This is a genomic window from Synergistaceae bacterium (assembly GCA_017540085.1).
In the GTDB taxonomy this organism is placed as follows: Bacteria; Synergistota; Synergistia; order Synergistales; family Aminobacteriaceae; genus JAFUXM01.
Genome location: JAFYBQ010000042.1, coordinates 1 through 57,671 on the forward strand (window position 1 = coordinate 1; position 57,671 = coordinate 57,671).

At 50.4% G+C, this 57,671-nt stretch carries 56 protein-coding genes and 2 tRNA genes (1 of these 58 running past the window's edge); 26 read left to right on the forward strand and 32 right to left on the reverse strand.

The genetic code is table 11. From position 1 onward, the window contains the following. Positions 1-816, forward strand: an 816-nt coding sequence (locus IKQ95_10285) for an SDR family NAD(P)-dependent oxidoreductase (GenBank protein MBR4197076.1), incomplete at its 5' end; no start/stop codon positions are given. A gap of 50 nt (positions 817-866) precedes the next feature. On the opposite strand, the gene IKQ95_10290 is transcribed toward IKQ95_10285, so the two are convergent. From IKQ95_10290 to IKQ95_10325, 8 genes are all read right to left on the reverse strand, one after another. After that, positions 867-2,768, reverse strand: coding sequence for a TerB N-terminal domain-containing protein (locus IKQ95_10290; GenBank protein ID MBR4197077.1), 1,902 nt, complete (start codon positions 2,766-2,768; stop codon positions 867-869). 18 nt (positions 2,769-2,786) lie between these two features. Beyond that, positions 2,787-3,200: a putative toxin-antitoxin system toxin component, PIN family gene (locus IKQ95_10295; protein MBR4197078.1), complete on the reverse strand. Its 414-nt coding sequence runs from the start codon at positions 3,198-3,200 to the stop codon at positions 2,787-2,789. After that, entirely contained in the window at positions 3,197-3,364 is a 168-nt protein-coding gene (locus IKQ95_10300; protein MBR4197079.1) for a hypothetical protein, read from the reverse strand. Before IKQ95_10300 ends, IKQ95_10295 begins: the two co-directional genes overlap by 4 nt. 14 nt (positions 3,365-3,378) lie before the next feature. Then, a complete protein-coding gene (locus tag IKQ95_10305; protein MBR4197080.1) occupies positions 3,379-4,263 on the reverse strand; it encodes a DUF2156 domain-containing protein in 885 nt (294 codons plus the stop codon). Between the two features lie 84 nt (positions 4,264-4,347). Next, positions 4,348-4,641 carry an HU family DNA-binding protein gene (locus tag IKQ95_10310; GenBank protein MBR4197081.1) on the reverse strand — a complete coding sequence of 98 codons (294 nt, stop codon included), beginning with the start codon at positions 4,639-4,641 and terminating at the stop codon, positions 4,348-4,350. Positions 4,642-4,748: 107 nt separating this feature from the next. After that, complete coding sequence (locus IKQ95_10315; GenBank protein ID MBR4197082.1) at positions 4,749-5,714, reverse strand: glycosyltransferase; 966 nt, start codon at positions 5,712-5,714, stop codon at positions 4,749-4,751. Next, on the reverse strand, positions 5,714-6,370 hold the full coding sequence (locus tag IKQ95_10320) for a hypothetical protein (GenBank protein ID MBR4197083.1): 657 nt from the start codon (positions 6,368-6,370) through the stop codon (positions 5,714-5,716). The genes IKQ95_10315 and IKQ95_10320 overlap by 1 nt, the downstream gene beginning before the upstream one ends. After that, a complete protein-coding gene (locus tag IKQ95_10325) occupies positions 6,334-6,954 on the reverse strand; it encodes a hypothetical protein (protein MBR4197084.1) in 621 nt (206 codons plus the stop codon). The genes IKQ95_10320 and IKQ95_10325 overlap by 37 nt, the downstream gene beginning before the upstream one ends. 242 nt (positions 6,955-7,196) lie before the next feature. On the opposite strand from IKQ95_10325, the gene IKQ95_10330 reads away from it, so the two are divergent. Continuing rightward, on the forward strand, positions 7,197-7,757 hold the full coding sequence (locus IKQ95_10330) for a hypothetical protein (GenBank protein MBR4197085.1): 561 nt from the start codon (positions 7,197-7,199) through the stop codon (positions 7,755-7,757). Between the two features lie 13 nt (positions 7,758-7,770). After that, the gene (locus IKQ95_10335) at positions 7,771-8,640 is read left to right on the forward strand and encodes a MurR/RpiR family transcriptional regulator (GenBank protein MBR4197086.1); all 870 of its coding nucleotides are present in this window, start codon (positions 7,771-7,773) and stop codon (positions 8,638-8,640) included. Positions 8,641-8,698: 58 nt separating this feature from the next. Here IKQ95_10335 and rpoC read toward each other — a convergent pair whose 3' ends face one another. From rpoC to IKQ95_10350, 3 genes are all read right to left on the reverse strand, one after another. Continuing rightward, complete coding sequence (gene rpoC / locus IKQ95_10340) at positions 8,699-13,873, reverse strand: DNA-directed RNA polymerase subunit beta' (protein ID MBR4197087.1); 5,175 nt, start codon at positions 13,871-13,873, stop codon at positions 8,699-8,701. A 2-nt stretch (positions 13,874-13,875) separates the two neighbouring features. Beyond that, positions 13,876-17,553, reverse strand: coding sequence for a DNA-directed RNA polymerase subunit beta (gene rpoB, locus IKQ95_10345; protein MBR4197088.1), 3,678 nt, complete (start codon positions 17,551-17,553; stop codon positions 13,876-13,878). Between the two features lie 111 nt (positions 17,554-17,664). Next, a tRNA-Leu gene (locus tag IKQ95_10350) sits at positions 17,665-17,748 on the reverse strand. Between the two features lie 120 nt (positions 17,749-17,868). Here IKQ95_10350 and IKQ95_10355 point away from each other — a divergent pair. The 4 genes from IKQ95_10355 (at position 17,869) to IKQ95_10370 (ending at position 23,673) form a co-directional block, all read left to right on the forward strand. Further along, complete coding sequence (locus tag IKQ95_10355; protein ID MBR4197089.1) at positions 17,869-19,194, forward strand: UDP-glucose/GDP-mannose dehydrogenase family protein; 1,326 nt, start codon at positions 17,869-17,871, stop codon at positions 19,192-19,194. Further along, on the forward strand, positions 19,187-19,636 hold the full coding sequence (locus IKQ95_10360) for a hypothetical protein (GenBank protein ID MBR4197090.1): 450 nt from the start codon (positions 19,187-19,189) through the stop codon (positions 19,634-19,636). Before IKQ95_10355 ends, IKQ95_10360 begins: the two co-directional genes overlap by 8 nt. Positions 19,637-19,802: 166 nt before the next feature. Then, on the forward strand, positions 19,803-22,088 hold the full coding sequence (locus IKQ95_10365; GenBank protein ID MBR4197091.1) for a hypothetical protein: 2,286 nt from the start codon (positions 19,803-19,805) through the stop codon (positions 22,086-22,088). 115 nt (positions 22,089-22,203) lie between these two features. Further along, positions 22,204-23,673, forward strand: coding sequence for a carbohydrate kinase (locus IKQ95_10370; protein ID MBR4197092.1), 1,470 nt, complete (start codon positions 22,204-22,206; stop codon positions 23,671-23,673). Positions 23,674-23,787: 114 nt separating this feature from the next. Here the strand turns inward: IKQ95_10370 and IKQ95_10375 are convergent, their stop codons facing one another. Then, the gene (locus tag IKQ95_10375; protein MBR4197093.1) at positions 23,788-25,083 is read right to left on the reverse strand and encodes a cation:proton antiporter; all 1,296 of its coding nucleotides are present in this window, start codon (positions 25,081-25,083) and stop codon (positions 23,788-23,790) included. 25 nt (positions 25,084-25,108) lie between these two features. Continuing rightward, complete coding sequence (locus IKQ95_10380; GenBank protein MBR4197094.1) at positions 25,109-26,044, reverse strand: ribokinase; 936 nt, start codon at positions 26,042-26,044, stop codon at positions 25,109-25,111. A 96-nt stretch (positions 26,045-26,140) separates the two neighbouring features. Between IKQ95_10380 and IKQ95_10385 the strand changes: the two genes are divergently transcribed. The 3 genes from IKQ95_10385 to IKQ95_10395 are packed head-to-tail and all read left to right on the forward strand — an operon-like array spanning position 26,141 to position 28,433. Beyond that, a complete protein-coding gene (locus tag IKQ95_10385) occupies positions 26,141-27,559 on the forward strand; it encodes an alanine:cation symporter family protein (protein ID MBR4197095.1) in 1,419 nt (472 codons plus the stop codon). Positions 27,560-27,567: 8 nt separating this feature from the next. Then, positions 27,568-27,867, forward strand: a complete 300-nt coding sequence (locus tag IKQ95_10390; protein ID MBR4197096.1) for a hypothetical protein — start codon at positions 27,568-27,570, stop codon at positions 27,865-27,867. After that, positions 27,852-28,433 carry a hypothetical protein gene (locus tag IKQ95_10395; protein ID MBR4197097.1) on the forward strand — a complete coding sequence of 194 codons (582 nt, stop codon included), beginning with the start codon at positions 27,852-27,854 and terminating at the stop codon, positions 28,431-28,433. Before IKQ95_10390 ends, IKQ95_10395 begins: the two co-directional genes overlap by 16 nt. Positions 28,434-28,458: 25 nt before the next feature. On the opposite strand, the gene IKQ95_10400 is transcribed toward IKQ95_10395, so the two are convergent. The 6 genes from IKQ95_10400 to IKQ95_10425 form a co-directional block, all read right to left on the reverse strand. Next, positions 28,459-29,922 carry a Do family serine endopeptidase gene (locus IKQ95_10400; protein ID MBR4197098.1) on the reverse strand — a complete coding sequence of 488 codons (1,464 nt, stop codon included), beginning with the start codon at positions 29,920-29,922 and terminating at the stop codon, positions 28,459-28,461. 69 nt (positions 29,923-29,991) lie between these two features. Beyond that, positions 29,992-30,786, reverse strand: a complete 795-nt coding sequence (locus IKQ95_10405; GenBank protein ID MBR4197099.1) for a prolipoprotein diacylglyceryl transferase — start codon at positions 30,784-30,786, stop codon at positions 29,992-29,994. Position 30,787: 1 nt separating this feature from the next. Continuing rightward, positions 30,788-31,081, reverse strand: coding sequence for a DUF2442 domain-containing protein (locus IKQ95_10410; protein ID MBR4197100.1), 294 nt, complete (start codon positions 31,079-31,081; stop codon positions 30,788-30,790). Positions 31,082-31,090: 9 nt separating this feature from the next. Next, the gene (locus tag IKQ95_10415) at positions 31,091-31,357 is read right to left on the reverse strand and encodes a DUF4160 domain-containing protein (GenBank protein ID MBR4197101.1); all 267 of its coding nucleotides are present in this window, start codon (positions 31,355-31,357) and stop codon (positions 31,091-31,093) included. Then, a complete protein-coding gene (locus tag IKQ95_10420) occupies positions 31,357-32,994 on the reverse strand; it encodes an acyl--CoA ligase (protein MBR4197102.1) in 1,638 nt (545 codons plus the stop codon). Before IKQ95_10420 ends, IKQ95_10415 begins: the two co-directional genes overlap by 1 nt. A 107-nt stretch (positions 32,995-33,101) precedes the next feature. Further along, positions 33,102-35,411: an ankyrin repeat domain-containing protein gene (locus tag IKQ95_10425; GenBank protein MBR4197103.1), complete on the reverse strand. Its 2,310-nt coding sequence runs from the start codon at positions 35,409-35,411 to the stop codon at positions 33,102-33,104. Between the two features lie 164 nt (positions 35,412-35,575). On the opposite strand from IKQ95_10425, the gene iorA reads away from it, so the two are divergent. From iorA to IKQ95_10465, 8 genes are all read left to right on the forward strand, one after another. Then, complete coding sequence (gene iorA / locus IKQ95_10430; protein ID MBR4197104.1) at positions 35,576-37,306, forward strand: indolepyruvate ferredoxin oxidoreductase subunit alpha; 1,731 nt, start codon at positions 35,576-35,578, stop codon at positions 37,304-37,306. Between the two features lies 1 nt (position 37,307). After that, positions 37,308-37,637, forward strand: a complete 330-nt coding sequence (locus IKQ95_10435) for a hypothetical protein (GenBank protein MBR4197105.1) — start codon at positions 37,308-37,310, stop codon at positions 37,635-37,637. Between the two features lie 2 nt (positions 37,638-37,639). Beyond that, positions 37,640-38,215, forward strand: a complete 576-nt coding sequence (locus IKQ95_10440) for an indolepyruvate oxidoreductase subunit beta (GenBank protein ID MBR4197106.1) — start codon at positions 37,640-37,642, stop codon at positions 38,213-38,215. A gap of 107 nt (positions 38,216-38,322) precedes the next feature. After that, on the forward strand, positions 38,323-39,624 hold the full coding sequence (locus IKQ95_10445) for a phenylacetate--CoA ligase (GenBank protein ID MBR4197107.1): 1,302 nt from the start codon (positions 38,323-38,325) through the stop codon (positions 39,622-39,624). A 15-nt stretch (positions 39,625-39,639) separates the two neighbouring features. Further along, positions 39,640-40,074, forward strand: a complete 435-nt coding sequence (locus tag IKQ95_10450; protein MBR4197108.1) for an acetolactate synthase — start codon at positions 39,640-39,642, stop codon at positions 40,072-40,074. A 6-nt stretch (positions 40,075-40,080) separates the two neighbouring features. Then, the gene (locus IKQ95_10455; GenBank protein ID MBR4197109.1) at positions 40,081-40,509 is read left to right on the forward strand and encodes a hypothetical protein; all 429 of its coding nucleotides are present in this window, start codon (positions 40,081-40,083) and stop codon (positions 40,507-40,509) included. 79 nt (positions 40,510-40,588) lie between these two features. After that, positions 40,589-41,041: a hypothetical protein gene (locus tag IKQ95_10460; protein MBR4197110.1), complete on the forward strand. Its 453-nt coding sequence runs from the start codon at positions 40,589-40,591 to the stop codon at positions 41,039-41,041. 26 nt (positions 41,042-41,067) lie between these two features. Beyond that, the gene (locus tag IKQ95_10465; protein ID MBR4197111.1) at positions 41,068-41,427 is read left to right on the forward strand and encodes a hypothetical protein; all 360 of its coding nucleotides are present in this window, start codon (positions 41,068-41,070) and stop codon (positions 41,425-41,427) included. An 11-nt stretch (positions 41,428-41,438) separates the two neighbouring features. On the opposite strand, the gene IKQ95_10470 is transcribed toward IKQ95_10465, so the two are convergent. The 3 genes from IKQ95_10470 to IKQ95_10480 all read right to left on the reverse strand — a co-directional run bounded on the left by IKQ95_10470 (position 41,439) and on the right by IKQ95_10480 (position 44,106). After that, the gene (locus IKQ95_10470; GenBank protein ID MBR4197112.1) at positions 41,439-42,308 is read right to left on the reverse strand and encodes an amidohydrolase family protein; all 870 of its coding nucleotides are present in this window, start codon (positions 42,306-42,308) and stop codon (positions 41,439-41,441) included. Beyond that, complete coding sequence (locus tag IKQ95_10475) at positions 42,298-43,869, reverse strand: sodium:solute symporter family protein (GenBank protein ID MBR4197113.1); 1,572 nt, start codon at positions 43,867-43,869, stop codon at positions 42,298-42,300. The genes IKQ95_10470 and IKQ95_10475 overlap by 11 nt, the downstream gene beginning before the upstream one ends. 161 nt (positions 43,870-44,030) lie before the next feature. After that, a tRNA-Asn gene (locus IKQ95_10480) sits at positions 44,031-44,106 on the reverse strand. Between the two features lie 93 nt (positions 44,107-44,199). Between IKQ95_10480 and IKQ95_10485 the strand changes: the two genes are divergently transcribed. The 5 genes from IKQ95_10485 (at position 44,200) to IKQ95_10505 (ending at position 48,508) form a co-directional block, all read left to right on the forward strand. Continuing rightward, the gene (locus tag IKQ95_10485) at positions 44,200-44,700 is read left to right on the forward strand and encodes a hypothetical protein (GenBank protein ID MBR4197114.1); all 501 of its coding nucleotides are present in this window, start codon (positions 44,200-44,202) and stop codon (positions 44,698-44,700) included. A 273-nt stretch (positions 44,701-44,973) separates the two neighbouring features. Then, complete coding sequence (locus IKQ95_10490) at positions 44,974-45,987, forward strand: TIM44-like domain-containing protein (protein MBR4197115.1); 1,014 nt, start codon at positions 44,974-44,976, stop codon at positions 45,985-45,987. A 132-nt stretch (positions 45,988-46,119) separates the two neighbouring features. After that, entirely contained in the window at positions 46,120-47,199 is a 1,080-nt protein-coding gene (locus IKQ95_10495; protein ID MBR4197116.1) for a site-specific DNA-methyltransferase, read from the forward strand. 13 nt (positions 47,200-47,212) lie between these two features. Then, positions 47,213-47,842 (forward strand): SH3 domain-containing protein, encoded by a 630-nt coding sequence (locus tag IKQ95_10500; protein MBR4197117.1) that lies wholly within the window; start codon positions 47,213-47,215, stop codon positions 47,840-47,842. A 12-nt stretch (positions 47,843-47,854) separates the two neighbouring features. Further along, on the forward strand, positions 47,855-48,508 hold the full coding sequence (locus tag IKQ95_10505) for an SH3 domain-containing protein (GenBank protein ID MBR4197118.1): 654 nt from the start codon (positions 47,855-47,857) through the stop codon (positions 48,506-48,508). 91 nt (positions 48,509-48,599) lie between these two features. Here IKQ95_10505 and groL read toward each other — a convergent pair whose 3' ends face one another. From groL to IKQ95_10525, 4 genes are all read right to left on the reverse strand, one after another. Continuing rightward, on the reverse strand, positions 48,600-50,234 hold the full coding sequence (gene groL / locus IKQ95_10510) for a chaperonin GroEL (GenBank protein ID MBR4197119.1): 1,635 nt from the start codon (positions 50,232-50,234) through the stop codon (positions 48,600-48,602). Positions 50,235-50,250: 16 nt separating this feature from the next. Beyond that, positions 50,251-50,541 carry a co-chaperone GroES gene (gene groES / locus IKQ95_10515; GenBank protein ID MBR4197120.1) on the reverse strand — a complete coding sequence of 97 codons (291 nt, stop codon included), beginning with the start codon at positions 50,539-50,541 and terminating at the stop codon, positions 50,251-50,253. A gap of 112 nt (positions 50,542-50,653) precedes the next feature. Then, complete coding sequence (locus IKQ95_10520; protein MBR4197121.1) at positions 50,654-51,283, reverse strand: CatB-related O-acetyltransferase; 630 nt, start codon at positions 51,281-51,283, stop codon at positions 50,654-50,656. Between the two features lie 50 nt (positions 51,284-51,333). Further along, a complete protein-coding gene (locus IKQ95_10525) occupies positions 51,334-51,684 on the reverse strand; it encodes a helix-turn-helix transcriptional regulator (protein MBR4197122.1) in 351 nt (116 codons plus the stop codon). A 120-nt stretch (positions 51,685-51,804) separates the two neighbouring features. Here IKQ95_10525 and IKQ95_10530 point away from each other — a divergent pair, with 120 nt between their 5' ends. Both IKQ95_10530 and IKQ95_10535 read left to right on the forward strand, forming a co-directional pair. Beyond that, on the forward strand, positions 51,805-52,524 hold the full coding sequence (locus IKQ95_10530; protein ID MBR4197123.1) for an MBL fold metallo-hydrolase: 720 nt from the start codon (positions 51,805-51,807) through the stop codon (positions 52,522-52,524). A gap of 6 nt (positions 52,525-52,530) precedes the next feature. Further along, positions 52,531-53,058 (forward strand): nitroreductase family protein, encoded by a 528-nt coding sequence (locus IKQ95_10535; GenBank protein ID MBR4197124.1) that lies wholly within the window; start codon positions 52,531-52,533, stop codon positions 53,056-53,058. Between the two features lie 131 nt (positions 53,059-53,189). Here the strand turns inward: IKQ95_10535 and IKQ95_10540 are convergent, their stop codons facing one another. Together IKQ95_10540 and IKQ95_10545 are read right to left on the reverse strand one after the other, a co-directional pair. Further along, complete coding sequence (locus tag IKQ95_10540; GenBank protein ID MBR4197125.1) at positions 53,190-53,489, reverse strand: hypothetical protein; 300 nt, start codon at positions 53,487-53,489, stop codon at positions 53,190-53,192. Continuing rightward, positions 53,477-53,962, reverse strand: coding sequence for a GNAT family N-acetyltransferase (locus IKQ95_10545; GenBank protein MBR4197126.1), 486 nt, complete (start codon positions 53,960-53,962; stop codon positions 53,477-53,479). Before IKQ95_10545 ends, IKQ95_10540 begins: the two co-directional genes overlap by 13 nt. A gap of 183 nt (positions 53,963-54,145) precedes the next feature. On the opposite strand from IKQ95_10545, the gene IKQ95_10550 reads away from it, so the two are divergent. After that, positions 54,146-54,460, forward strand: a complete 315-nt coding sequence (locus tag IKQ95_10550; GenBank protein MBR4197127.1) for a 4Fe-4S binding protein — start codon at positions 54,146-54,148, stop codon at positions 54,458-54,460. Between the two features lie 63 nt (positions 54,461-54,523). On the opposite strand, the gene IKQ95_10555 is transcribed toward IKQ95_10550, so the two are convergent. From IKQ95_10555 to IKQ95_10570, 4 genes are all read right to left on the reverse strand, one after another. Further along, positions 54,524-55,576: an alcohol dehydrogenase catalytic domain-containing protein gene (locus tag IKQ95_10555; GenBank protein MBR4197128.1), complete on the reverse strand. Its 1,053-nt coding sequence runs from the start codon at positions 55,574-55,576 to the stop codon at positions 54,524-54,526. A 6-nt stretch (positions 55,577-55,582) separates the two neighbouring features. After that, positions 55,583-56,161: a hypothetical protein gene (locus IKQ95_10560; GenBank protein MBR4197129.1), complete on the reverse strand. Its 579-nt coding sequence runs from the start codon at positions 56,159-56,161 to the stop codon at positions 55,583-55,585. A gap of 83 nt (positions 56,162-56,244) precedes the next feature. Further along, positions 56,245-57,261 (reverse strand): ABC transporter permease, encoded by a 1,017-nt coding sequence (locus IKQ95_10565; protein ID MBR4197130.1) that lies wholly within the window; start codon positions 57,259-57,261, stop codon positions 56,245-56,247. Further along, positions 57,261-57,671 carry the 3' end of a sugar ABC transporter ATP-binding protein gene (locus IKQ95_10570; GenBank protein MBR4197131.1) on the reverse strand. The gene runs 1,146 nt beyond the window's last position, so the window shows 411 of its 1,557 coding nt (coding positions 1,147-1,557); the start codon falls outside the window, past its right edge — the gene reads right to left on this strand; its stop codon occupies positions 57,261-57,263. Before IKQ95_10570 ends, IKQ95_10565 begins: the two co-directional genes overlap by 1 nt.

Below are 57,671 nucleotides of genomic sequence, written 5' to 3' on the forward strand. Positions count from 1 at the left end.
GGGTGGGGTAAGAAGTTCTATTGCGGAATAATGGTATCTATTGCGGGACTCGTAAGCTCCCCGTTGATGGCGGTATACTCAGCGTCAAAAGCAGGTGTATTCAAACTCGTTGAAGCACTGAATATCGAGCTTGAAGAAGCCGGAAGCCCTAACAGAATCCTCAACATATCCCCCGGATCAATAAGCGGGACAAAGTTCAATGACCCATCAAAGCCCAACGACATATCACAGACATTATCACTGGCAAACGAAATCATAGACCGCATGACAGACGGCGGGACTCTCTTCATTCCACAGTACGATGAAATATACAGGGGAGTTATTGAGCGTTACAGGGAAGACCCGCGCAAATTCGGCATGTCAAGCTATGAATACAAGAAAGCCTCAGGAAGGACAGACAGCAGAAGCAGAGTCGTTACGGGATATTTGTCCGGGACATTTGACCTTTTCCACATAGGACACCTGAATCTCCTCAGGCGGGCAAAAGAACAGTGCGATTATCTTGTTGTCGGAGTCCATCCCAGCGGGCTGCGGAAGGGAAAGCCTACATTCATTCCTCTTGACGAAAGAAAAGCTATTGTAGCCTCATGCAGATATGTCGACAAAGTGATTGACGCTCCTGCGGAAGACAGCGACGCTTGGGACGAATGGCACTACAGCAAATTATTCGTGGGAAGCGATTACAAGGGGACAGAAAGATTCAGGCGTTACGAGGAAATATTTTCCGGGCGCGGAGTTGAGATAGTGTATTTCCCGTACACAACGACAACAAGCAGCTCACAGATAAGGGCGGCAATAATGGCATCAATACAGTAACAAAAAACGCCCGGCACCCTTCACAGCACCGGGCAGAAATTTTCCCCGCGTCAGTTGTTCTTGAACAGGAGAGTCATAAGATTCAGCACTTCATTTCCCCAGTCGCTTGCGGTCTTGGCTAAGTCTTCCTGAGTCGGCTCTTCTGACTCTCGGAGCTTCATTACCTCGCACAAGATAGAATTTACTTCAGGATTCCCCCCGTAGCCCGGCATGAAGCTCACCGCGTGAAGGATTAATCCCTTTATGGATTTCCGCTCAGTCTCAGACAGCCACGAACACAGGAAATCCCCGTAATATTCCGGCCCGTACTGTGTCGGCAAATTCAGAGGCTTCTGCGCCTCAAGCCTGAGATTGTCGTCATCAGTCAGCTTGAAATACTCGTTCATTCTCCGGCGCAACGGCTCGAACACTCTCTCCTCGTCCGCCGCAATTGACGCGCATATGAACTCAAGCAGGAATGACGCTACCCGGTATGACTGCGACAGCTGAGTCCCCGGCGCAAGCTCCGTGAATAGTATTTTGTCGTCCCAGTTGTATTCACGCCCTGACACCCCTAAATCCGGGAGAATCTGCCAGCCTTCAACCTGCGCTGTGTCCACGATGGATTTACGTTCCTTGCCTGTAAGTTTCACGTTCGGGGACATGCTGAACTTGAACAGCTTGCCTAAATTCCCTAATGTCGCGATTAACGGCAGGTCGCTTCCTTCAGGCCGCAAAGTTTTTATGAAGCCCTCAAAGTCGGGGCGTTCCTCAATATTTGCGAGGTCAGGAATTTTTTCGGCACTCTTCTGCAACTCAAGGAACACTTCCCACGAGTCGACAAGGGATTTGAAGATTGACAGGTCGGAAAAGAAGTCGGGAATCTCAACGGACTCATTGTCCTTTTTGCTGAGGGTTATAGACGGATTGCCGGGCTTGTAGGAAAGTTTCAGAGTCGTCTGCGGCTTGAGGAGGACTAATCCCCCCTTGCATAATTCTTTGTATATCGGCGTGAATTTCTGCAAAGCCTCGTCAGTGTGCCTGATTTGCGGCTGCCCTTCCCTGTGAAGTTTTTCGCATGTCCTTATTACCGTAAAGGCGACAGGAGTCGGAAGCGGGAGCATTGAATTTGCGTAGGAGTTAAGCAGAATGTCAAGCAGCCCTTCAGGAACGGAGTCCATTTTCCTGCACATCGCTAACAAATCCTCATTAGGCAGCCAGACTTTTATCGAAAGCCACGTAATAAAGCGTATGAGATTGTCCCGGAGAGCGTCCCATCTCAGCAACGGTAACAGCCTGAAAGCCTCGTTTATGCACGCGCTGAGGTCTAATTTGTCGGTGATAGTGCGCCGCTCGATTCCGTAGAGCCAGATTGCCGGGTAGCACATATGCAGCGGGGGCTGAATCCGTGCGCCTGCAAGCCACGTGAGATATATACCGCGCTGTAACGGAGTCATTGCCGCGTAAGACTCTGCACCTTCAGCCGGGAGAGCATCGCCCTTCTGCGGGAATGAAACGGGCAGTGTAACATCAATACATGACGGCTCCGGGGTAGCTGACTCACCGTTAGCCCAGTAAGCGAAAGGGCCGGGGACTGCGATATTCTCAAGCTGGATATTTCCCGTCCTCCCGCACCATCTCAGCAGGTTAGCTTTTGCCTGAGCCTGTTTCTTTGGCTCGGACGAGAGTCCATAGGGTGAGTCCTCGCCTGCCGGGGCATGTGATGAGTATGTAGCTCCCGCGGCGAGTCCTGGGTCTGTTACTGGTTTTGCCGACAGAACGAACGCTGTATCATCGTCGCTTTCGTCAGCAATTTCGACATCCGGCAGATCTAGCGATTCGGGATTAGCGGGTGAAGGGACATCTGCGGATTCGTCAGTGTTCGGGGACTCTTGGGTCTGAGTCCCGGACTGCTGACGGAGGAACGCTCCCACAGCTACAACTATGAACAAGCCTATAACAAGGTATATCATTAATTTGTGCCTGCTTTCTTATGATGTGAATATATCGCTGTACATATTGCAGAAATTTGCAGCAGCAACAATTCGGATGCCGTTATATTCCTGAATGTCGAGAAGGTCTTTGTCCCCGCTGACGATGTATAACGCTCCTGAATCTGCGGCGCATTCAATAAATTTGTTGTCGTCTGGATCTCTGCATATGCTGAATGATGATAACGGGATAATTATTTCTATTGCTGAAATCAGAGGGAGAAGGACATCGCGGCTGAAATGCCCCTGTCCCCTGCTGATCATTTCATCTGTAACCTCGTAATATTCACTGAGTATTTCAGCAGAAGCGCATACTGATAATTTGCCGTCAGCGGCAGCTTCAAGAATCATTCTGGGTTTTCCGCCGAAAAATACGCCTGATATTACAACATTGGTATCAATGACTATCTTCATGCCTTCCTGCGCGTCCGAACAGACTTTACCGCGTCAGCAATATCATCCTCAGTCAAGCCGGAACGCTCTGCCCAGTCTTTTGCCTCGTCAAGCATAATTCTGAAACTCTCAGGAGACGAGTCATCATACCGAATCATCACAGCTTCAGCCGAATCTGTACGCATGAATTTTCCCCTCCCTACAATATTTCCATCTGGAATTTCTCAAGCATATACGCGGGATTGTATGACATTTTCGACTCCCTTAGTCCCGGCTCGCCCATGTCTTCCTCACGGTTCACCCATGTGTAATTTTGGCACTGCTCCTTCAGGAACATATTATTGATGGCCTGATAGCTTCCGGCGTATTCCGGCATGGCCTTTTCGTAGCGTATATCTATATTTTCCGGGTCAAGCTCTTCCGCGATGGTGTAGGCGACTATTTCCCCGTCAACTTTCAGCATACCCCCCGAAAACTTGAAGTCCTCCCAGTGATTCAAGGCGTTCTGAATCGCTATGTCCTCATCAGCGAGCGACTCGGCCTCGTCCGGTGTCATCGTGAGTGCCCTGTGAGCGCGCCATTTTTCCTGAAACGTCATAATCTCCGCGAAATCATTGGGCGTTACGGGGTAATAGTCCCATTCGTAGCCCGTGAGGAATGCCCGAACCCTGTTGCGCTTGTGGGCGTACAGTTTTCCCTTCAGGGCTGTCATGTCCTTCACCGCGTAAACATATTCATGCTGGTCTCTGTCATCATTGAACCTGAGTCCCGGACGGCCTGAGAGAATATCTTTCACTTTTGCCGGGACATCATATACCACGTCCCCCGGCGAGAAGTGCGACAATTCCGCGTCCCAGTCCGCAACAGCGTCCCAATTTCCGCAAGGCCCGAAATACCCCGGAAGCGGCCCGCCTGACCTGAGCCAGCATAAAGCCCCGCCCGTTTCGGCAAATTCTATCGGGTAGGCGTGATCCCATGACCACAGGCCGAAAAATGAATACTCCGCGTAATGTACCGGGGATAACTGGTAGTATTTCGTGTAAATGTCTTTGTCCTGCCATGTAAATTTTCTGAAATTCAGCATACGATTGTTTTCCCTTTCTGCACAAAAAAAGCGGCTCTCACATTTTCGGGGAACCGCTTCCGTTTCTTGCTGCGTGAAACTGCTTTATTTGCTGATTGGCGCGTTAACAACGCTGTCTTTGAGGTCTTTCCCCGGGCGGAAGACGGGTACTTTTTTCGCAGGAATGAGGACGACCTTTGAGGGATCCTGCGGGTTGCGCCCTTCTCTTGCGGCTCTCTCTCTGACTTCAAACACTCCGAAGCCCACGAACGTGCATTTGTCGCCCTTTGCAAGCGCGGCCTGAATCTGTGCGAAAACCTCATCAACAACAGGCGCGACATCTTTTTTCCGCATTTCGAGCTTGGCGGTGATAGCGTCAATAAGTTCTGCTTTGGTCATGATTTACACCTCCTGATGAAAACTTTTCTGCATTGTATCAGCTTTTACGAATTATGCAACATGTGAGCGCGGTGTTTTACGGGGTTTTTGCGAATTGCCGGGAGATTCTATTTCATTACCTGCTGTTTCTTGTAGAGCCATGAGAAAAGAATGTGGAATATGTCAGCTCCGAGATAACTCAGAAGTGCCGCTATTCGTTCGCGTTTTCTGGCCATAGGGTCAAAAATTATCGCCCGCCTGTATTTTTTCATTTCCTCCCATATCATCATGCGCTCTTTTTTCCGGGAGAACGGGTAATTTAGGTACACACTTCTGTTGAGGCTGAACGCTCTTGACGAGGCCGCCGCCCTAAGATCCGGGAATCTTTCGACAACAGCCCCGTAATATTCTCTTGTGGCCGGAATAACGTGTAGCATTTTCGGGGAAACATCAGCCTTCATTATGCTGCCCGGCCTCATGCGGTAGCCGTATAGCTTTTTGTACGTCAGCGCAATCCTTGAGCTTCTGAAAAAAATCTTGTACGTTGTGAAAGCATCCTCGTAGTACATTCCTTTGGAAAATTCCGTATCCGCCCATATTTCGCGCCTGTATAGCTTTGCCCATGTGCCGTGGTCAAAATCCCGCTGGTAGAAAGCCTCCCGGAACGCATCATGAGGAGAGACGCAACGCTCCCCTGATTCTGAATCGCTGCTCCAGTCCGGCGAGGTGCTGAAAATATTTGTCCCTGCCATAACGATGTCAGCGTCATATTTGTGAATCAGCCTGAGCTTTTCTTCGACTAGATTCGGTGCTATCACGTCATCGCTGTCAACAAACATCAGAAAGTCCCCGCCTGCCCTTGCGATTCCGTAATTCCTCGCGTCAGACAGTCCGCCGTTCTCTTTATGGTATACGGTGATCCGGGTGTCATTGCGAGCGTACTCATCGCATATCTGGCCGCAAGTGTCCGGGGAGCCGTCATCAACAAGAATAATATCGAGGTTCGTATACGTCTGCTGAATTATGCTGTCGAGGCAGTCGCGCAAATATTTCTCTACGTTGTATACCGGGACAATCACGCTCACTAAGTCCACTATGATTTTGCCCTCCTCTGTATATGTTTCTGCTGTGCTTCCGATATCTGGTTCATTGCGATCAGGAACAGTGTCCAGTTCACTATCTCTATAGGGGTGCCAGTGAATAATATAGTCTCAAGCAGTCCGTAATATAAACATACTGCAAGCAGACTACCCGCAAGCCTCTGGAATCTGGTCATGTCTACCAAATGCTGAAAGTATTTTTTCGCGAACCATAGTATAGACCCTATGTGTATGATGAAGCCTATAAGCCCCGACTGAATGAACCTGGCAAGATAATAGCCGTCTAAATAATGAATACCAGCCAAATCAATTACGTTAAACTGATCTATAAATCCCAGTCCTGTAAGCCATGTATTTTTCTGAAGCATTATGTCTATAAGTACATAATTTCTCATTCTGTTGCTTTCTAGGAAAACATAATCCCAATCCACAGTAACAATAACGATGTAAGCCAGCACCACAGTGGCAAAGATAACCAGAAACCAGATACGCCCTCCTATTTTTGTGCGGAAGGTCAGGAAGAAATATGCCATGAAGAAAAGTATAATCCCCGTCATAGCGGCTCTTGAAGCGGTGCTGAGGAGTATAATAACAGCTATCCCTGAAACGGGAATCAGGAACAGGATATTGAACATGTCATCAGAGGCCAAGTAACGCCCCTTTTCCGCGGCCAAAGTCCTGTATAATGAGCAGTATAAATCAGGAACTCCATTGCTCTATGACCTGCGTAGTTGGGATGGCCAAGACCGAACGCATACCTGTATCTTTTCGCGTTATTGAACAAGTCGCCCAGATGATTCAGTACAGCAAGATTGTCAAAGTTGAGTATATACGCGGTTGTGAGTCCTATTCCCAGAGCAAGGCAGACAGCCTTTACGAACTTCAGCTTTAGGTCATACTCAATCACGATTCTTGCGGAAAGGAACAGCGTAATCGAGCCTACCATGAAACCCAGCATGATTTTGTAGTTCTTAAAGCCCCTGAACATAAAAAAACCGCAAAACGACATAATCACCACATAAAGCACGTACAGGAAAGTACAAGCGATAAATATAGTGATAACAGAGCTGTGATATATACTGCGCGTCTTCATCGAAAGAGTTATCAGCATAGCCGTCCCGCATATCGCTATAGCCATTGTATTCCCCAATACGTTTATCCCTGTGGAAGCGTCAACTCTGTCAGCAATGAAAAGCGGCACAAATGTCTTATTGAACATGAACAAAAAAAACATAGCTAAGAACATCCGCTTTTTATTATTTATGATATTCGCGTAAGACGCTGTGTCTCTCACTGAGACAGGCATATAACCGAACAATGGAATGAAACCCCTCTTAGTCTTCTTAATATGATTAATATAGCATATTATGTACTTGCCGCAAAATTGTCCGCGTGAAGTTTTTACGAGGCAATCAATGCTTCAATGTTGTAGAATTATAACCATTAATCTTAAACTCAGTACAGAGGGTGATACCGATGAATTACATCAACACCGTAACAATCTCCGGCCTCATGCACCATCTTAGCCGGAAGAAGGACAGCGGCTATTTCCCGTTCTCAGTCCGCCACGAAAATTTATGGACTGACGGAACGACACGCAAAGACTTCCTCAGCGCGAGGGCATTTCCCGAAAGCCTCCGGGAAAAACTTTCAGGCATGGCCGAGAATACTCCCGTCAAAATCACAGGAGTATTGCGCTCCTCAAAGGGCAGCGGCGAAATGTTCATTGACGTTGCGGAAGCTGAGACTCTCCCGGAGCTTGGCACTCCCGCCAACACCGTAACGCTTTCGGGAGCCGTCCACGTCATCAAAGCACAGAATGAGGGCGAGACAGGCACCGGGAAATACACGCGCTTTGCTGTCAGGCAGGAAGACCCCGAAAAGGGCCGGGATTTTATCGTTGTCCGCGTATATGATGAGGACATGCGGAAGATTCTTGCAGGGAAAAATGACAATGACCCCGTAACAGTTGAAGGCACATTGAGATCCTCACGGGGGAGCGGAGTGAATTACGTTCGCTGCGGAAAAATTGAGTAAGTGAGATGACATTATGGACATTCAGCGGCTTGAAGACTGCATACGCGGAAGACTCAGCAACTTTCCCGCAAAAACGAGAAGGGTTGCAGAATATATTTTAGGGAACTCGCCTGAAATAGCGTTTCACTCAATAAGCGAGACAGCAGAGAAATTATCCGTATCACGCGCCCAGCTTGTGAGGGTTGCCCGGATGCTCGGCTTTGACGGCTATGCTGACCTGAAGAACACTCTCAAGAAAAAGCTGCTCAATCAGGTGATTCCGTCGTCAGGCGATACAGTCCCGGAAGACAGCGCAGACACCGCCCTAAGATTATGCCGCCTCGAACATGCCAATATCGATGAGACATACAGGAATATATCCCTTAACCGCGAGGACGTTCGGAGATTCTGCACCGCCGCCCGCGATTCTGACGCTATATACTGCATGGGCTGGGGCATATCTTCAATGCCTGCTGAATGGCTTTACACGCGCTTTGCCGAGCTTGGCATGAAGTCCGTATTAATGCGCCGTGGCTCTCTCTCGCTCCTCGAACAGGCACGCGGCATAACAGAAAATGACATGCTCATAGTGTGCGAGCTTCCCAGCTATGTTATTGAGGTAACAGAAGCGGCAGAGCAGACAGCCTCACGGGGAGTCCGAATCGCGTCAATCACCGACAGCCCGGCGGCTCCTGTGTGCGAACATGCCGACATGCATTTTTACGTCAGCGACAATTCGCCCCTGTTCGGAAGCAGCCTTATAGGGTCAATGTTCGCCGTTCATGTCCTGACATCGATACTCGCCAAAGAGCTGGGCACCGCAGGAAAACGCGCCCTAGAGGAACAGAGAGAGGGCCTCAATGATGAGCGTGTATATTACCCGTCATACGGTCTGCGATATTAGGACATAAAGAAATCCCCCCGGCCATGTGCGACCAGGGGGAAATTTTTTTGTCTGCTGACTAGTTGAAGATGTCTGCGCTTTCGAGTACTGTCTCTTTTTTCTGAGGCTCACTCTGCGTGAATCTCGGTCTCGGTCTTCCTTCTGACCTGTAAGCGATGCTCCTGAAAGCCTCTGCCCCTGTCCCTGCCGGGATAAGATGACCGATGATTACGTTCTCCTTCAGCCCGCTTAACGGATCCATTTCACCCTTCACCGCCGCACCCGCAAGAACCTGCGCTGTCTGCTGGAATGAAGCCGCACTCAGGAAACTATCAGTAGCAAGTGCCGCCTTAGTGATTCCGTGTATGAACGGCCTGCACTCCGGGAACTCGCGCATTCTCTGCACAAACGTATATTCCCGTATGAGGTGTACGATTTCGGGCTTTGAGTTTGACGGCCTCACCCAAATTTCTGCCGGGTTCATGGCCGCAAGCTCCGAGATTGTTTCGGCTCTAAGCTCAGTGCCTCCTGTGATTCGGATTTCACCGCTGTCGTTTTCGGACTCTGTCCCGCCGTCTGACTCCTGCTCTGACTCTTGGGACTGTGATTCCGGCTCTGTGATTTCTGCCTTCACTGCCTGGAATTTTGCGCTGACGTAGATTTTTCCCCTCAGCTTTGAGGCAAGGAGCTTCCGCAGAATATCAATCCTCCGAATCGTGATTACTGCTTCACCGTCGTCAAACTCTATCTGCTGAATGTCGCCTTTTGCGAGGGCTTCAATCATTTCTTCCGTTACAGTCTTCCCGGAAAATTCGCCGTCCTCGTAGATGTCTTTCCCGATAATGTTCATGGCCTTTAGTGCCGTGCGGATTCCGTCAACGACATCGAGATATTCGACAGAGTTCCACACCTTTATGTCCCTGACTCCGCTCTGTGCAATCTGCTGTGAGGCCTCCGGCGTAATGAATGTGTCAGGTTCAGCAACGACTCTTTTTCCGTCTTTCTTGGGGATTGAGATTTCCTCAGCGAGCCATTTTTTGTTGACGAGGGCTTCAAGGTGTTCCCTGTGCCTTATACGGAGTACTACAGGCCCGCCGGACGTTACGCGCTTGAGGTCATCGCGGCCGATATTGATATTCTTGCGGATTTTGTAGTTTCCGATTTTTATCTCGTTGAGGAGTCTGGCGTTGTACATTCTCTTCCTGAACGCTGATTTTCCGATGATTACATCAATCTCTGACTCACCGTGAAGAACCGTGAATGATTTTACCGTTACGCCCGGAGTTAGAATCTTGCGGAGTATATCCTCTGTCAGCGGCTGGCCGATATACTCATCTATTTCAGCGTCCGGCCTGTCAGTGGCAACAAGTATATCCCCGGCGAAATTCTCGGCGGCATCCTTCACGCGCTTTTCGTTGTCATCGGTGATTTCGCGCTCTCTCCTGGCTACGTCATCCTCCCAGATCATATCGCCTGCGACATATGATGTGTCGCCTTCCTCGATTACCCGTACTTTGTTCAGCGGTGCAACTTTTCGGAGTATAACTTCTATGTGCTTGTTGTTTATGCTGACACCCTGAGAATGATAGACGTACTGAATTTCGTCAACAAGCATTTTCTGAACCGCGTCAATCCCTTCAACCTCTAAAAGCTGCTGAGGGTCAATGCTTCCTTCAGTGAGGGGTGTTAATTTGTGGACTTCCATCCCCTCCTCGACTCCCTCTCTGATGTCCTGCCCTGTAGGAATCGCGTGGGATACTGTATTTCCGTCCTCGTCCTCAATGATTACCTTGCGTTTTCCCTCTGTTATTATCTCTTTGATGTGTCCTTCAACGCCCGCGAGTATGCAGACTTTTCGCGGCCTCCTGACCTCAAAGAGCTGCTCAATTCTCGGAAGACCCTGCGTAATATCCTCCGCCGAACGCACTCCGCCCGTGTGGAATGTACGCATAGTGAGCTGAGTGCCGGGTTCGCCGATTGACTGAGCCGCGACGACTCCGACAGCCTCGCCGATGGGAACAAGTTTGCGTGATGAGAGGTCATGCCCGTAGCATTTCTGACAGACTCCCTTCTTCAGCGCACACGCAAGAGGACTCCGCACCCACACTTCATTGATTCCGGCTGACTCGATTTTACGGGCTAATGCTTCTGTGATTATGTCGCCCGATTTCACGATTAACTCACCATTTGCTTCAATGTCGTGAAGTGATGTGCGCCCCGCGATTCTTTCGGCGATTCCTATCATCGTTTTACCCTCGCTGATTAGGGGGCGAATGCAGATGCCTTTGTCCGTTCCGCAGTCATGCTCAGTTATGATTAAGTCCTGCGAAACGTCAACAAGCCTCCGCGTTAAGTATCCTGATTTCGCCGTGCGTAATGCCGTGTCAGCGAGTCCCTTTCTTGCGCCGTGTGTCGAAATGAAGTACTCAAGCATATTCATACCCTCGCGGAAATTCGCCGTAATCGGGTAATCTATCGTTTTTCCGGTAGGGTCGGCCATGAGTCCGCGAATGCCTGCCATCTGACCGAGCTGACCTTTTGAGCCTCGCGCACCTGAGTCAACCATCATGCGGACGGGGTTATCCTCGCTCATGTGAGCCTCTATGCTGTCGGCGATATTTTTCGTGGCCTCCGCCCAAAGTTTGCTCTTCTGATCGAGATACTCATCGTACGTTAAGAGTCCCATCTCGTAATTCTCTTTGGCTACGTTGTCTTCAGCTTCAGTTGCGCGGGTGATTTCTGCTTTCTCGTCCGGGATTCTCACGGCTTGGACTCCGAAACTGATTCCGCTCCTTGCCGCCCAGTGATAGCCGAGGGATTTTATCTCGTCAAGCATTTCAACGACTCCGGGACGGTCTACTTTGTCGTAAGCGTCATCAAGAAGCGCGCCTATTTTCTTTTTTCCGAGCTGCTCATTCACGAATCGCAGCTGCTTTGCGATTCTTGTGTTGAACAGGACACGGCCGGGACTCGTCTCGAAAAACACGGCGTGAGGATTCCCGGTTACGTCCTCGAAACTGTCGACTATTACCGCGTCTTTGCCGTCAGAAAATTTCCTCCTGCCTTTGGGATGGCCGTAGAGTTCGGGATTCTCTTTGAGCCAGATTTTTGCGTTCACGTGGACAGTGCCGTGCGAGATTGCCGACAAAACATCGTCCATGCTCATGAAGTGCCGCCCGTCTCCCTGAAGCCCCCCGCGCATGTCGGTCAAATAGTACACGCCTAACACAATATCCTGTGTGGGAGTAACAACCGGCCTTCCGCTTGCGGGTGATAAAAGGTTGTTTGCTGACAGCATGAGGAGTCTTGCCTCTGCTTGTGCCTCAATGCTTAGGGGAACGTGTACGGCCATCTGGTCGCCGTCAAAATCCGCGTTGAACGCCGTGCAGACCATCGGGTGAAGCCTGATAGCTTTTCCCTCCATGAGTACCGGCTCAAACGCCTGAATGCCGAGTCGGTGCAGAGTGGGAGCGCGGTTGAGCATGACGGGATGATCTTTGATGATGTTTTCGAGAATCTCCCATATCTCGCCGCCGCCTTTCTCGATTCTCCGCTTTGCGTTCTTGACGTTGGGAGCGAGTCCGCCTTCAACGAGCCTGCGAATCACAAACGGCTTGAACAGCTCCAAGGCCATCTGTTTCGGGAGTCCGCACTGATATATTTTGAGCTGAGGCCCGATAACGATAACCGACCGCCCGGAATAGTCGACTCTTTTCCCTAAAAGATTCTGGCGGAAGCGTCCCTTTTTCCCGCGCAATAAGTCCGTGAGGCTCTTCAATGGACGGTTGCCCGCGCCTAATACGGCCTTTCCGACTCTGCCGTTGTCTATGAGAGCGTCAACGCATTCCTGTAACATTCGCTTTTCGTTGCGGATGATGATCTCCGGGGCGTTGAGAGCCTGTAACTTTTTGAGTCTGTTGTTTCGGTTGATGACTCGTCTGTATAGATCGTTGAGGTCGCTTGTTGCGAATCTTCCCCCGTCAAGCTGTACGAGGGGGCGCAAATCCGGCGGGATTACGGGAAGGACGGTTAATATCATGGATTGCGGCTGAGAGTCGCTCTTCCTGAAATCCTCCGTAACCTGAAGACGCTTGATGAGCTTTCGTTTCTTCTGCCCGGTAGTGTCGGCTATCTGCTCCCTGAGTGAGTCTGCGAGGAAGTCAAGATCGAGTCGGTTAATCAGTGCTAGTACTCCGTCCGCGCCTATTCCCGCATCGAACCTGTCATCATATGCCTTGCACAATTTCTGCTGATGCTCAAAGATGACATCTCCCTGCTCAAACGGGGAGCTTCCCGGCAAAATTACGAGGTGGCACGGATCATCAACAACAACGCTGCACTGCTCATCCTCCGGCCTGTTCTCGTCTTTCGGGAAAAGCTCCGGGTAAAGCTCATGCGCCTTCTTGAGTTCTGACTCGGACAGAATTTTTCCCTTTGAGAGTTCCTGCCCGTCAACCTGAATTTTCACGACTCCCGTAACGACAAACGCATCATTATTCCCGGTCTTGGCGCGTTCTGCTGACTCCGGGGCTTTGGAGGCCGGGACAATTGCGCCCGCAGTGAGTCCTAACTCTTCGCTGTCTTCAGTTAGGACAAACGCAGGTTCAGCCCTGAGAGCCTCATCGCCGTAATCGGTCTTGTATTTCGCGAGCTGAGACGCTGAAATAATATCGCCGACATTAACGGGAATGCTCATAGCCTCGTCAATCATGTACGCTTTCTCGCACCTGAAATCGGGGTCGTAATGCTCGTGAATCTTCACGGCTGTCGCTGAGATAACCGCGCCGATGCTCACAATGTCGGGGTGTGATGTCGCTGTAACCTTGTAGGCTTTCTCGGTCTTCTTGAGGGGTGCGAAATATATAACCCGTTCGAGGTCTTTCGCGCTTGTCCCAAGAAGGAGGCTTAATCGGCTGGGTATTCCGCGCAGGTACCAAATATGCACGACAGGGACGGCCAAATCAATATGTCCCATTCTTTCGCGGCGGACTCTGTTGTCTGTAACCTCGACTCCGCAGTGTTCGCAGACTACTCCCTTGAACTTAGGCCCGGAACGCTTGTACTTCCCGCATTTGCACTCGTAGCTTCTTGTAGGGCCGAAAATTTTCTCGCAGAATAACCCATCTGTTTCGGGTCTCAATGTGCGGTAATTTATCGTCTCCGGCTTCAGCACCTCGCCTTTTGAGATAGCGTGAATCCTTTCGGGCGTGGCTAATTTGATTCGTACTCCTGTGATTTCTTTTCTCTTGGCCAAGTCTAAATATCCCCCTCTCCGTCTGTTACAGGGTCAGCGAACAAGTCATCAGAGTCCTCGCTCATTCTCGCTAAATCCTCGGCTGTAGGCTCTTCATTCTCCAAAAACACGTCAGAAATTTCCGGCATCATGTCAGGCTCATCAGTCAGAGGCACTGAAAGTATGTCATCTTCTGAGGCATCCTGCTGAGGCTTTGCGCGGGGCTTGCGTGTCTTTCTGGGCGATGAGAAAATCTCCGGCGGCCTGCCCGTGAACATCGGCCTGTCGTCTTCCTCCATAGGTATATCGCCGTGGGAGCCGTCATCAAACGTAACTTCAACATCGAGTCCGAGTCCCTGCAATTCTTTCACCAATACCCTGAAACTTTCGGGGACTCCGGGCTTTACGAGGCTCTGACCTTTCACGATACGTTCATATGTCTTGTCGCGGCCTCTTATGTCGTCAGATTTCACGGTCAATATTTCCTGCAATACATTCGCCGCGCCGTAACCCTCTAACGCCCATACCTCCATCTCTCCGAACCTCTGCCCGCCGAACTGGGCTTTACCGCCTAGCGGCTGCTGAGTGATTAAGCTGTACGGGCCTGTTGACCGGGCGTGAATTTTGTCGTCGACAAGGTGATTCAGCTTCAACATGTACATACAGCCGATTGTAACCTTTTTGTCCATCGGCCTGCCTGTTCTGCCGTCGCGGATAGTAATCATTCCGTCCTCTGTGAGATCGGGATATTTTGCCGCGGCAATCTTCCTCATCTCGGAAAATATTTCGTTCTCGTTCGCACCCTCAAAAACCGGCGTTGAAACGTGCCATCCGTTGTTGAGCGCGACAAATCCCATGATAGTCTCAAGAACCTGACCGAGATTCATACGGCTGGGAACGCCGAGCGGGTTTAGCACAACATCAACGGGAGTCCCGTCCGGCAGATAGGGCATATCCTCAACGGGGAGAATCCTGCTGACGACTCCCTTGTTGCCGTGCCTGCCTGCCATTTTGTCGCCGACTGTGATTTTCCTGCGCTGGGCTACATAGACCTTCACCGAGCGGATTACGCCTGAGCCGAGAGCTTCGGGGCTGTTTCGCCTGTCCATTTGCTTTATGGCGACGACTTTCCCCCATGAGCCGTTCGGGAGCTTCAATGAGTTGTCGCGGACTTCCCTGGCCTTTTCGCCGAAAATAGCGCGCAATAATTTCTCTTCCGGTGTCTGATCTGACTCGCCTTTGGGCGTAACTTTTCCCACGAGGATGTCGCCTGCTGAGACTTCCGCGCCGATTCTGATTATCCCGTCATCATCGAGATTCCGCAGCATGTCTTCCCCGACGTTCGGAATGTCGCGGGTGATTTCCTCTGCGCCTAATTTCGTTTCGCGGGCTTCTATCTCGTACTCTTCAATGTGGATTGATGAGAATTTGTCTTCCTTCACGAGATTTTCGCTGAGTAATATTGCGTCCTCAAAGTTATAGCCTTCCCACGGGACGAATGCGACAAGCACATTATGACCGAGTGCGAGTTCTCCGTTCTCGATTGCCTGACCGTCTGCGATGATGTCGCCCTTCACGACTGACTCGCCTTTGCGGACTAACGGACGCTGATGGATTAGCGTTGACTGGTTCGAGCGGCGGAACTTTATCATGTCATATGTACGTTCGCGGCCTTTTGCGTTACGTATCTTTATGCGGTCTGAGTCTACGTATGTTACAGTGCCGTCTTCCTTTGCTGTTATGCATGAGCCGGAGTCGCGTGCGATTCTGTGTTCGATTCCTGTTCCGACTCTGGGTGCTTCCGGGACTAATAGCGGGACTGCCTGCCTCTGCATGTTTGAACCCATCAAAGCGCGGTTAGCATCGTCATGTTCAAGGAAGGGGATTAATGCTGTTGACGGCGAGACTATCTGACGCGGTGAAACGTCCATGTAGTCAACCATGTCTGTTGGGACTGTAACAATTTCGTCCGCGTGGCGCGTGGGACATGAGTCGCCTGCGATTGTGATTCCGTCATCCTCAAGCTGAGTGCTGGCCATAGCGACATATTTCTTGTCTTCGTCATCCGCTGAAAGGAGGTCAATTTTCTCGGTGAGCTTCCCGCCTTCAACCTTCCTGCGCGGCGTAACTAGGAATCCGTGAGAGTTAATGCTGGCGTAAGTCGTGAGTGATGACACGAGTCCGATGTTCGGCCCTTCAGGTGTCTCAATCGGGCAGACTCTCCCGTAGTGCGTGTAATGTACGTCTCTTGCCTCAAATCCGGCGCGCTCTCGGCTGAGTCCTCCCGGCCCAAGTGCTGAGAGTCTCCGGCGGTGCGTAACTTCAGCAAGCGGGTTAGTCTGATCCATGAACTGAGAGAGCTGGCCTGACCCGAAAAATTCCCGCAGACATGCGGCTATCGGCCTGACGTTGATTAATTCGCGGCCTGTAACCTCGTCAAGATTCGGGATTGTCGTCATTCTCTCGCGGACTATGCGCTCCATTCTGAGAAGCCCTATTCTTACTTGATTCTGCAACAATTCACCGATTGAGCGGACTCTCCTGTTCCCGAGGTGGTCAATGTCATCGCTGATTTTGTCCTCGGCTTTCATGGCGAACATTTCTTTGACGATAGTAACGACATCCTCAAGGCTGAGTAATCTCTCATCTTCCGGGACATTCATATTAAGCCGCCTGTTTAGCTTGTAGCGTCCTACCCTGCCCAATGTGTAGCGACGCGGGTCTTGAAGGAGACTCCTGAAATAATCGCGGGCGTTCTCGATTCGTCCCTGCTCATTTGGCTTGAGACGCTTGAATATGTCCCTGATTGCCTCGTCCGGGCTGTCTGTCGTATCACGCGCCAATGTCCGAGCTAATGCCGGCTCCATCTCGTAGACCAGAATCCCGGCTCCCTCGGAATTGTCTGCGGCGTAGAGCCTAGCTATATGCTCCTCCTCTAATATCGTTCCGCGGGATACTATGATATTTCCTCTGTCATCAGTAACATTCTCCGCGGCCATGTAACCTTTAAGATCTGTGTTATATTCCCTGAATACTGTCTCAATCCCAAGAAGCTCGATAATGTCATCATTGTTCTTTGCTCCTAGGGCTTTAAGCAGAAGCGTAACGGGTAATTTCTTCCTGTTGTCGATATTGGCTGTAACAAGTTCCTTTTCCGAGTCGGGCATAGCAAAATCAAGCCACGCCCCGCGGTCGGGAATCAATTTCGCCGAGCAGCCTTCAGCGTTGTGCGTGAAGTAAATTCCTGCCGAGCGCGCAAGCTGGTTAATGACGACTCTCTCTGTTCCGTTGATGATGAAAGTCCCCCTATCTGTCATTACGGGGAAATCACCGAGGAATATTTCTTTTGCGTCTTTCCTGACCTGCGTTCTTGTGTTCGTGAGTCGGATTACGGCCTTTATCGGCCTGGCCCACGTCATATCCTTCTGCCTTGCTTCTTCTTCTGTTATTTTGGGTTTGTCGATTGAATAGCTGATAAATTCTAGGGCAAATGCTCCGTCATAACTCTCTATCGGAAAAACTTCCTGCAATAATTCCTGAAGCCCCTGCGTTTTCCTTTCTTCAGGCAAAACATCATCCTGATAAAACCAATGGTAAGAATCTCTCTGTACCCCTATCATATCGGGCATTTCAACTAAATCACGGGCGCGGCCGAAAGTGTATCGCTTCCGGGTCTTGCTGATTGGCAAAAATTCAGGCATTTTATACCTCCCCTGAACAGTCTGGCTTTGCGTGTTTTTGTGCAATGACGCATGATAACAAAAGGGCATAATCATGTCAAGCAACACGATTATACCCTCTTCATTATCTCATGCCCGAGAGAGGACTCGAACCTCCACGAACTTGCGCCCACTAGAACCTGAATCTAGCGCGTCTACCAATTCCGCCACCCGGGCGACTGCTCTTCTTTCAGCGCGGAAATAATTTTATCAGCGTATGAATTTTTTGCAACCCCTGAAATTTTGCAGTGTATAATTTCTTCAATCTTATAAAAACAAAGGGATGATGCACATATCATGAAACTTGTTGTGATTGGCACGGGCTATGTTGGACTCGTTACAGGTACATGCTTTGCGCGTTACGGGAATAACGTAGTCTGCGCTGATGTTGACATTGAGCGGGTGAAGAACTTGCGCCGGGGAATAGTTCCGTTCTATGAGCCGGGACTCGAAGAGATGATGAAGCGAAACATGAACGAGGGCAGGCTCTCTTTCACGTGGTCGACAGCGGAAGCCCTCAAAGGCGCGGAGGCTTGCTTCATCTGCGTAGGGACTCCGCAGAAGCCGGACGGAAGCGCGGATTTGTCGTATGTTGAAGGTGTTGCACATGACATCGGCGCGGGAATGTCGGGTAACCTACTGGCTATCGTGAAATCCACAGTCCCTGTAGGCACAAACAGGCGGGTTCAGGAAATCATTTCCGCAGAGCTTGAGTCCCGCAATGCCCCGCACAAAATCTTCATGGCCTCAAACCCCGAATTTCTCCGGGAAGGCTCATCGCTGACAGACTTTCTTGACCCTGACCGCGTTATAGTGGGAGTCGACTGCCCCGAAGCCCGGAAAATTTTTGAGGACTTATATTCATATCTTGAGCCTGCGAAACTCATCTACATGGATACAGCCTCCGCTGAAATGTCGAAATACGCCGCAAATGCCATGCTTGCCGCCCGAATATCATTCATGAACGAAATGGCCGGGATATGCGAGCATGTCGGCGCAGACATCGAAAGCGTAAGGCGCGGAATTGGACTCGACGTGAGAATCGGCAAAAAGTTCCTCAACGCCGGGTGCGGTTACGGCGGGTCATGCTTCCCGAAAGATGTCCGGGCATTGCGCGATTTCGCCAGAGCCGCAGGGTATGAGCCTCAGATTCTCACAGCCGTTGACGACGTGAACGAGCGCGCAAAAAGATCCGTCTTCGAAAAACTGTCCGCAAGATTCGACTCCCTCGCCGGAAAAGTTATAGCCGTCTGGGGATTAGCCTTCAAGCCAAAGACATCAGACACCCGCGAAGCCCCCGCGCTTGTGCTGATACGCTCACTGCTTGACGCGGGCGCAAGGATTCAGGCCACAGACCCCCGCGCAATCACTGAGACACGCGCATTTTTCGGAGAACACCGGGGACTCGTCTATGTTCAGGACATGTATGACGCTGTGAACGGAGCCGATGCCCTCGCCGTTATGACTGAATGGGACATCTACCGAAAGCCGGATTTTTCCCGCATGAAAAAGTTAATGGCAAATCCCCTTATTGTTGACGGAAGAAATATTTTCCCGCCCGCCGAAATGAAACGGATGGGCTTCACGTACATATCTATAGGGAGGCCGGATGTTAATGCGTGATTCAATGCTGAAAGTTTTTGCGCTGCTGTCAATTCTGATAATGCCGATATGCTCATACGGTGCTGATATTTCCGCCCTTGAGCGCGAAGGAATGATTATGCGCGTTGAGCTTAACAGGCTGGGAAATGACTCAGACCCGGAAGAGCGTGAAGAGATTCTGCGGAAGATTGCTGAACGCTGCAAAGGTACGGAGGAAGGCGAGTCGGCCTACTGGGATTTAGCTGATTTATACCTTGAGGGATTCCCAGACGAAAGAAGGAAGGACGCACGGGACATTCTCGAATTGTGCCTGAAAAATTATCCTAACTCCCGCCGCGCCTCAATAGTAAAATGCAGGCTCATCGAGCTTTATGACGCGGGGACTCCGAGAAGGGCGGAGCTTGTACGCCAGCTGAAAAATGACTCCTCATTGCCGAATATACTGAAATCAACATTAAACTAGCCTGCAATTTTTTCTGAGTAATTATACTGTTGGAAGGATACGAAATTTTTTCATTTGTTTGTTGACAAGCTAACAACACGGTGTAAAATGTGCAACGTAGTTCTGCGTGTATTACTTAGTTCAGTTTCAAACATTTTAATTATTCCGAAAGGAGTGCTTTAGTTTCATGAAGAAGTTATTTGCGTTAATCATGGTTGTTGCAACGCTCGCAATCGCGGGTACGGCAATGGCCGCGGATACCACTCTCACGGCTTCCCGCTCGAAATTCTCAATGAAGCTGGGGGACACTGAGACAATCACCCTCACAGCTACAGCAGGACACGGCGGTACGCTCAGTGCCATCACAGTTGCGGGGTATTCTTGGGCCTCAGTAAGCGGCAGCACACTGACCCTCACGCCTACAGCGACAGGAAGCTACAACTTTACGGCGATGGTAACAGAGACTTACTCCATCAGCAGCGATGTGGCAGGCCACGGCTCACCTAGAGTGATGTCCCAGACAGCAACACTGCCTATCACTGTATCAGTAGTTGATGGGACAGTAAAAGTTCAGGTTATCACGAGAGTCGTTGAAGTCGTTACCACAGTAACCAGAACAGTAACGGTTATTTCCCGCACTGCTCAGGGTTCAGCGGTAGTTCAGACGTTCACCGAGACAATCAGGACAGTTGCTCAGTCAATCACAGTTGCGGTGCTTACTCAGGTTCCAGGTTTCACACCGAGACTTGCGGAAGTATGGACAGCAAAGTCAACAGAAGTTGAGAGAAAGAGGACAGCAACACTCTCCTTAATCCAGAGCAACCCTGCTCAAAGAGAAAGGGCATTCCCCGGACTTCCCACGACAGCAGATTTGACCCCGCGCGCCAATACCAGCCTTGTAGCGGTTACATCGTCAACGAGAACATCAATGACGGTAGCGGAGAAGCTCGGAGTCGCGACATATATGCTCGGCGTAGACGGCGCAAAGGCACTTTCAGTTCAGGAAGCAGTGAGAGCTACAGAGAGCGGCACATATTCATTCGTCAAGACGTTCGGTTCAGCTCTTTACGGAACGAAGATTAAAGGCCACAGGGGACACAGAGCAAAGAATCTTGCAGTGTCATCAAGCGCATTCACAGCAGCGGCAGCCGACAACGAGGGCGTAGCATTCATCAACAGCTCAGGCGATATAGTTGACACAATTCCTGATGCCAGCCGGTCGCAGGACATTATGCCTGGTTACGTTGTAATGCTTGTCGTTATGGAAGCCGGAGAGACCTACGAGCCTTTAGTCTATGCTACATCAGAAGACCTCGCGACAGCAGGCGTGTCAGTGGATAGGACACCTCTTACAGTTTCAGTTGACCAGGTAACAGAGACGGAAGAGAAAGTAATCGTAACAGTCAATGAGGACGGCACCGTTGAGGAGACCGTTATAACAGTTGACGAGGATAGTGCTGACGTTAAGGCGGCGATGGCGAAGATGGCTACAGCAATGGGCGTAAGCAGCATTAAGGTTGTTCCTGCATCGGCGTACACAACAGCAGTAGCTGATTCAGTACTGGTAGCTGATGACCTGCTCGCGGCCAGCAATGACCTTCACATAGCGGCCAGACTCGGATTCATAGTAAGCAGACTTTCAAACGATGCGTACTTTATGCCCATGACATTCCGCGAACTTCCTCCAGGCGGGGCAGTTGCAAGCGGCGCAACATTCAGCTTCTATCCTGACGGCATCGTTGGCGAGACAATAGCGTACTCCAAAGTATTCTACAAGAACGGCACAGAGGTAACAAATCCTTCAGCCATTCTTAACGGCGACACATACTATGTGGCGTTCGAGATACTTGACGGCGGAATCAGGGTGTCCGACACAAACTACACGCTTGAGAACCCGACAGTAACAATCAAGATGGCCGCACAGGGATCGCAGACTGCTGTCGATAAAATCAAGACCATCATCGGCTCAGACGCTGTTGTAGTCGCCGGCTCATACAAGTCAACAGTAGACACAGCAACGATTGCGGTTGACGACATATTAGCGGCCAGCAATGACCTGTATGTAGTGTGCAGACCCTCAGCGTACAACAATCTTCCTGACGGCAAGTACATTGACGCAGTAACATTCAGCGCACTTCCTTCAGGCAGGTCAATTCAGAGCGGAGCAGGGTTCGTGTTCAACCTTGACGGCGTGGACAGCACAGCAGGCACAGTAAGAGTGTTTGACAGCACCGGCGCGGAAGTAACAACTCCGAGGAGCCTCACCGGATCCGGCTACATCGCTTTCGTAGTCAGCGGAACAGCGGTAAGGGCTTCAGCGGTTACCATGAGCAACCCGTCAGTTACAGTGAAGATGACCTCCACAGTAACACCTGAATACGGCGTAGGCAGCTCAAGCGGCGGATGCTCGGCAGGAAGCGCGGTTCTTGCGCTCGCCCTTCTTGGGACATTCATCGCATCACGCAAGAAGTAGTAGTACAACGCAGAAACATACACACTAAGCATTAATTACAGCGTCCTCCTTGTTCGAGAGTGAACGGGGAGGGCGTTTTATTATGGGCGTATAATTGTCGCGGGAGGTTTGGGAAATGAAACATTATGTATGTTTTGACGCAGGGACTCAAAGCGTGAAGGTTGCAGTATATGATGAGGCGGGGAATCAGGTTGCAGTTGACGTGAATCCCACGACACTTTATTACCCTCATGCAGGATGGGTTGAGATGGACGTTGAAGAATATTTCCGGCTGGCGTTAAAGGGTATGGCCAAGTGCGCGGAAATCATGCGGGGGAAAAATATAGACCCGTCATCAGTCCGTGCTGTAATGGGAGATGGGATAATCTGCGGGATTGCCGGAGCTGACGAAAACGGCAGGGCAATTACGCCGTACATAAACTATTTAGACTCACGGACGCAGGAAGACGCAGACAGCCTTTCAGCGCGGGGGCTTGACATCTGGGCGCGTGAGACAGGAAACCCGGAGCCTTTGTGCTTGTTCCCGGCTCTTCACGCAAGATGGCTTCTCAGAAATTCACCCAACGCCGCGAAAATCCGCAAATTTATCCACAACGCACCGTATATCCTCATGCACCTGGCCGGACTCAAAGCCGGGGACGCTTTCATTGACTGGGGTGCAATGTCGGGCTGGGGCCTCGGCTATGATGTCGTCAAAAAATCGTGGTCAGATGAGCAGCTCGGCATTCTCGGAATCCCACAGGACTTAATGCCGCGAATCGTCAGGCCGTGGGACATTATCGGTGGCCTTTCGGCTGAGTGCGCGAAAATTACCGGCTTCCCGGAAGGCACACCCATTTGCGCGGGCGCGGGCGACACTATGCAGTCATTGTTAGCGTGCGGAGTCCATGAGCCTGGCCACGCAGTTGACGTTGCCGGGACGTGTTCAATGTTCTGCATATCAACTGGCGGAATCGTTCCCGGTCTCAGCAAGAAGGAGAACGGACTAATCTTCAACAGCGGGACTCTTCCCGGCACTTATTTTTACTGGGGCTTTGTTCGGACGGGGGGGCTTGCGTTAAGATGGTTCCGGGATAACGTCTGCAACAAGGCCGGTGATGACTCGTACTATGATTTTCTCAGCGAGGGCGCGAAAGATATTCCGGCGGGGGCTGAGGGAGTCAGGTTTCTTCCGTGGCTGACGGGCGGCCCTGAAGGATTCCGGGAGGTTCACGGGTGCTTCATCAACATGGGCATGAACACGAATCAATTCACGCTGTGGCGGGCGGTGCTTGAGGCGATAGCGGGCGAATATTCCGAGATTGCGGAACGTTCGCGAATGGCGGGGACTCCTGTCGACAGGGTGATTATCACGGAGGGAGGTAGCAAATCTCCGCTCTGGAATCAGATTAAGGCCGACATGATTCAGGCGGAGACTCTGACTCTGAAGACGGGCGGCGCGCTGGCAATGAATGCTGTTACGGGGGCTTACGCTGTGGGTGATGTTGCTGACATGGCCGGGAAAGTTCACGAGGGACTGAGCATTACGGGGAAATATTCGCCGGGAGAAAAATTGACTTTGCCGGATATACCCTTCAAGATGTGATTACCCCCTCGCCGTAAACGGCACTCCCCCTTGTCATGGGTAGCGAGAAAAAACCTCCTCACAAAACGCGGGGAGGCTTTATTTTTCACAGAAATTTGTATATATGGTAATTTTTTACCGTGAAAGAAGACTCCGCCGATGATACAGGTCTTCTTCTATCTCAGCGGCCTGATCGTCAAGCATGAAGCGGTCTTCAAACACCGTGCTTCCGATTTCGTCCTTTGCGCCCCTGAACGCCCGCTTGAGGAATATAGGCGTTATTATCGTGCAGACTATTATCATTATGATGATCGGGCCTAGCTCGCTTTCCTCAATCAGGTTCATTGATACACCTTTTCCCGCCACGATTAACGCGACTTCCCCGCGGCAAACCATGCCGAGTCCTACAACATAACTTTGATGATTGTCCATTCCGCAGATTTTTGCGCCGAGTCCACAGCCAACGAGCTTTGAGACTATGCTCACGATTATCATCACAACGGTGAATATTACGATCTCAGACGAAAATGCCGGGAGGGTAACCTCAAGCCCTATATTAGCGAAAAATACAGGGGTCAGAAGGAGATACGCTAAACTGTCGAACTTGCTGGCGATATATTGTCCTTTGGGCGAAATTGAGATTATCATTCCCGCCGCAAATGCCCCGATTATGTCAGCAATCCCGAAAATCACCTCAGCCGCCCACGCCATGAACAGGCACAGCGCGAATCCCATCACAGGATAACGGCGCAGGTTTCGCGACTCCTGCACTCGGTCTGACCATATCATCGCACGCCTGTAGATTATCCCTGTAACCCAGACGAACACGAAAAATCCGGCAATCTTCACGAAAACGAGTCCCAGATTCGTGTTTCCCCCGGCGATTCCTGTAACTACAGTAAGGCAGATGAGGCCGAGAATGTCATCTATCAGTGCCGCCGCAAGTATCGTGTTTCCGGCTTTGGTTGACATTTTGCCGAGTTCCTTCAGAGCTTCTACGGTGATTGAGACTGAAGTCGCCGTAAGCACAGCCCCTATGAAAATTGCTGACGGGAAAGAAATTCCGGGCTGAAAGAAATACATCATCCCCGCGCCCATTCCGAGAGGGAAAATGACTCCCAGCAGTGCGACGACAAATCCCACGCCCCCGGACGCTTTAAGCTCGTCAATGTTCGTCTCCGTTCCCGCAGTGAACATTATCACGATGACTCCAAGCTCGGCCATTCGCGACAATAACGGACTCGGCATCAGGCAGAACTGAACACCGAAAATTTTTGACGTTATCGCGCCTAGTACAGCAGGCCCGAAAAACAATCCCGCCATCAACGCCCCGACAACTTGAGGCAATTGCGCCCGCCGTGAAAGCAGGCTGAATATTTTTGTTGACAATAATATAACGCAAAGACTCAACAGATAGTTGTAGCCTTCCATGATGTATGATTTACCCTCCTAAAGGTTAAAGCTCGTAATCGTCCCCGTGTGCCTCGCCGAGAAGCGCGCTGACCTGATGCCGCCACGGCATTGAAGGGTGCGCCCCGATTTTCGTGCAGGCCAAAGCTCCGCAGGCTGAAGCAAATTTAGCGGCTCTCTTCAGGGGCATTCCCTCGCACAGCCCCACGCAGAAACCCGCACAGAATGCGTCCCGCGCCCCGGTGTTGTCTACTGCCCGTATGCTGAATGCGTCAAATGAAAAATGATCCCCGCCTTTCACGAAGATCATTCCCCCTTTCGCGCTCTGTGTTACGGCCAAGCACTTAACGCCCCGCGACAATATATCATTGGCCATCTCAGTTGTGGATTTGTGCTGCTTGCGCCCTGCGTAGAAACTCAATGCCCTCTCATTCAGTATAAGATAGTCGATATTCTCCCAGACATCAGACGGCAAAGAATAGGGCGGTTCTGCTGACAAAAACGTGCGGCATCCGTGCTTGCGGGACAATTTCAGCCCTGCGGCTACAGTTTTGGCAGGGCTTTCCATCTGAAACAATGCCGCGTCAGAAGACTCGAAAATATCAGCGGCCTTAATCATAGCCCTGTCATCAAGCAAAGAGTTAGCACCCTGCGAAATTATTACGGAGTTATTGCCGTCATCTGTTACTGTGATTACTGCTGTCCCTGTCGGGGCACTGTCCATAGTATGAAGCTGGGAACAGTCTACGCCGTTTTCTGTAAGCGTGTTCTTCAGCTTGCGGCCAAAATCATCACTGCCAATACAGCCGATAATATGAGATTTCGCACTCAACCGTGCCGCGGCTAAAGCCTGATTTGAGCCTTTGCCCCCTCCGGCCATGCCAAACGCCCCGCCTACAACTGTCTCACCTTTCTGCGGGCAGTGCGGTGCGCGTATAACAAGATCAATATTGAGTGAACCTGCTACTGCTATCGATGACATTTTCATTACCTCCTGTGTAATATCCTGATAATTTGCGTATAATATCACAATTACCCTATTAATCTAAATTTTCACATTTCAGGAGGGATTTAACTCATGCAGGATTTTGCAGCTTTTCTTGATGCCCTTGACGGATTCCTGTATTACCCCGTGTTAATTATCGTCCTGACTCTGGCGGGAATATATTTCTCGTTCAGGTCAAAATTCGCGCAGGTGCGGCTTGCGTTTGACTCAATGAAGCTCATCACGGAGCGTCCCGGAAGCAAGAACGCTATATCCTCGTTCGGCGCGCTCATGGTTTCGACTGCCTCGCGTGTAGGCACCGGGAACATCATCGGAGTGTCGACCGCAATATGTCTCGGCGGGCCGGGGGCGGTGTTCTGGATGTGGGTGCTTGCCGTTCTCGGAGGAGCGAGCGCACTGGCTGAAAGCACCCTAGCGCAAATCTTCAAGCGGAGGGATCCCAAGACGGGACACAGTTACGGCGGGCCGGCATTCTACATTGAGGCCATAATTCACAGCAAGGCAACGGCGGTAATATTCTCGGTGTTCCTGGTTGCCACGTATGCTTTCGGCTTCAATGCGCTATGCTCGTACAATCTTCAGTCAACATTCAGCGTCTACACTTTCTATGATGAGGATGTTACGCCGTGGATAATCGGAGGGATTGCGGCGGCCATGACAGCGTGGTGTTTGTTCGGCGGGGCAAGAAGAGTCGTGGATGTAACAATGCTCCTTGTTCCTGTGATGGGAGTCGTTTATGTCGTTACGGCGTTCGGGATAATGATTGCGAAAATCGACATGCTTCCGGCGGTCTTGAGGATGATTTTTGCGGATGCGTTCAACTTTCAGGCCATAGGGAGCGGGATTGCGGGGTCATGCCTTGTGTACGGGATAAAGCGCGGGCTTTACTCCAACGAGGCCGGAGTCGGCTCTGCCCCTAACGCGGCGGCTTCCGCTGAGACATCTCACCCCGTAAAGCAGGGATTAATTCAAATGCTGTCAGTATACATTGACACTATATTGATTTGTTCGGCAACGGCTTTCATGTGCCTTATGTCCGGGACTCCGATAACTAGCGGGGCGGCCGGAGCGCAATACGTACAGGACTCTTTGCGGAGCATATTCGGGGAGGCCGGGCCGGTGTTTATCACGGTGATAATGGTATTGTTCGCGTTCACGACACTGCTGGGAAATCTCTTCTACGTCGACAACGCACTAGTCTACATCAACGGAAAGAAAATGCCCGGTGCGAAATTCATCACAGGCTTCAGAATCGTCTGCGCTCTCGTGATTCTTGTCGGTGCTGTAATGCCTATGTCTACGGCGTGGGCTGTGGCTGATATTTTCATGGCGGGAATGGCACTGATTAACATTCCGTGCGTCATGGCCGGGGGCGGAATAGTCTTCAGGGCGTTGGAGGACTACGAAAAGCAGAGGCGCGAACACGGCAACCCTGTATTCAAAGCGTCATCAATAGGGCTTGACCCGGAAAAATTAGACTACTGGAAGTGATTTGCGGCATGAGCTGCACTCCCTGCGACATGTCCCGGAAAGCTCTTGAGGCGTTCCGCAATGTCGGAGTGAAATATATTCTGACGCGCTCAATAGGCTATGACCATATCGACACGGCCGCGGCGCGTGAGTTCGGGATGAAGGTCGGAACAGTCAGCTACACGCCTACAGGAGTCGCAGATTACGCAATTATGTTAATGCTTGCGTGTCTCCGACGGTTCGCGCATATTCTGAGGCGGGCTGATATTCAGGATTACTCCCTGAAGAACAAACTGGGCCGGGATCTTTCCGCGTGTACTGTCGCGTAATGGGTACCGGCAGAATCGGAACAACGGTTATACAGCACTTGTCCGGGTTCGGGTGCAGGATTCTCGCGTATGACGTTCACGAAAACGAGACCGCCCGGAAATTCGCGCAGTATGCTGACCGTGATACGATATTCCGCGAGTCCGACATTATCACCCTCCACATGAACGCCAACGATGACAACTATCACATTATCGGCCATGAGGCAGTCGCGAAAATGAAGCCCGGCGCGTATGTCATAAACACGGCGCGGGGGAAACTTGTTGACTCTGACGCGATAATAGCGGAGATTGAGTCCGGCAAGCTCGGAGGGGCTGCGCTCGATGTGCTTGAGCATGAGAATGGACTGTACTACTATAACCGAATGGGAGAAGTTATCGTGAATCAGAAATTAGCGGTTCTGCGGTCATTCCCGAACGTCATATTGAGTCCTCACACGGCATTTACACGGCTGAAGATGTGCGCGAAATGGTTGAAGGAATTTTCCGAAACTGTTACGAGTTCAGCACAAGGAAAAAAACGCACGGAGTTGATATTCAGTAACAAAAAAAGCGGGACTCCCTCATGAGGAATCCCGCATAATTTTTTCACGCTTACTTTTCCGGCTTGCTTACCATCACAAAGAATGTAGCCCCGTCGCGCTCTATCATAAGGACTAGCGAGCTGTCATCCCCTGCCGCTTTTGCCGCTTCTGAGACTGTCTTCACTTCATGGCCGTTAATCTCCACAATCAAATCGCCCTCGTGGATTTCACCGTCAGCAGATGCGCTTGATGACTGGTCAATCTCCGTAATCACGAGTCCCTCGCTCCCGGAATTGATTCGGTATTTCCGCTTCAACGACTCTGTGAGCGGCGACACCTTAGCGATTCCGAAATCCTTTAGCGTGTCATAGCCTGATGATTTCTCCCCGGCTTTCTCGTCTTTTTCGGAAGTCTCATTTTCCACGCTCCCGTCTCCTTTTGCGTTGCGCTCGGCGAGTCTGACATTAAATGTCTTCTCTTTGCCCTTGCGTATAACTTTGAGCCTTGCGACAGAGTTCGGAGCCATTGTGCGGACTTTTGCGACAAAATCATCGGCATCCTTCACTTTCTGCCCGTTAATCTCGACAACGACATCACCGCGCTTAATCCCGGCTTTGTCGGCAGGGTCTCCTTTGAAGACATCATTAATCATTGCGCCGTCCTTGCCCTTAACGCCGTAAGCCTTCGCCATTTCGGGAGTGATTCCCCTGATGCTTACGCCGAGCCAGCCGCGTTTGACACGCCCGAATGACACAAGATCGCCGATAATCTCCTTTGCTTTGTTGACGGGAACCGCGAATCCCATTCCCTGCGCGTAGGGGATAATCGCTGTATTGATTCCGACAACTTCCCCGGCCATGTTGAGCAGAGGCCCGCCGGAATTGCCCGGATTTATTGCCGCGTCTGTCTGCAAAAAGTCGTCAAAGTTCACATCCTGCGCGTGAATTTTTCTGTTCTTTGCGCTGATTACTCCTGCCGTAACAGTCTGCTCAAAGCCCAAAGGATTCCCGATGGCTATGACGAACTCGCCGACCTCAAGAGCGTCAGAGTCTCCCAGCTCAAGAACGGGCAAATCTCCATCAGGCTCAATCTTTATCACAGCCAAGTCATATGTGGGATCTCCTCCGATGATTTTTGCGGGGTACGTCTTTTTGCTCCCGTCCGAAAGCTGTAATGACACCGTGATTTTGTCTACGCCGTCAACAACATGATTGTTTGTGAGGATTCTGCCTTCTTTGCTGACTATGAAGCCTGAGCCGCGCCCCTTCATCGGCACAGAGCGCGTGAACTCCTTGAAGCTGTCCCCGAAAAATCTCTTGAAGAACGGATCATCATCAAACGGGAAAGGGGATATAGATCTTCTTGCTGTCTTCTCCACGTCAATATTCACGACTGCCGGAGATGCTTTTTTGACGATAGGGACAATCGGATTCGCCTGCCCTAATGCCGCCGAGGAAAGCGCATATGCGTTCCCCGCCGCAGAAATGATTAACGCGGACGCTAACATGAACGCCAAAAATTTTCGTGTCCTCATGGTATTACCTCCTTTGATTTTTACGGCCATGTATTTTAGCGGTGAATTGTGATTTATTCATGGCGCGTTTTACTTATCCTGACTATGTGATTTCAGCTTATACAGGCTGTGCAGAATCCACACGCACAGAAACGGGAACGCCCCCGCAAGTATCGTATACGTGGTGTAATACTGCCAGCGCGGAATCATGAACAGCAACGAATGCCTGCCCCTTGCCGGGACAACAGCGAATCTCATAAGCGCGTACAGGATTATTCCCAGCGGGGCAATGACAGAGTAATATTTCTTCTGCTGACGGGGAATGACTCTGCGTTCAACATATAACAATATCCCGATAATCACAAGCGAAATGACAGAGTAATATATCTGCACAGGATGACGGAAGAGTCCGGGCTTGTCGAAAGGAAAATGAATCCCCGTGAAAAATTTTGTCGGCAGTCCCACGCAGCAGCCGTTGAGGAAGCACCCCCAGCGGCCTATGGCTATTGCGAGGAATGCGGGAGGAGTCGCCGCATCGCACAGTTTCGCGAATGACACTTTACGGGAGAACATGCACATCACGAACGCCGACAGGAACGCGCCCAGCACCGCGCCAAACTCGCTGACTCCCCAGTTTCTTACGGTGAGGATATATGACGGGTCAGAGAATACGCGGGGAAGCCTGCGGAAATTCTTGAAGACTATCGCGCCGATCATCATGCAGAAAAACGACACGGCCATGATTTTGCGCGACTCGTACTCATCGAGGCCGTAAAGCTCAAGACGCTTTATCACCCAGATTATAGCCAGCGACAAGCCTATGAACCACATCACGCTGTATGAGTCGATTCTCAGGCCGAATATGTGAAATAACGTAGGGTACATGCTATAGCATCTCCGAGTCGTAGGGGTAGCTCATGGAGTAAACAGTTTCGGGGGCAATGTCTATGTTTCCCCTGTCCCACGTTATTGTGCCGTATGCTATAACGGGATGGCGGAAAATTTCAGGGTCAGCAAGAGGCTTGAAGACTTCCCCGTCAATTTCCGTTGTGTCAAACAAACGTTTCTCGCCTGTCGAGAATGTTACAAGCACTATTCCCCAGTCAAGCGGCTTTGCGTCTGTTATCGTTATTCCCGGCTCAAGTTCTCCCGCGTAACATATTCCGTTTTTGATGTACATATACTCCTCCTATTTTGTGTGCGGAATTTTGTCGAAATGTTTTCCCTGAACGGCTAAATTCCAAGCCCTGTATGCTTCATCCTCGTGAAACGCAAGCCAGCCCGTAACAATTTTCATTTGCCTTGCAGGAAGAGACCCCGCTAATAATTCTCCATCAATAGCAATTACAGCTTCAAATTCTCCGTAGCTCACATGCACATGCGGCTTGTTGTGCTTCCCCGTGTCAAAAAACATCAGATAGATGACTATCCCGGCAAATCTGCAAAGCTCTGACATTATTTCGCGTCTTCCTCGCTGAAGAAGCTACTGCCCTGGCCGTATTTCTCGCGTAATTTCGGCTTCTCGATTTTTCCGGTCGGGTTTCGCGGAACGTCAGCAAATATTATCTTTCTCGGCCTCTTGTATCGGGGCAGACCTAAGCAGAAATGATTGATTTCTTCCTCCGTGCAGCTCATTCCCTTTTTGACCTGAATCACCGCCGCGGCAATCTCGCCTAATCTCGGCTCAGGAAGTCCGATAACAGCAACATCATGAATTTTCGGGTGCGTTATCAGGAAATTTTCGACCTGCACAGGATATATATTTTCCCCGCCCGTGATTACTACGTCCTTCTTTCGGTCAACAAGCCACACAAAGCCGTCCTCGTCCATCATGGCCATGTCGCCCGTAAACAGCCAGCCGTCCCGGAGAGTCTCATGAGTCGCGCCGGGGTTGTGGTAGTAGCAGAGCATTACGCCCGGACCTTTCACGCATAATTCGCCCGTCTCGCCCTGCGGAACGTTCCTGCCGTCATTGTCGACTATCTTCAATTCCCAGCCGTAACCCGGGACTCCTATCGCCCCTACCTTGTGTATATTCTCCATTCCGAGATGGACGCACCCCGGCCCGGTCGACTCTGAGAGTCCGTAATTGGTATCATATTTGTGTGAGGGGAAATATTCCAGCCAATGACGAATCAGCGATGGGGGAACAGGCTGCGCGCCGATATGCATTAGCCGCCACTGAGAGAGATTCCGTCCTTCTAGTTTCAGCTCGCCGCGGTCTAACGCCGTCAATATGTCCTGGCACCAGGGGACTAAAAGCCACACGATAGTACAGCGTTCCCATGATACAACGTCAAGAATCGCTTTCGGAGATGTTCCTTTGAGGATTACCGCCCGGCTTCCCGTGTACAGTGAGCCGAACCAGTGCATTTTTGCCCCCGTGTGATATAGCGGAGGTATGCAGAGAAATACGTCATCATGAGTCGTTGCGTGGTGAACGGCCTCCATTTTCGCAGACTGCATTAACGCGGTGTGATTGTGCAGGATAGCTTTCGGGAAGCCCGTTGTCCCTGACGAGAAATATATCGCGGCCTCGTCTGAGTCCTCAACTAAAATTTTCGGGGCTAAAGAATGGCAGTTGTTGACGGCTTCATTGTAGCTTTCGGCAAATGAAGGGCAGTTGTTGCCGACAAAAAATAGAAGGCACGACTCGCCCAGGGCAAGCACGGTGTTTTCTACCCTCCCGATAAATTCAGGGCCGAAAAATAATATATCAACGTCAGCAAGTTTCACGCAGTACTCTATTTCCTCGGACGAGTAGCGGAAATTCAGAGGCACGGCAATAGCTCCCGTCTTCAGAATCCCGAAATATATCGGCAGCCATTCTAGGCAGTTCATGAGGAGGATTGCTACTTTCTGCCCCTTCTTTACTCCGCGTGATAATAGCATGTTGGCGACTCTGTTGGCTTTCTCGTCAAATACTTCCCATGTTATTTCGCGGCGGTAGGGCTTTGATGATGTCGGCTGAATGAGGGCGTATTCTTTCCATGTTATTCGGACTGGCTCGGACTGCTCCGGGTTTATTTCGACAAGGGCAACTTCATCGCCGTAAAGTTTGGCGTTGCGTTCGAGTAAATCTGTAATAGGCATGTGTGGAAAAATCATTCCTTTACGTAAAATTAGAGTCCCGCCGAATTTCAGCAGGACTCGTGAAAATTACCCTAAACGCGGAATTATGTCAAGAAAACAGAAATGCGCTAAAGTCTGCTGAGTGCCTCCGTATCTGTCAGCCTGTAATTATGCCGGGCGTATTCCGATGCCCTATGCCTCGCGTGATTCGTGATGTCCCTGTCCGCGCCCGCGTCAATCAGCGTGTCAACTACATCATCATTATTGTATGAGGCCGCGTAAATCAGCGCAGTGTTCCCGCTGTCGTCCTGAGCGTCAAGAACCGCCCCCGCGTGAATGAGTATCTCGACAGCCTGAGCCGTGTTGCTCTGAGCCGCGAACATTAACGCAGTCGCCGCAGATTTGTTCGTTACGTTGACATTTACGCCTGCTGAGACTGCCTCGGCTATTTCGTCCTCTGACCCTGAGCGGCAAATCTTCAGGAAATCCCGCTGTAATTTCTGCCGTAATTCTGTCATTTCTTCTTCGTCTTCTTTCGTTGGCTTGGGTGTGTCATCTGTTCCGTATTCGTAGCTGTATGTGTCATCTTCGTATTCTTCATGCTGTGATTGTTCGGGAGCGTTATGCGGCTCTCCCTGCGGCGTTGGGGACTCGGCGTGTGATTCAGGCTGTGATGTTTCGGACTCTGACTCTTCCGGCGACATTTGGGACTCGGCTTGCGGCTCTTCCGGCTGTAATCTGGGCTGTGAGTCGTCCGTCAAAGTATCGGCGGCTTCTTCCGTCTCACCCCGCAGGAGACGTACAATATCAGTGCCGTTAATCCGCTTGTTTTTCACGGCGTAATCTGCGGCCTTCTTCCCGTCATTGTTCAGCATGTCAATATCAGCTCCCGCTTCAAGAATTACCCGCACAGCGTCATAATCATTCCTCATTGCGGCGTATATCAGCGCGGTGTTGCCCCTGTGATTTCTCGCGCCGACATCCGCACCCGCGTCAATAAGTGCCTTCACCGCCCTTGCGTTTGTGTTAAACTGCGCCGCCGTCATAAGGGCTGTAGTGTGATTCCTGTTCGCGGCATTGGGATTCGCTCCCTCGTCAATAGCGCGGATAATCTGCTCATATTCCGCTGACTTGCAGAACGATATGAAGTCTAAATCCGACATGGCCGGGCGTTTTTCCGGGACACTGGGAGGGATTTCGGGCTGTTCCTCGACATCTTTCACCGATAACAGCATAGGGGGGTATTCCTTTGTGCTGAACCATTTTACGCGGGCTACAGTCTCGAATCTCACCAGCTTTGTGTGATCGTCATCGTAGCGGTAAATCTTACGGCCTAATTCTGACGGAGGTATGCGGGCTTCAAGTCCGTCTCTGAGTTCGACAACTGCCCCGGTTGAATTGCTGAGGCTCTTTACTGTTACGCGGACATCCTGCCCCGGCTTGTATTTCGCGTAAAGTCTAGCCATCGACAAATTGTAATCTCCCTCGGCCATCGTCATGCTCAGGCTGATTATATCCGTATCAACGTCCGTAACTTTGAAGACATACTTTTTCCCGGCCATGACATTTTTCCCGCGCGGCACCTCTCCGGCAGGGACTTCAGCAGGAATCCTCCCGATTACCGCCGAATATCCTGCGCCGTTTTCCCCGATGATTCTTGCTTTGACGACATAGCCCGGTCTCACCGTCTCCATGAAAAGCCATTCGCACAATCTCAGAGCGTCATAAATGAGCCGCCGCCCCTCAGATTCTGAAGTGTACTCGTCATTGTAGCGTTCGTGAAGTGCCTTGTTCCGCGCAATTCTGAGGCTGTGAAGAATTTTGCTGCCCTCGTGCGTGATTTTTCCGCTGTCAGACAAGACATCAATGCGGTCTATCTGATCGCGCTCGTGAGTCTCGATGGCGTATTCTGAGATTAAGCGGTCTGCGATTGCCTCGCCCATGTCGCCAAGACATATGAGACAGTAGCGGGTGTTAGTGTAGAGATTCTCTTCGGCCTCGCGCCCAAGCTCCGAGATATTCATGAGGATTGGCACGGGCTTGTCAGGCGGGAAAAGGTCAGCCAAGAATCCGAAACGCCCCCCGGCTTTCACGTTAATGTACCATCGGCATAACTCCTCAGCCGTAACAATCAGCCGCGAACATGCAGACTCAGAGTCATAGCCCTCGTTGGCGGCCTCGCTTTTCGTGTCAGTGAGGGCTGATATTTTCCGGGAAATGTAATCGGTGATTATGCCCTTTGCGGTTAATGCCTCAAGTTTTCCGGGTGTGTCCGGGATATTCGCCCGGCAGGACAAATCCTCCGTGATGATTTCGGCGATACGTCCGAGACAGAGGAGGCATATATTTGGGTCAGATGATATACATTCTTCAGCCCTCCGCCCGTATTCCGCAAGTTTCGGGCAGTCGTCCTCAAGAAATAAAAACCTGCTGTCCATCAATTTATTCTCCTGGAAATTTTTTCGCTTGCATAAATTTTAACATTAGCGACAAGATTCATATTCCCTGAGTCGTTTGTGAAGTCAGCAATAATTAATGAGCGGTTCAGAAAAAACAGTATAATGTTACAATTCCGACTAATTCAGAAGGGGGATAAAATTTCATGAAGCAGCTTATGCAGGGGAACACCGCCGCCGCGAGGGGACTATATGAGGCGGGCTGCTGTTTCGCGTCAAGCTACCCTGGCACGCCAAGCACAGAGATAACCGAGGAAGCCGCGAAATATGACGCGATATATTCCGAGTGGGCACCGAATGAGAAAGTCGCAATGGAGGCCGCGTTCGGTGCGTCATTAGCGGGAAAAAGATCTTTCTGCGGTATGAAGCATGTAGGCTTGAACGTCGCCGCAGATCCGCTTTTCACAGTCTCATACACCGGGATTAATGCGGGAATGGTTATCTGCGTGGCTGATGACGCTGGTATGCACTCATCACAGAATGAGCAGGACTCCCGGCATTACGCGAGAGCCGCCAAACTTCCCATGCTTGAGCCGTCAGACTCTCAGGAGGCACTAGACTTTTTCCGCAGAGCCTATGACATTTCGGAGGAATACGACTCGCCCGTCATCGTCAAAATGTGTACGAGAGTCGCGCATTCTCAATCACTCGTTGAGACAGGAGAGCGCAGAGAAATTCCCGCCCGGCCCTACGAGAAGAATATAGCAAAATATGTGATGATGCCGGGAAACGCGATAAAGCGTCATCCCATTGTCGAGGAAAGAATGAAACGCCTTCAGGCTTTCGCGGAAGAGTCAGACATCAACCGAATCGACTCCGGCGCGGACTCATCACTCGGAATAATAACATCATCGACTTCATACCAGTATGTGAAAGAGGCACTCGGCGACAGATTCCCCGTGCTGAAACTGGGAATGATTTGGCCAATGTCTGACGAAAAAATACGCGAGTTTTCCGGCCATGTTGAACGGCTCGTGATTGTAGAGGAATTAGACGGCTTCATAGAGGAACATTGCAGGGCTATGGGCGTTCAGTGCGAGGGAAAATCATTGTTCGGCTGTCTCGGCGAGCTGAGTCAGAATGTCATAGCGTCAAAATTAGGGCTTCCGGCTCCTGAAGGGCTGAGGCTGTCTGAGAATGTGAAGATTCCCGCACGGCCTCCGATGATGTGCGCGGGCTGTCCTCACCGGGGAATATTCTTCACGCTGAATCAGGCAAAATGCACGGTGCTGGGTGATATTGGGTGCTACACACTGGGAGCTGTTGCGCCTCTGTCGGCAATGGAGATGACTCTATGCATGGGTGCCTCTGTCAGCGCATTACACGGTTTCAGCAAGGCAGGCGGGAAAAACGCCGTTGCAGTAATCGGGGACTCTACGTTCATGCACTCAGGGATGACGGGACTCGCGAATATCGCCTACAATCAGAGCAAGGGAGTCGTAATCATCCTCGACAACTCTATCACGGGCATGACGGGACATCAGCAGAACCCGACAACAGGACTGAACATTAAGGGAGACCCGGCCGGGAAAATCGATCTTGAGAGCTTATGCAGGGCAATGGGATTCAGGCGGGTGAGAGTCGTTGACCCCTATAACCTGAAGGAATGCGCCGAGGCACTGAAGGAGGAATTATCAGCTGACGAGTCATCAGTGATAATTTCGCGGAGACCATGCGCCCTGCTGAAGACCGTAAAGCACAAGCCCCCGCTGAGGGTTGAGCCGTCATTGTGCATTGGGTGCAAAGCCTGCATGAAGATAGGCTGCCCGGCACTGTCGGTTAGGGACGGAAAAGCACACGTAGATGATACATTGTGCGTTGGGTGCGGAGTGTGTAAACAGCGGTGCAGGTTCGGGGCATTCAGGGGAGGCGAGTAACATGGCCGAGGCTCAGGGAGATATTTATGTCCGTGAAATAGACGCGAGATTGAAACGGATTGAGTCATTGTACGAGAAAACAGCGGCGGAAATTCGTGATGTCAAGTCAGAAATGAGACAGCTTGAGGCAAAATTTGACGGCATTCGGAGCATTTGCATGTGGAGTGTAATGGGCTTCTGGATAATTCTCGGCCTTGCTACAGCTTTTGCGGTAATCAGGAGAATATATCAGCCAGTAACACTTGAAGACGTTGAACGAATCGCAGAACGAGCCGCAAATAATGTTATTACAGATGCTGTTATCGAGCGTATTGTGAGCGGAGGAAAATAACAATGGCCACGAAAAATATAATGATTGTCGGAGTCGGCGGACAGGGGAGCGTACTCGCAAGCAAACTTTTGGGACATCTCCTCACATCACAGGGATATGACGTAAAAGTCTCGGAGGTTCACGGAATGAGTCAGCGCGGCGGAAGCGTCGTAACCTATGTGCGTTACGGGGACAAAGTATATTCGCCCGTAATCGACAAGGGGCAGGCGGATTTCATTGTGTCGTTCGAGCTGTTAGAGGCTGCAAGGTGGATTGAATACCTTTCGCCCAACGGCCAAATAGTAACGTCAACACAGCAGATTGACCCTATGCCCGTTCTTACAGGCGCGATGACTTACCCGGAAAATTTGCTTGAGGAAATCAGGAAGACAGGCGCGAAAATTGACGCTCTCGACTGCCTGAAACTTGCTGAGACCGCCGGAAGTCCCAAAGCCGTTAATCTCGTCCTGCTTGGCCGACTCTCTCACTACTTCACGGACATCACGCCGGAGTCATGGCAGGAAGCAATTACAGGATGTGTACCCCCGAAATTCTTAGACCTTAACCGAAAGGCTTTCGATTTAGGGAGAAACGCATAAATTTTACCCCCCTTCCGTTTGTCTCCCTCCCCCCTAAGTTAGGTGGACACAGAGGGGGAAGAGGGGGTATCAGACGAAATATTATCATCGAGGAAGGTTTTATCTTTATGGAAAAGTATTATCAGCCCGAAATTGAGACAATGCCCCGCGAGCAGATTCGCAGACTTCAGAATGAACGACTCCTGAAGCAAGTCCGCCACGCCTGGGAAGATGTCCCCTATTACCGCAAGAAAATGCAGGAGAAGGGACTCACTCCCGATGACATAAAATCAATGGACGATCTTCACCTTCTCCCGTTCCTGACAAAGGCAGACCTCCGCGAGGCATACCCCTACGGCTTAATGGGCCGCCCCCTGAAAGACTGCGTGCGTATTCAGTCAACATCAGGCACAACAGGACAGAGAGTCGTAGCCTTCTACACGCTCAACGACATTCACATATGGGAGACAATGTGCGCCCGGGCAATCATGGCCGCAGGGGGGACAAATGAAGATGTCGTGCAGGTCTCATACGGCTACGGACTGTTCACGGGCGGGCCTGGCCTCAACGGCGGGAGTCATCTTGTCGGCTCTCTCACTATTCCGGCCTCGTCAGGAAACACAGACAGGCAGATTATGTTCATCAAAGATTTGTCCGCGACAATTCTTTGCTGCACTCCCAGTTACGCGGCGTTTATCGGCGAGCGCATGAAGGAAATGGGAATGTCCCCCGATGATATTCCGCTCAAAGCCGGGATTTTCGGTGCTGAGGCATGGAGCGAAAGCATGAGGCGCGATATTGAGGCCACAATGGGAATCAAGGCTTACGACATTTACGGCCTCACGGAGCTTTGCGGGCCGGGCGTTTCGTTTGAGTGTGAAGATCAGCACGGTATGCACATCAACGAGGATTATTTTATCCCGGAGATTATTGACCCTGAAACAGGCGAGGTCCTCCCGGAAGGCAGCACGGGCGAGCTTGTTTTCACGACACTGGAGAAGGAAGCCTTCCCGCTGATTCGCTACAGGACACGCGATATTACCAGCCTCAGTTACGAGCCATGCCCCTGCGGAAGGACTCACGTCAGAATGTCGCGCTTGAAGGGGCGTACCGATGACATGCTCATTATCCGCGGCGTAAACGTCTTCCCGTCGCAGATTGAGACCGTCCTAATCAATCAGGGCTACCCGGCGAACTATCAGATTATTGTTGACCGGGTGAACAACACAGACACGCTTGATGTGAGAGTCGAAATGACCCCGGAAATGTTCACCGATAATTTGGGCGTTGTGAATCAGCGTCAGGCGAAACTTGTCGAGGGTCTGCGCTCAATGTTAGGATTAACGGCAAAGGTTACCCTTGTCGCTCCGAAAACTATTGTACGGTCTGAAGGAAAAGCAGTAAGGGTAATCGACAACAGGAAAATATAGAGAGGGGGAAAATTCATGAACGTGAAGCAGATTTCAGTGTTTCTTGAGAACCGGCCGGGCTGCCTCCACGAGATGACGCGGGCATTAGCTCAGGCGGGAATCGATTTGCGGGGACTCTCGCTTGCTGAGACGAGCGATTTCGGAATCGTGAGATTGATTGTTGATGATGTAGTCGGGACTGCCAGCACCTTGCGGGACGCGGGGTTTGTGGCCAGCCTTACGGACGTTCTTGCGATTGAGGTGCCGAATGTGCCGGGGGGATTGAATCACGTGCTTGAAGTTCTTGACGGAGCCGGGATAAATGTCGAGTACATGTACGCTATATTAGGCAACAAGAAATCAGATACGGCCTACATGATTTTCCGGGTCAGCGACAACGCGAAAGCCTCATCCGCGCTGGCTGGCTCAGGTGTCAGGATTATGGGAGCTGAGGAGCTGTCAGCAATATAAATAGCCATGAACATAAAGCAGGTATCAATCTTTATCGAGCATGTGCCGGGGACTCTGCACAAAGTCGTAAAAACTCTCGCGGAGAATGACATACATATTCGGGCGTTCTCTGCGGTGGAGTTTGGCGGAATAGACATACTCCGGCTGATTGTGGACAATATTTTGTGGACTGCCTCGCACCTAAAAACGCTTGGTTATCCTGCAACGTTCAAGGAAGTAATAGCTGTGAGCATACCAAACACGGCGGAGAGATTATGCAAAGTCCTCGAAATAATGAGGAACGCCGGAATCAATATAGAGTACTCGTACTCACTTGTGCTGAAAAATTATTCGGCGGGCTTTATCTTTGAGGTTGACGACAGCGCGAGGGCTGCTGAGGCTCTGACGGAGGCGGGGATAAAGGTCATCACTCAGGAAGAATTGCAGACGCTGTAAAAATCCGAGGCTGTTGCGATAAACGCGGCGGCCTCTTATAATTTTGCGGCAAATAAACTTTTCGGGGGCGTAAAATTCAGTGAGCATAAAGCAGATTTCAGTGATACTTGATGACCAGTCCCAGACGTTAAGCAGAATGGCTGAAGTTCTCGCGTCAAAAAATGCTGACATGAGAGCATTAACTGTGGAGGAGTCCGGGAATTTCAGAGTCGTGAGACTCATTGCGGATAATGTTCTGTGGGCATCATCGGCATTGTGGGAGGCAGGGTTCACGGCGAATACTGCTGATGTTGTAGCCGCGGAAGTTCCTGACGAGGCCGGGGGGCTTGCGCGTCTTCTGAATATCATTGAGCGCGCCGGAATGGAGATAAAGTATATGTACCCTGTATTGAGCCGAAAGAAGTCATCAGCTTTAGGCGGAGGGGGATTGCCTGTAGTAGTCCTGAAACTGTCGGGCAGTGAGAATCCCGAAGAGATATTGCGGCTTGAGGGGATAAAAGTTTTGACTCACGCTGATTTGTCGTCGCTGTAGGAAATTTTTTCGGGAGGCGATCATTCATGAGGAAGTCAGCACTTGCGGTATTGGCTCTTGTCATCGCGTTATTGTTCGGGAGAACGGCTTGCGCGGCGGCCAAGTATTTCACGCTGGTGAACAACACGGGCGCGGATCTCTACACAGTCAACCTCAGCCCCTCAACTAGGTATGAGTGGCGGGATTACGTGATAGGGGACATACTGGACTCCAAAATTCTTGAGTACGGAGAATCGGCTAATGTGCGTTTTAACACCGGGGGTTTAAGGGAATGGGATATTCAGGCGGTGTTCTATGACGGCACATCGGCTTGGTGGTACAACATTGACCTTATAGCCTCATACACCGTAACGCTGAACAGGGACGGCACAGCGGATATGGAGTAAGGCAGGAAATTTCACGCATTATCATTTTTCCCCTTCAGGATGTTCACCGCGTTATTGTACAGGATAGTGCGTTTCTCGTTATCCGAAAGGCTGAGGGACATTACAGCATTGACGCATTCAGACTGTGAAGCCCACGGCGAGTCAGTCCCGAAAATCACGCGCTCAGACCCGAAAGCCCGTACCATTCCGGCAAACTCATCATCATTCAGCATGTCGCATTCATTTCCGCCGGAATAATATCCGTCCCCGTTCGGGTAAAACCTTCCGAGAGAGAACGCCGAGTCAACATAAACATTCTCACGCCCCGCAAAGAGCTTCACGGCCTCAGCCCAGCACCGCCACCCGCCCATGTGAGCCAGAATCACGCGCACATCCCCGGCCATGTCGAGCGCACGCGCTATTCTCTCAGGCAGCGCGGAGTCATCGCCGGGGAATCCTATGTCCCAGCCCGCATGAATCATCACGATCAATCCCAGCTCGCCCGAAAATCTCAGAATGTCCGCGTAATGTTCATCATCAACATTCAGCCCCTGATAGACCGGGTGAATCTTTACGCCATTTATGCCCGCCCCGGATGTTCTCGCTAATTCCCCGCGACAGTCATCAAAGAAGGGGTGAATCCCCCCGAAAGAATATACCCCGGTTGATTCACCCTCCGCATTAATCTTCATGGCCGTGTTGTTGATTCTCGTAACCTGCTCCGGCTTTGTGGCGACAGGCTGAACGACTGAGCATGTTACGCCCGCTTCCCTCATTGACGCTTTGAGTCCCGGAATTGTGCCGTCAGTGAATGGCCGAGTGTGGCTGTTATGACTCAGGACTCCCAGCGCGTGAGAGGCTATTTTCTCCGGGAATGTGTGAGCGTGAATATCAATTATCATCGCCCAATGCCCGCGACTGTCTGATTGTTACCGTCCTTGTGTAGCAGGAGAAAGCATCATCGACAAATTTGCGTTCAGGTTTCGGAGTAATAATGCTGACGACCGGGACAATCACGAATCCGGCAAGCATACAGAAAGCTCCGGCGTTAATCGGAGAGCGCAATAGCTCCGGGAAATCGGGACGCACGAAAATATTTGCGGTCATTACGACGCTTGAGAATATGAAGTTTACCCAGCATGATAATTTTGTTACGCCCTTCCAGTAAAGGCTGTACATGAACGGCGCGAGGAATGCTCCGGCAAGCGCACCCCATGACACTCCCATTAACTGAGCTATGAATGTTACGTTTGATGAGTACTGAATCAGCGCAAGAACTACGGATATTATGATGAATATCACGATTAGTACGCGCATTGTGAAGAGCTGCTTTTTCTCGTCCATGTCGCGAATCACGTGGCCTTTGAGCAAATCAAGCGTGAGAGTCGAGCTTGACGCAAGAACAAGTGATGACAATGTAGACATTGAAGCCGACAATACGAGAATCACAACAACGCCTATCAGTATGTCGGGAAGATTCGAGAGCATTACGGGAATGACAGAGTCATAGCCCTCAGCGGGGACTCCGATTCCTGACGGGTCAAGCTGGGACGTGAACAATCTCCCGAAACCGCCGAGGAAGTAGCAACCTCCCGCCACAACGAGAGCGAACAGCGTAGAAATCACTGTGCCTTTCGTGATGTCTGACTCATTCTTGATGGCGTAGAACTTCTGCACCATCTGAGGAAGTCCCCATGTGCCTAAGCTGGTAAGTATTACGACTCCGAGAAGGTTCACGGGGTCAGGGCCGAAAAATGACGCGAATATTCCGGGAGATTTTGCGAGGGGTGTTACGGCGTGAGAGTCAGAAATTGCCGCAAGCCCGGCGAGAGACTCAGAGAGTCCGCCCTTGCTTTCGAGGACTGCGACAATCACCGCAGTGATTCCGGCGAGCATTATTATTCCCTGAATGAAGTCGTTTATCGCCGTCGCCATATATCCGCCCGCAACGACATATATACCCGTCAATACGGCCATGATTATGACGCAGACCGAGTAATCCACGCTGAACGCCATCCCGAATAGCCTGCTCAGACCGTTATAGAGGGAAGCTGTATACGGAATCAGGAATATGAAGCATATCACCGAGGCCGCAATTTTGAGCGAGGCACTCTGAAACCTCTTGCCGAAAAAGTCAGGCATCGTTGCGCTGCTGAGATACTGACTCATGATACGAGTCCTTCTGCCCAAAACCGCCCAAGCCATTAGCGAGCCGATAAAAGCATTTCCGAGTCCCGCCCATGTCGCCGCGATCCCGTAACGCCACCCGAACTGACCCGCATAGCCCACGAAAACAACCGCCGAGAAATAGCTAGTCCCGTAAGCAAACGCCGTAAGCCACGGCCCGACAGACCGCCCACCCAAGACAAAGCCGCTGACATCTGTTGAATGTTTCCGGCAGTAAAGCCCGATAGCAATCATTAAGCCAAAGAAAAATATCACTAACACTGATTTGATGAGCATGAAATATATTTTCACTCCTGAAATTTTTTCACGCGCAAGATTACGCCCCGCCCCCGCCAAAATCAACCGTCATAAATGAACTGACAAAAACGCAAAAAAAGAAGCTCCCGACTCAATTTCGGAAGCTCCCTGTTATATTCGTTGTCCTGACAAAAAAAATTTGGCTCCGCCACCAGGACTCGAACCTGGAACCTAATGATTAACAGTCATCCGCGCTGCCGATTGCGCTATGGCGGAACGCAACAAAAGGAATTTTACCCCTCACCCCCCGTTTTTGTCAACATGCTATAATCACAGCAATCACAGAAAATTTTACGGAGGAAAAATATTATGCTCTGCACTTCATCTGAGGCGGCGAAAATTTTGCGGAGGCTCAACGATGAGAAAATGACGATTGAGGCACGCGAGTCGATGTCTTTGCATTTTACAGCGGCTGTTAATGAAGACATTGAGGACGCACGCCCGGAATATGATTATGACGAAACACGGATGGCACTCGATGAAATTGACGCGGAAATCCGCAAGTTGAAGCACGCGATTAACACGTTCAATCTTACGCATGAAGTGCCGGGATTCGGAATGACAGTTGATATGATGCTCGTATATATTCCTCAGCTCACGAGAAAAAAGCAGCGTCTTTCGGCCATGAAGGACAGACTCCCGAAGGTGCGCGAAATGACGAGAGTCGCAGGAATTATTGAGTACAGTTACGCAAATTATGACATTGAGAGGGCGACAGAAGATTTTGAGAAAGTCTCGGACGAATTATCACGCGCACAGACTGCACTTGACGTTCTGAACAACAGCGTGAAATTTGAGATTAATATATAGAAATTAATACCTTCTGCACACGGGCGGAAACTCCTTTTGACTGTGGGGTCTTACAATCTCACGGAGAAATTTGGTTCAATGTTATTCGTTATTACTCTGTTATTTGTTTTTGACGGCTCATGTTTTAATGTTGCGCGGCCTCCATTAAATTTTGTCTTTGTCTTGTGTGCAGTAAAAACTTGTTTCACCGGGGGAGCTGAAGTATAAGGTTTCAGGCTCTCTCTTTTTTTGCGTATAATACACTGCATAATCCCAAACAAGGAGGCATTATGCATGAAGCGCAAAATTATTCCCGGCATAGTAATTCTCATCACACTGATTTTTGCCGGGGTATCATATTCAGATTTCGGGAGCTTTTCGGGAAATTCTGATTACGACAGCTTGCCGTCATCAAGCACATCATCAGGCGGAGGATTTTCGGGCGGCTCTGACTGGTCAGACTCGTACACTCCATCACATTCAACGCGCACAAGGACGCGCAGGACAGCACCGGAATACGGCACGGGTATAAATCCGGGAGTCGCGGCGGGAATCCGTCATCAGCAGGGTGTGAGGAATCCGAGTCTCGACACTGAAGACTACGAGGAGTTCGGCGGGATAGCGTTCGTATTGCTGGTATTCTTTGTGTTCTGGCTCATGATTCACATTAACAGCAAGAGGAAGCGCGATGTAGGACAGACTGTCATCAACATTCAGGACACTGTAAGGACACTGCGCCCAATGAACGAATATTTAGAGCTTGACCCGGAATTTGACGAGGAGCGGATCAGGACTCTAATGTCGAACCTGTATATACAGATGCAGGAGACGTGGCAGAGGAAGGATATATCACCTTTGCGGCCATACATGACGGATAAATTTTTCTCGCAGATGGATAATCAGCTTGAGCAGTTCAGGAAGTCAGGCCGGACGGATTACACCGAGCGTATTGCGGTGCTGAACACTGGCATAATTGGGTGGAGGCAGTCCGCCGGGATGGACTATATCACGGTGAGGCTAAATGCGCGGATTGTGTCATACGTTCTTGACGACAGGACCGGGGAATTAATTTCGGGCGACAGGAAGCGCGAGAAATTCATGGAGTACGAAATAGAATTATGCCGGAAATCCGGGGCTGTAACGAGTCCAGAGTCTGACGGCGTGAAGACTGCGACATGTCCGCACTGCGGCGCGCCCCTGAAGCTGAATGCCTCGGCTCAGTGCGAGTACTGCGGGAGCGTGATTACTGCGGTAAATTCTGACTGGGCTATTTGCGGCATGAGGGGAATATCACAGAGGACGGCGTAAAGGCTTGAGTCCCCTGCGGGTGTCATGGCCTGCGGGGGCTATATTTTCCGCAGATTCTCTCCTAAAGGGAACAATTCTGCCCTGAGCTGTATATATTCCGGTCTCGGTGATATATAACAAGAGGTGATAACGTTGTACGACATAATCATTAACGCCGACTCCCTGTCCGAGCTTCCGAAATTGCCCGCCGAGTCTGTCGATTTGATTTTTGCTGACCCTCCATATTGGATGAGGACTGAAGGAATCTTGCGGCGGGCGGAAGGCACAGAGTTTCACGGCTGCAATGATGACTGGGACAAATTCAGCTCCCTCGATGACTACGAGTCCTTCACGCTTCAATGGCTGACTGAGTGCCGGAGAGTCCTCAAGCGTTCCGGCTCGCTGTGGGTGATAGGCTCTATGCAGTGTATATACACAATCGGCGCGGCCATGCAGAAATTAGGCTATTGGCTCATAAACGACATTATATGGCACAAGACTAACCCGACTCCGAATTTCACCGGCTCCCGACTCAACAACAGCCACGAGACTCTAATTTGGGCGGTCAAAGACCGTAAGTCAAAATTCACGTTCAACTACAAGACAGCAAAAGCCCTCAATCACGAGTCGCCCTCAAAACAAATGGGATCCGTCTGGCGATTCCCGGTCTGCTCAGGAAATGAACGACTCAAAGATTCCAGCGGTCATAAAATCCATTCGACACAAAAGCCCCTCGCAATGTTAGAGAGAATCATAGCAATCTCATCAAAGCCCGGTGATTTAGTGCTTGACCCTTTCGCCGGAACAATGACGACAGCCGCCGCCGCAAAGAAATTAGGCCGTCAATACATCATGATTGAGTGCGAGAAAACTTACTGCGATTACGGGCGTGAAAGGCTCAGTGCGATAACGTTTGAGGACTCGCAAATTTCGCGGGGTGATTTTGACGTTAAGCCAATGCGCGTAACAATGCCGGAAATGATTCAGGCAGGATATTTTCATGAGGGAGAGAAGTTTTTTCTTGCTGACGGAAAAGAATACGCCGAACTACAGCCGGACGGGAAATTATTGTACGCCGGGAAAATTATCGACATTCACACATGCGCGGCTCGTGCCAAAAATTTGCGCGCCGAAAGAGTCAACGGTTTCGATTATTGGCACGTCATGCGGGGAAATCACCTTGTCAGCATCAGGGAAATACGCGAAAATTACCGGGACAGTCTCAAACACTAGGGGAGGAATCATCATGAAACGTATAATTCTTGCTGTACTCATTGCGTTATTGCCTGCGTCTTTTGCTGAGACCGCTGAAAGGTTCGTAACGTTCCCGGCTCTCGGACGCTGCACAGGAACATACGTAAGATACCGCGACAATCCCGACACTGACGGCGAAATCATCGGGCGGCTGAACTCTCCCGAAAGAGTCATAGTTGTCGGGCAGACTGTTACGGACGGCGATTTGTGGTACGAGATTGAAGACCCTCGCGCAGAGGCTACAGCGTTTGTTTTCGGGAAATATATCGTGCCAGTTTTTGACGAGACCACACAGCAGGGCGAGCTTTACAGAATGCTTGTCAGTATTTTCCAGTCATACGGAATCACGAAAGAGAAGGCGAATTTCTATAACGGCCCGGCAGTCGAAATAGAACACACTAATGACGCAGGAATATTTCAGCTTGATGTGTGGGAAAAAGGCTGCTCATTCGGCGATGTGAATATAGGCGACGGCAAAGAGAAACTGCGTGAAACTCTCGGCGAGCCTGACATGATTAGCGGCTCTGAATTGGAATATAGGCTTGACGGGGATATAATTTTCACATTCAGGCTGAAGGACGGCAGAATCTCTCACATGTCGTACCAGTGGCCGCAACGTTAAGGAGGAATCATCATGAAGCGTGTAATTCTTGCCATGCTCACTGCGTTATTGTTCGTGTCATTTGCTGAAGGTGCCGGAAAATTTGCCGACTTCCCGACAATAGGAGTCTGCACGGGCGACTCAGTGCGCTATCATTCAAAGCCAAGCACAAAGGCTGAAGTCTGGGGAAGCCTCAGCAAAAACATGAAGGTTGTCGTTGAGAGTCAGAAAGTTGTTGACGGTGAAACGTGGTACGAGATTTCGCCCAAAGACGCACAGGACTCCGCATATGTTTACGGGGAATACTTAGCCCCGTATTTTGGCGAGGCCGCGCAGAAATCCCCGGTCAACAAAATGGTCATCGACATTCTGCAAGTCTATTCGCCCTACAAGGATAACGACTACTACACGGAATACGGCGGGGAGGAAGTCAGGCGGACATATGACGAAAGCGGCTGGCTCGTGCGTGTTGAGGCGTGGAAGCCGGGATGTTCTTTCGGGAATGACGGCCAGGACGAAAGCAAAAATATCACTATCGGCGACAATGCGGGCAAGCTCACAAAACTTTTCGGCGACCCCGACAAGAAGAGCGACTCAGAATGTGAATACACTGCGGGGAGTTCCTCATTAACTTTCAGGATTGAGGACGGGAAAATTACCCGCATGATTTACGAGGACAAGAAATAATCAGCCGTATCATTCGCAAAAAAAGAGTCCCCGGAGGTTTTCTAGCCTTCCGGGGATTCTTGTTGTATTCTGCGTGTTATCCGGCCTAGGTCTAATACATGCCGTCCATGCCGCCCATACCGCCGGGCATAGCGGGCGCAGCTTCTTTCTTTTCGGGCTTGTCGGCAACGATTCCCTCAGTCGTGAGTACCATAGCCGCGATTGAGCCTGCATTCTGGAGAGCCGAGCGCGTAACCTTCACGGGGTCAATGATTCCTGCTGCTACCATGTCGGTGTACTCGCCTGTAGCCGCGTTGAGTCCGTGCCCAATCTTTTCGCTTCTGACCCTCTCGACAACTACATCACCCTGATACCCTGCGTTTGTCGCAATGAGATACAGCGGAGCTTTGAGCGCGTCAAGTACGATCCTTGCGCCTGTCTTGACATCGCCGGAAAGTTTCTCCACGAACGGCTCAAGAGCTGTGGCGCAGTTGAGTGCCGCGACTCCGCCTCCCGCTACGATTCCTTCCTCGACTGCGGCGCGTGTTGCGTTGAGTGCGTCCTCTATGCGGTGCTTCAATTCTTTCTGCTCTGTCTCTGTGGCTGAACCTACCTGAATCACCGCGACTCCTCCGACAAGTTTGGCAAGTCTCTCGTGAAGTTTCTCCTTGTCGTAATCTGACGTTGAGTCCTCAATCTCTTTGCGGATCTGGCCTGCCCTGTGGCGAATCTCTTCGGGATTTCCTGCGCCCTGTGTAATCGTTGTATCCTCTTTCGTGATACGGACTTTCTTGGCGCGTCCGAGCATTGACAGCTCTGTGTTCTCGAACTTCATTCCGCGCTCCTCGCTGATGACCTCGCCGCCCGTAACTATTGCGATGTCCTGAAGCATAGCCTTTCTCCTGTCGCCGAATCCGGGAGCCTTCACCGCCGCAACCTGCATTACTCCGCGCAGTTTGTTGACGACGAGAGTCGCAAGGGCTTCACCCTCTACATCTTCTGCGATAATGACAAGGGGCTTTCCTGTCTGCACAACTTTTTCGAGAACGGGCAGAAGGTCTTTGATGTTGCTGATTTTCGCGTCATGGATGAGGATATATGCATCGTCAAAGCTGGCTTCCATCCTGTCGCTGTCGGTTACCATGTAGGGGCTGATATATCCCTTGTCGAACTGGAGTCCCTCGACCATCTCAAGAGTCGTCCCTACGGTCTGTGAGTCCTCGATTGTGATTACGCCGTCCTCGCCGACTTTGGCCATTGCCTCAGAGATGAGCGCGCCGACTGCTGAATCGTTTGCTGAAATTGAAGCTACCTGCGCGATTTTCTCTTTCTCTTTTACGGGCGTTGACTGCTTTTTGAGTTCCTCTACTACGAAATCAATAGCCTTCTCGATTCCCTGACGCATTAACATTCCATTCGCACCGGCGGCAACGTTCTTCATGCCCTCGCGGATAATGGCGCGTGAGAAAATTGTTGCGGTTGTTGTTCCGTCTCCGGCTATGTCGTTCGTCTTGCTGGCAACTTCTTTCAGCAACTGCGCTCCGGCGTTCTCGAACGGGTCTTCAAGCTCAATTTCCTTAGCGATTGTTACGCCGTCATTTGTGATCATCGGTGAGCCGAATTTTTTCTCAAGTACTACATTTCTTCCTTTAGGGCCAAGCGTAACGCCAACTGTGTCCGCTACTTTGTCGATACCGCGGAGCATTGCCCTTCTTGCTTCTTCTCCGAATGAAAGTATTTTAGCCATGATATTTTTCTCCTTGTTATTTCTCTACGATTGCGAGCACATCACGCTCACTGAATATTACGAGGTCTTCTCCGTCAACTTTTACTTCTGTCCCTGCGTACTTGCTGAATATTATTCTGTCGCCTACTTTGACCTCTACCGGCTGTTTCTGGCCGTTGTCGAGAATTTTGCCCGTGCCTACTGCGAGAACTTCGCCCTCTGTCGGCTTCTCTTTTGCTGTGTCGGGAAGGAATAATCCGCCCTTTGTCTTTTCCTCGCGCTCAAGCACTTTCACTACTATCCTGTCGCCTAACGGTTTAAGTTTCATGATTCTGTATTGGCCTCCTTCTTGTGATTGGCACTCAATCAAAAAGAGTGCTAACTAAACAACGCGGGGAATATTACTCCCTAAGCGTGAAAATTGCAATCGTTAATTTTACTTAGGCAAGATAATTTCTTATTTCCTCTTTGACCCGTTCAATGTCTGAGCATGTAAGAAAGGGGATTAATTTCTGTATCTCATCAATATTTCTGTCCCACCATCGCAAACGCAATAAAAGCCCGGTCATCTCATCGTCAAACCTTTTGCGAATCACTTTTGCAGGATTTCCCGCCGCGATTGTGTACGGGGGAATGTCGCGGGTTACTGTGCTGTTGAGGCCGATAATCGCCCCGTCCCCGACATTAACGCCCGGAAGAAACGTAACATTCTGCCCTATCCAAACATCATTGCCGATGACTGTATCACCCTTCAGCGGCAAATCTGACATGGCCGGGGGATTCTGATTCCAGCCTTCAAATATGTAGAACGGGAATGTTGCCGCGCAATTCATTTGATGATTCGCGCCGTTCATGACAAACTCAACGCCCGCCCCGATCTGGCAGAATTTCCCGATTATGAGCTTGTCGCCGATAAATTCATAGTGATGTGTAACGCGGGACTCGAAATCTTTTCCGGCGTAATACGAGAAATCCCCGGCGATTATATTCGGCCTCGTTATCGCGGGCTTGATGTATGTTACTGAGTCTGAATTGGGAAGGGGAAAAATTTTGCTTGGGTCTGGTGTCATAGTAAAGCCTCCGAAATCTCTAAAGGTCTTAGCGTTGAAGCGGGGATATTCTATGAGGATGCCCGGCACTTTCCGCAGTTGGGTGTGAAGCCGTCCCTGTCCATCTCGCTGACCGCCCATTGAGCCGCCGCCGTCAGCATTGGGAGAGCGTTTTTGCCGCGTTCAGTGAGGGAATATTCTACACGCGGGGGGACTTCATTATATTGTGTTCGCGAGACTAGCCCGGAGGACTCTAACTCCTTCAGGGACTGCGCGAGCATCATGTTTGTGATGTCGCCTAAGCTGCGTTTGATTGCGCTGTAACGTTTCGGGGACATGTCAGACAATATGCAGATGATTGGGAGCTTCCATTTTCCCCCGAAAGTATGAGCTAAATATTTCAGCGGGCAAATATTTTCCATGAGTCAAAATCTCCTGTGTATTATTTCTATATATGGTATCAAAAATCTGTGTTCTTGTGAAAATCGTACCACCAAATATAATAATCACATCCCCAAAAATTTTGAGGAGGGTAATTTCTCATGCAGATAAAAGCAGTAAAGCTATTTGAGGGCGGAGAGTTCACAGAAGAGTTTGTGTTCGGCGGAGAAAACAAAGCAGATGGCCGCAAGGATTTCACATATCCCGGAAGCCTTCAGAATTTCGTGATTGATACGGGTGATGAGGTGATACTTATCGACACGGGATTCGCGCCGGGGACTCCGTTCAAAGGCTACAGGGTGATTAATGACTATATCCCCGCGCTTGAGGCAGCCGGATACAAGCCGGAGCAGGTCAGCAAGATTCTTGTTACCCACAAGCACCCCGATCACACAGGAATGCTGTCAGCTTTCCCGAATGCTAAAATCTACATCGGCCCGGATGACGCAGACGCATTGAAGCTCGACGGCTCGAACATTATCCGCGCTGCGTACCAGGACGGCCCGTATCACAATTTCCCGGAGTCGCAGAAGATTGCAGAAGGGATATATTTCATCAAAGCACGGGGACACACTAAGGGCAACAGCATAGTGATAGCTGAGTCGGACGGAGTATATTACATGCTTCACGGCGATGTTACGTATGTTGACGCGGCACTTCACGCAAACAAGCTCTCAATCGTGTTTGAGGATCTGCCCGCGGCGCGTGAGACGTTAGACCGTGTTCGCGAGTTCGTGAAGAACAACCCGACAATCTACCTTTCGACACATACCCCTGAAGGCGTTACGAACCTTGAGGGAAAAATCATCATGAAGCTGTAGACGGTCATGGAATTTGAGCAGGTATTGACGCGCAGAGTCTCAGCCCGGAAATATACCGGGAGGATGCCGAGCGATGATGACATACAGAAAATCATTGACGCGGCTTTATTGTCGCCTATAGTCCGCTGGCACAAACTGCACCTTTCTGTAGTAACAAATCTTGACGCTATGAGCGTTGCGGAAATTGCCGCTGATGACATTTTCGGACGGCCTGACTCACCCGTGAAAATGCCCCGGCCATATCTCTACAATGCGCCCGTATGGATAATCTTATCGGGTAAAAAGTATGTTGAGTCGGAAAATCCGCAGGCAAAATTGATGAATGATAATTTATTCTGGAACGTCGGCTCAATCATTGAGAACATGGAGCTTCAGACAACAGCGTTAGGGCTTGCGAGCTGCGGGATAAATACAACAGTCGTAGCAATGAGAGACCGCCCGGACGTGAAAAAGGCTGTCGGAATCCCTGAAGGCTACGATGCTTTAGCGTCCGTAGTTGTGGGATATGCTGACGCTGATTACCCCATAGCATAAAAAGAGAACGGCGAAAACCATTGAAAATAAAGGGTTTTTGCCGTTCTTCTCTTGTTTTTGTCGCTTATTTGTCGCTTATTTGTCGCTTAAATCTGCCTTTAGATACTACACGATAGCAGACGATAAAGGCTTTAATCTGATAAGTTCGCTATATCTTGTGAAAGCTGTTCTTCCGCTTTTTTGTACTTCTCTTGAAGCTTTAGGAAGTCTTTCAACTTCGTTTTGACAAACTCTTGCTGTTCTTTATAAGGGATATAGTCAATGTAATAATCCTTAAACATATCAGGCGATATAGTCAGCTTTGATGTTCCGTCCGCTAAGTCAGAAACGATTTGCTTCTTTATTGAAGCAAAATAACAATTATAAAACTCTAAGTCAATCGGATATTTCGGGTCATGCTTAATCGGGAAACGTGAATTTATCTGTCCCATTCGTATGCCAGCTTTGGGCCTCCATCAAATTGAATCAACCCGCAATACGCAAAGCCTTCCCTGCTGAGTATGTGCTGCATCACTTTGTTTTCTTCCTGTGTATCTACACGGATTGCGTCAATCTGGTTCGACAGGCAAAAATCTTTGATGAGTTGAAAAGCTTCATGCGACAGGCCACCGCCTCTGGCTTTGCTGTTGAAAGCCATTCGATGTACCACGGCATAAGGCTTTTCTGTTTTCCATGCGCCATCAATTCTTTTATATGCGGGTTCATCGCCGAAGATCATGCAGCAATAGCCAATAACTTCATTGCCTTTTACAAACGCATACCCGATGTTCTGAGCAATATCGTCGAGGATCGTCTGCTGAGTGGGATAATCAGGATGCCATTGTTCAAAGCCCAAAGACTTGTGATATGCTCTTGCATCCTCGATACATTGGTAACAGACTTTAGCTTCATTCTGATTTGCCAATCGCATTTCCATCCTCATACTCTCCCAAATACCGATTTATACTTGTTCAATAATATAGCCGGATCCACACCTGACTTCAACATTAAAAATATATAATAAATTATAGCACAAGCAGGCGCAAGCGTCAATAATATATCCTGTAAACGTGATATTTCGTATCTGTGAACGGCGGGTCATTGCTTCTTGCAGTACAGCGTCAAGTCGTTTTTATACCGCGAGGAACACCCCGGCGAGGCATACGCGCTCCCGTCTTCCTGCAAGGCCAAAGAAATCACAGACGCTTGCATAAAGTGCGGGACATGCGTGAGAAATTGCCCCGTTGACGCGATAGACATTGACGCGAAAACTTTTGACACGGAAAAATGTATAGGCTGCTGGGCATGTATCAACCGCTGCCCGAAACACGCGATAAAGTCAACAAGCAAAGATGTTGCGGAAATAATGCGCTCATTCGGCGAGGCTTCGACAAAGAGGCTTGAGCCGGAAATATTCATGTAGCCATCAAAAAACGGGGACTCGGTTTCGTCCGGCAGTCCCCGCTTTTATTTTGCGCGAATCTCTCTACGCCTCTTCAGGCTCGTCCGGGTCAACGTCAACGATAACCTTCATTGTTGACTCCCTGTGGCTGTCGATATACTCATAGGCTTTAGGCCAGTCCCTGAACGCAAAATGCGCGGTGCGTAACGGCTTGAGCTGTACTTTCCCTTCCTGCACAAAGCGAATCCCGTCAAGAAAATCTTCATGGCGGTACATCATTGACGTGTTGAGGTCGAGTTCTGAGTCGTTGAGCTTGGCGAGGTCGATATTTGCCTTCTTCCCGAAAACCGCCACAAGTATTATCGTGCTTCCCTTGCGGGCATTCTGAATCGCCTGATCCATCGTTATGTCGCTCCCGGCGCATTCGTACGCGACATCATACTTGTCCGGCCCGAATGTGTCGAGGACTGCCTGCTTGTAGTCGTGATTTTTCGTGTTGACGACAACATCAGCACCGAGCTGTTTTGCGAGTTCGAGTCTTCCGTCTGAAATATCCGTAGCCATGACTTTGGCCGCGCCCAGTGCCTTCAATGACTGAATGAGAAGTATACCGATAGGCCCGCACCCTAACACTACAGCCGTGCAGCCCTTCACGCCGGGGAACTGCTTTGCCGCATGAATCGTAACCGCGAGAGGCTCAAGCATTGCCCCGTCAGAGTAACTCAGCTCATCGGGAATCGGCGTAACGTTCCTCTCGTCAGCAACAAAATATTCGCTCCCTGTCCCGGTCGTCTGGAAGCCGTAAACTTTCAGGCTCTCGCAGAGATTGTACTTTCCGTGAAGGCAGGGATAGCACCTTCCGCAGACGACTTGAGGCTCAAGCGTTACCCTGTCGCCGGGCTTGAACTTCTTGACGAACTCGCCGACTTTCACGACCTGCGCGGAGACTTCATGCCCCTGCGTTATAGGGTACGACGTGTAGGGGTGAGTCCCGTGATAAACGTGAATGTCGCTACCGCAGATTCCTATCTTCTTGATTTTGACGAGAACCTGATCCGGGCCGGGTTCGGGAATTTCGATGTCCCTGTAGATTATGTGCTTAGGTTCCTGCATTACTTCCTGTACCATTGTTGCCATTGTGAATTATTCCTCCCTGCTTAATCTTTCGTATTCTTCCCGGCAAATGTCATCGTAATTCAAAATCTCGTCCCGGAATGCCTCTGCCCATAAATTCATGGCCGATTCATTTCCGCTTGACCGCGCTATTCCTCCTGACATCTGCCAAATGTCCGCGCAAGCCTTTATGATTTTATCCTCATCGCTTGCCTTCCTGAATCCCATAAAGCTGCTGGCGTAATCTCCGCTCTTGCATGTCGAAAGATAACGCCGCGCCGTGTTCCTGTACTCGTGGTACAAATACGCCCTGTGCGACTCGTCCGTGTCATTCATGCGTAACTCGCTGATTATCGCTGTAACTTCCCTGTCCCTGAAACGCCGAAAGAATCCCCCGCGCCCGTACAAAAGCTGAAGGCATATGCACCGCCATAACCACCAGTCTATATTTTTGCGGCCTTTGTTCTCGTGGTCAGAATAGCGGTCATTGTAGACTTCACGAACGAAATCAACGCCCCCGGATTCAGGAAGCGAGTCGAGAATCACGAGGCGTTTTTTCGGGTCAATCTCACGGAAATATTCTGAGTAATCGCTGTCGATTTCGTACATTTCCTGCGTCGTTCTTATCCCCCTTCCGCTTGCGCTCCCTCCCCCTAAGTTAGGGGGGACACAGAGGGGTCAGAGGGGTATCCTTAGCTTGCCTGGCGTTTTTTCGAGAAGCAGTCAAAGCCTACCGCAATCGCGAGAACTAATCCCTGTACAACCATCTGCGTATACTCGCTGACGTTCATCATTACCATTCCGCTCTTCAGTGAGCCAATAATCAGAACGCCCGCGATTACCCCCGACATGTGGCCGATTCCGCCCGCAACTGACACACCGCCCAGCACAACGCACGTAATGACCTCAAACTCGAATCCCACGAGCGATGAAGCCTGCGCTGACCCTGTGCGCGACAATACGATTATTCCGGCAAGCCCCGCAAAGAATCCCGACAGCGCGTAAATCAGGTACTTCATTTTGCTGACGCGAATCCCGGAAAGCTCTGACGCTTCCTCGTTTCCGCCGATAGCGTAGAAGTATCGCCCGAAATATGACTTGTTGAGAATGAAGCTGCCAACCGCAAAGCATATCACCATGATAATCGCGCAGATAGGAATCAACCCGACACCCATTCGCGGGAAAATGCTCCAGTGATTGAGAGTCCACCGCGCAAAGAATCCTAACGCCGGATCACCGTTGAGGCCGACTTCAGGCGCGTACCTCAGAACGTCAGGAATCGGAAGTCCCCCCGAAAGTATGTACGCTAATCCCCTGAAAATCGTCTGTGAGGCGAACGTCGCAATAATCGCCGGGATTCCTATCGTTGACACCATAAAGCCGTTAAGCACTCCGATTAGTGTAGCCATTACGATTGATACGATGATGGCAAGCCACATGTTCCAGCCCATATTCATCATCAGGTAAGCGCAAACGACATTCACGAGAACAACAATTGACGCTATTGACAGGTCGATTCCCGCAATCAATATAACGAACGTCATACCTATTGACGCGATGCCGTAATACGATACCTGCCGGGAAATGTTGATTATGTTCGGAAGGCTGAGAAATTTAGGGTTGAAGTACCAGAAAATAGCTATCTCGATTATGAACACAAGCCATATTGCGTTCTGCTTGAATGCCGCCGCGAATCTGTTCTGCTCCATTATACTGCCTCCTTCTTGCTCTCAGGGATAACGCCTGATGCGTATGTCATTATTGTGTCCGCGTTGAACTCGTCTTTGTGAAGCTCGCCCATCATTTTGCCCTCAGCAAGGACTATTATTCGGTCTGACATTCCGATTAGCTCTTCCATTTCGGACGAAATCATGAGGACTGCGACTCCTGCTTCTACGAGGTCATTAATCAGCTTGTAGATCTCATATTTTGCGCCGACATCGATTCCGCGTGTAGGTTCGTCAAAAATTATGAGCTTTGAATTTGCCGCGAGCCATTTTCCGAGAATGACTTTCTGCTGATTTCCGCCCGATAAATTTTTCACAAGCTGGTGAATTGACGGGCATTTTATCTGTATATCCTCGCGGTATTTCTCTGCTGTCGTCCGCTCAGTCTTTGA

Coding starts and splice junctions, on each gene's coding strand:
- IKQ95_10290 (MBR4197077.1), bottom strand. CDS start 2,768: ATGATATACCTTGTTATAGGCTTGTTCATAGTTGTAGCTGTGGGAGCG.
- IKQ95_10295 (MBR4197078.1), bottom strand. CDS start 3,200: ATGAAGATAGTCATTGATACCAATGTTGTAATATCAGGCGTATTTTTC.
- IKQ95_10300 (MBR4197079.1), bottom strand. CDS start 3,364: ATGCGTACAGATTCGGCTGAAGCTGTGATGATTCGGTATGATGACTCG.
- IKQ95_10305 (MBR4197080.1), bottom strand. CDS start 4,263: ATGCTGAATTTCAGAAAATTTACATGGCAGGACAAAGACATTTACACG.
- IKQ95_10310 (MBR4197081.1), bottom strand. CDS start 4,641: ATGACCAAAGCAGAACTTATTGACGCTATCACCGCCAAGCTCGAAATG.
- IKQ95_10325 (MBR4197084.1), bottom strand. CDS start 6,954: ATGTTTTTTTTGTTCATGTTCAATAAGACATTTGTGCCGCTTTTCATT.
- IKQ95_10330 (MBR4197085.1), top strand. CDS start 7,197: ATGAATTACATCAACACCGTAACAATCTCCGGCCTCATGCACCATCTT.
- IKQ95_10335 (MBR4197086.1), top strand. CDS start 7,771: ATGGACATTCAGCGGCTTGAAGACTGCATACGCGGAAGACTCAGCAAC.
- rpoB (MBR4197088.1), bottom strand. CDS start 17,553: ATGCCTGAATTTTTGCCAATCAGCAAGACCCGGAAGCGATACACTTTC.
- IKQ95_10355 (MBR4197089.1), top strand. CDS start 17,869: ATGAAACTTGTTGTGATTGGCACGGGCTATGTTGGACTCGTTACAGGT.
- IKQ95_10360 (MBR4197090.1), top strand. CDS start 19,187: ATGCGTGATTCAATGCTGAAAGTTTTTGCGCTGCTGTCAATTCTGATA.
- IKQ95_10365 (MBR4197091.1), top strand. CDS start 19,803: ATGAAGAAGTTATTTGCGTTAATCATGGTTGTTGCAACGCTCGCAATC.
- IKQ95_10370 (MBR4197092.1), top strand. CDS start 22,204: ATGAAACATTATGTATGTTTTGACGCAGGGACTCAAAGCGTGAAGGTT.
- IKQ95_10375 (MBR4197093.1), bottom strand. CDS start 25,083: ATGGAAGGCTACAACTATCTGTTGAGTCTTTGCGTTATATTATTGTCA.
- IKQ95_10380 (MBR4197094.1), bottom strand. CDS start 26,044: ATGTCATCGATAGCAGTAGCAGGTTCACTCAATATTGATCTTGTTATA.
- IKQ95_10385 (MBR4197095.1), top strand. CDS start 26,141: ATGCAGGATTTTGCAGCTTTTCTTGATGCCCTTGACGGATTCCTGTAT.
- IKQ95_10390 (MBR4197096.1), top strand. CDS start 27,568: ATGAGCTGCACTCCCTGCGACATGTCCCGGAAAGCTCTTGAGGCGTTC.
- IKQ95_10400 (MBR4197098.1), bottom strand. CDS start 29,922: ATGAGGACACGAAAATTTTTGGCGTTCATGTTAGCGTCCGCGTTAATC.
- IKQ95_10405 (MBR4197099.1), bottom strand. CDS start 30,786: ATGTACCCTACGTTATTTCACATATTCGGCCTGAGAATCGACTCATAC.
- IKQ95_10410 (MBR4197100.1), bottom strand. CDS start 31,081: ATGTACATCAAAAACGGAATATGTTACGCGGGAGAACTTGAGCCGGGA.
- IKQ95_10415 (MBR4197101.1), bottom strand. CDS start 31,357: ATGTCAGAGCTTTGCAGATTTGCCGGGATAGTCATCTATCTGATGTTT.
- IKQ95_10420 (MBR4197102.1), bottom strand. CDS start 32,994: ATGCCTATTACAGATTTACTCGAACGCAACGCCAAACTTTACGGCGAT.
- IKQ95_10425 (MBR4197103.1), bottom strand. CDS start 35,411: ATGGACAGCAGGTTTTTATTTCTTGAGGACGACTGCCCGAAACTTGCG.
- iorA (MBR4197104.1), top strand. CDS start 35,576: ATGAAGCAGCTTATGCAGGGGAACACCGCCGCCGCGAGGGGACTATAT.
- IKQ95_10435 (MBR4197105.1), top strand. CDS start 37,308: ATGGCCGAGGCTCAGGGAGATATTTATGTCCGTGAAATAGACGCGAGA.
- IKQ95_10440 (MBR4197106.1), top strand. CDS start 37,640: ATGGCCACGAAAAATATAATGATTGTCGGAGTCGGCGGACAGGGGAGC.
- IKQ95_10445 (MBR4197107.1), top strand. CDS start 38,323: ATGGAAAAGTATTATCAGCCCGAAATTGAGACAATGCCCCGCGAGCAG.
- IKQ95_10450 (MBR4197108.1), top strand. CDS start 39,640: ATGAACGTGAAGCAGATTTCAGTGTTTCTTGAGAACCGGCCGGGCTGC.
- IKQ95_10455 (MBR4197109.1), top strand. CDS start 40,081: ATGAACATAAAGCAGGTATCAATCTTTATCGAGCATGTGCCGGGGACT.
- IKQ95_10465 (MBR4197111.1), top strand. CDS start 41,068: ATGAGGAAGTCAGCACTTGCGGTATTGGCTCTTGTCATCGCGTTATTG.
- IKQ95_10470 (MBR4197112.1), bottom strand. CDS start 42,308: ATGATAATTGATATTCACGCTCACACATTCCCGGAGAAAATAGCCTCT.
- IKQ95_10475 (MBR4197113.1), bottom strand. CDS start 43,869: ATGCTCATCAAATCAGTGTTAGTGATATTTTTCTTTGGCTTAATGATT.
- IKQ95_10485 (MBR4197114.1), top strand. CDS start 44,200: ATGCTCTGCACTTCATCTGAGGCGGCGAAAATTTTGCGGAGGCTCAAC.
- IKQ95_10490 (MBR4197115.1), top strand. CDS start 44,974: ATGAAGCGCAAAATTATTCCCGGCATAGTAATTCTCATCACACTGATT.
- IKQ95_10500 (MBR4197117.1), top strand. CDS start 47,213: ATGAAACGTATAATTCTTGCTGTACTCATTGCGTTATTGCCTGCGTCT.
- IKQ95_10505 (MBR4197118.1), top strand. CDS start 47,855: ATGAAGCGTGTAATTCTTGCCATGCTCACTGCGTTATTGTTCGTGTCA.
- groL (MBR4197119.1), bottom strand. CDS start 50,234: ATGGCTAAAATACTTTCATTCGGAGAAGAAGCAAGAAGGGCAATGCTC.
- groES (MBR4197120.1), bottom strand. CDS start 50,541: ATGAAACTTAAACCGTTAGGCGACAGGATAGTAGTGAAAGTGCTTGAG.
- IKQ95_10520 (MBR4197121.1), bottom strand. CDS start 51,283: ATGACACCAGACCCAAGCAAAATTTTTCCCCTTCCCAATTCAGACTCA.
- IKQ95_10525 (MBR4197122.1), bottom strand. CDS start 51,684: ATGGAAAATATTTGCCCGCTGAAATATTTAGCTCATACTTTCGGGGGA.
- IKQ95_10530 (MBR4197123.1), top strand. CDS start 51,805: ATGCAGATAAAAGCAGTAAAGCTATTTGAGGGCGGAGAGTTCACAGAA.
- IKQ95_10535 (MBR4197124.1), top strand. CDS start 52,531: ATGGAATTTGAGCAGGTATTGACGCGCAGAGTCTCAGCCCGGAAATAT.
- IKQ95_10540 (MBR4197125.1), bottom strand. CDS start 53,489: ATGGGACAGATAAATTCACGTTTCCCGATTAAGCATGACCCGAAATAT.
- IKQ95_10555 (MBR4197128.1), bottom strand. CDS start 55,576: ATGGCAACAATGGTACAGGAAGTAATGCAGGAACCTAAGCACATAATC.
- IKQ95_10560 (MBR4197129.1), bottom strand. CDS start 56,161: ATGTACGAAATCGACAGCGATTACTCAGAATATTTCCGTGAGATTGAC.
- IKQ95_10565 (MBR4197130.1), bottom strand. CDS start 57,261: ATGGAGCAGAACAGATTCGCGGCGGCATTCAAGCAGAACGCAATATGG.